We start from the raw sequence: 57,671 nt of genomic DNA on the forward strand, positions 1-57,671 counted from the left end.
AACTCCGTCCTGAGCGAGTTTCGGAGCTCGACGGAGATCCGCGCGACGTGGAATGCGCAACGGTGGACGTGACGGACGGTGCAACGATGCGCCCAGAGCGGCCTGCGCATGCGGTCGCGGCAACCGTCTGGTATCCTTGGCGCGCCTCATGCGCCGGAATGGCCAGCGATCCAGGGAAATACGATGAGCTCGCCGGTCCCCGCTCCCGGTCCGGCCGCCACCTCGCCCTCGCCGCGCGCGGCCGCGGAGATCTTCGTCGTCGATGACGACCCCGCGCTCGTCGAGTCGCTGCTCGACCTGCTCTCCGACGAGGGCTACCGCGTTCAGGGCTTCACGCGGCCGCTGGAAGCGCTCGATCGCCTCGCCCACGGCGCGCGGCCGCGGGCGGTCCTGCTCGACTACGTGATGCCCGAGATGACCGGCGAGGAGTTCCTCACCGCGCTCGCCGCCGCGGGCGTCGAGGTGCCCGTCCTCCTGCTCTCCGGCGTGAACGAGCCCAACATCCGCGGCGCCGTGGCCGGCGTGCTGGCGAAGCCCTTCGACGTCGACCGCCTCCTCGTCGTGCTCGAGCGCCTGACCGGCGCCGTGCAGCGCTAGCGCACCGGCGCGGCCCCCCGATCCCGGCTCGCACAGGCGCGGCGGCACGCTCCTCGCGTCCCCTGGCCCCCAGGAGAAGCCGAGGATGTCGTCGCTGCTCGCAGAAGACAGCGCCACCGGGCCAGCCGTCCTCGCGCGAGGCGGATCGGGCAGCCCCGCCATCGCGAACGCGCCGGCGAGCGCGATCAAGCTGCCGGCCGAGCTGCACCACCGCTTCCGCTTCATCGCGATCGACGCGGGCCTGCTCGGAGAGGCGGCCGACGGCGCCGCGGCGCTGCTCGACGCGCTGCTCGCGATGGGGGTGCGCGTGGCGCTCTTCACCGACGAGGCCATGCCCCACCTCGCGCGGCGGCTCGCTCGCGGCGTGCGCGCCGAGAACCGCAGGCGGCTCTTCCTCGGCGCGCTCGAGGGCGCGGAGCTCCACGGCTTCGATCGCCGCGGCGCCGCGGTCGCGCTCGCCGCCCGCGCGGAGCCGGACGGGCGCTCCGCCGTCGCCGCGCTGCTCGCCCAGGTGATCGCGCCGCTCCGGATCGAGCCGCCCGATCGGCTCGCGATCTCGCCGGAATCACGCGAATCACGCGAATCACGCGAACCACACGACGGCGCGGCGGTCTCCGCGGCGCGCGGCCTCCGCGGCGCGCCGGAGCTCGCGGGCGCCGTCCACGCGACGGCCGGCGCGCAGCGGCTCCTCGAGATCCTCGCGCTCCAGCGGGATCTCGAGGGCGAGCTCGGCTCGCTCGCGGCGCCCCGAGACGCCGCGTGGCTCATCGAGGAGCCAGGGTTCGACATCGCGCGCGAGCACGAGATCGAGTCGCTGCTCGCGATCGCCAACGGCTACCTCGGTTCGCGCGCGTCGCTGCCGGAGGGGTCGAGCGTGTCGCGGCCGGCGACGTTCATCGCGGGCGCGTTCGAGCCCTCGGCCGACGTGAGCCGCGTGCCGGAGCTCGTCATCTCCCCCGACTGGGGCCGGCTGAGCGTCGCCATCGAGGGCGAGTCGTTCTCCGCGGAGAAGAGCGGCGTGCTGCACCACCGCCGCGCCCTCGACATGCGGCGCGGCGTGCTGCTGCGCGAGTGCCTGCGGCGCGACGAGGGAGGCCACCTCACGCACCTGCACACGCTCCACGCGGCGTCGCTCGCGAACCGCCACGTCCTCATGGAGGCGCTCAGCATCGCCCCCCTGAACTTCACCGGGACGATCCGGGTCGACGCGATCCTGAGCGGCGACGTGAGAAGCGCGAGCGGCGCGGCGCACTGGGCCGGCTTCGCGGCGGACGCGGGCGCGAAGAGCCTGCTGCTCGTCGGGCACACGCACGGCGGGCTCGTGACCGCGATGACCTCGCACCTGCGCGAGCTCCCGGAGCAGGCCGCGGAGAGCTCGCCCCCGCTCGAGGCCCTCGAGGGCGCGCGCTGCGAGCGCACCACCGGCGCGCGATCCGTCGCCGAGCGGTGCGACGTCGGCGTCCGCGTCGCCCAGCAGCGCCGCCTCTTCCGGACGACGACGCTGCACACGTCGCGCGACACGCCCACGCCGCGCGAGGCGGGCCAGGCGCTCCAGGACGAGCTGTCGCGCCGCGCCATGGCCGACGTGCTCGGCGAGCACACGCAGGCGTGGGCGGAGCGATGGCGCCACGCCGACGTCGAGATCGACGGCGCCCCCAGGATCGAGCGGGCGCTGCGGTTCGCCCTCTACCACCTCATCGGCGCCGCGAACCCGGACGACCCGCGCTGCTCGATCGGCGCGCGCGGGCTCAGCGGCGAGGCGTACCGCGGCCACGTCTTCTGGGATACCGAGACCTTCCTCGTCCCGTTCTACACGCACTGCTACCCCGAGGCCGCCCGCGCGCTGCTCCTCTACAGGCACCGCACCCTCGCCGGCGCGCGCCGCAAGGCGAAGGCGCTCGGCTACGAGGGCGCGCTCTACGCGTGGGAGTCGGCGGACACGGGCGACGAGACGACGCCGCCGCTCGTCGTCACGCCGTTCGGCGAGGTGGTCCGGGTGCTCTCCGGCGAGCAGGAGCACCACATCAGCGCCGACATCGCGTACGCGGTGCACGCGTACGTCCGCGCGACCGGCGATCTCGACTTCCAGCGCGGCGAGGGGGCCGAGATCCTGATCGAGACGGCGCGCTTCTGGGCGAGCCGCGCCGAGCTCGGGCCGGATGGCCACGCCCACATCCGGCGGGTGATCGGGCCGGACGAGTACCACGAGACCGTGGACGACAACGCGTTCACGAACTGGATGGCGCGGCACAACCTCCGCATCGCCGCCGCGCTCGTCCGGCGCAACGTCGCGCGCGCGGACGTGATCGCGCGGCTCGACCTCCGGCCCGACGAACCCGACCGCTGGTGCGACGTCGCAGACCGCCTGCTCCTCGGGATCGACCCGCAGACCGGCCTGATCGAGCAGTTCGCGGGCTACTTCGGCCTCGCGCCGTTCTCCATCGCCGACTACGCCGTGCGCAGCGCGCCGGTGGACGTCCTGCTCGGGCGCGAGCGGACGCAAACCTGCCAGGTCGTGAAGCAAGCGGACGTCGTGCAGCTCATCGCGCTGCTCTGGAGCGCGGTGCCCGCGAGCGCCCGGCGCGACAACTTCCTCTACTACGAGCCGCGCACCGCCCACGGCAGCTCGCTGAGCCCCAGCGCCCACGCGCTCGTCGCCGCCCGGCTCGATCTCCACGCCCACGCCGAGCGCTACTTCGAGCAGACCGCCGACATCGACCTCGGCAACACGATGGGCAACGCCGCGGGGGGCGTGCACATCGCCGCCATGGGCGGCCTCTGGCAAGCCGTCGCGTTCGGCGTGGCCGGCGTCACGCGCGTGCCGCGGAGCGCGCTCTCGGAGGCGCTCCCCCACGCGCCGCCGTGCCCCGACGAGGACGAGGCGATCGGGATCGAGCCGCACCTCCTGCCGGGCTGGCGGCACCTCAAGATCCCGATCGCCTGGCGGGGCCGCGCCCTCGAGATCCACGTGGAGGACGGGGCGGTCGAGGTCGCGCTGGAGGGGGGCGCGCCGCTGCCGATCTGCCTGCTCGACGCGGGCGCGCCCGCCTGCGCCGTGCTGGCGGAGCCGGGCCGCCGCTATGCGACGCGGCGGCTGGGCGGCCGCGTCACGCCATGGGAGGAGATCACGCCATGCTGAGCGCCGCACGCGACGGGTCCCCGGTCGAGCTCGGGGCGCCGCCCCAGGCCGAGCTGCCCCACGAGGCGCTCGAGGAGGCCGACGAGCGCCCGCCGCAGAGCGGCCTGCAGCGCAGGAGCGTGGTCGTCGCGCTCCACGGCCGCCACGCGCACCTCGGCGCCATCGCGCTCGGGCGGCTCATCGCCCACGGGCTCGAGGCCCCGCTGCGCGGGCTGTGCCTCTCCACGGAGCCGATCGACGCGAGCGAGGTGCCGGCCCACTTCGGGATCGCCCCGGAGGCGCTGCAGGGCATGGTGCTGGACGTCGAGGCGAGCGACGATCCGCCCGGCGCGCTCGCGTCCGCCATGGCGAGCTACGGGACCGCGCTCGTGATCGTGGCCTCGCACGCCGACGATCCCACCGACGAGCGCTTCGGCGTCGGCCAGCTCGCGGCGCGCGCGCTGGAGTCCGCCGCGCTCGGCGTCCTCGTCATCCGCGAGGAGCCCTCCCCGCCGCGGCTCCAGCGCATCCTGCTGCCGCTCGACGGGAACCCCAGCACGGCCAGCGTGATCGCGCCCGTCGGCGAGGTCGCCCGCAAGCTCGGCGCCGAGCTCGACATCGTGCTGGTCGGCTGCGCCTCGCCGCGGGAGGCCGCGGACGACGGGCCGCCCGTGTCGACGCCCGTGCCCTTCGAGCCGGGCGCGATGGTGGCGCCCCTCTACGTCGACCAGCCCCAGCACGAGTGGCCCGCGTTCACCGAGGAGTTCCTGGCCCGGTTCCTGAGCGCGATCGGGCACTGCCCCCACGGCGTCTCCACGCGGTTCTTCCTCGGCAAGGGCGAGCCGGCGGCGGAGATCGCGCGCCTCGCCTGGCAGCTGGCGAGCGACCTCGTAGTGCTGGTCTGGCACGGGCAGCTCGCCGATCACCATGGCGCCGTCATCCGCGACGTGCTCGCCCGGGCGCCGTGCCCTGTGCTGGTCCTGCGGCGCTAGCGCGGGCCCACGTGACGCGTGGCGGGCCCCGGCGGCGGCCAGGCGCTCCCGCGGCCCTCGATCGGCGCGCGGGCGCCTCGCCGGGCGGGCTCCACGCCAACGACCGGCGAAAGGCGCTATGGTGCGCCGCCATGGTCTCCCGGAAGCTGCCCCCCAGCGAGTGTCGAAAGATCGTAGAGCCGCAGAGCTTCCGCTTCTCCACGACGGAGGAGGTCGCGCCGCTGTCGGCGGGCATCGGCTCGCAGGAGCGCGCCCTCGCCGCGCTCGCCTTCGGCCTCGACATCCGCCAGCCCCGCTTCCACGTCGTCGTCGTCGGCGCGCCCGGCACGGGGCGCACGTTCTGCGCGCGCGCCGTCGCGAAGCGCATCGCGGCGAGCCGCCCCACGCCCGACGACATCCTCCTCCTGCCGAACCCGCACCGCCCGAGCGAGCCGACGGTCCTGTCGCTGCCGCCGGGCGAGGGGCGCCCCTTCGTCGAGGCGATGGAGGAGCTCCACGAGAAGCTCGTCGACGCCCTGCGCGGCGCGACCGAGGGAGAGCGCTTCAAGCAGGCGCGCGGCAAGATCCAGCGCCGGGTGAACGCGGAGGAGCGGCGGCTCGAGGAGCAGCTCAAGTCCGCGGCGCGCGAGCTCGGCCTCGACCTCGTGCGCGGCGAGGACGAGGTGCAGATCACCTCGATCGAGGACGCCGCCAACGCGCCGGACGGCGAGGCCCTGCTCGCCATCGCCGGATCCATCGAGGAGTTCGAGATGCGGCTCGCCACCGTGCAGGACGAGGCCGACGTCGAGCTGCGCGGCGTCGTGAAGCAGCTGCTCAGCGACGGGGTGAAGGCCTGCTTCCAGCCCGTGCGCGCGCGCTTCGAGGGGCGCAACGACATCAGCGCCTTCCTCGCGGACGTCGAGACGGTCGTGTCGAAGGAGTTCCGCCTGCTCGTCGACGAGGCGCGCGGCGAGGAGGGCGGCGCCACCCTCCCGCGCGGCGTCGTCGTCCCGACGCTCCTCACGGAGCACACGCCCGACTCCGGCGCCCCGGTCGTCGACGTCCCCTACCCCACGCTGACCGCCCTGTTCGGCCGCACCCACGCGCCGCCCGACTCCGGCTTCCCGCCGGAGCCCGGCTTCGCCGTCGCGGGCGCCCTCCACGAGGCGGCCGGCGGCTTCCTCATCCTGCCCGCGGGCGCGCTCCTCAAGAACGAGGCGCTCTACGAGCAGCTCAAGGCCTGCCTCCTCGCGGGCAAGTTCATCGTGCCCGAGCACAACCCGTCGTACTTCCGCGGCACCGCGGAGGAGCTGCTCTTCCCGCCGATCCCCATCGACGTGAAGGTCGTCCTCGTCACGAACCCGCAGCTCTACCAGGACCTGCACGACGCCGATCCGGAGTTCTCGCAGCTCTTCAAGGTGCAGGCGCGCTTCGAGACGACGATCTCGCTGGATCAGGCGCTCCTCACGTACCCCGCGTTCCTCGCCGGCTTCGCGCACGATCGCGGCCTCCCGCCGATCACGGCCGACGGCGTGACCGCGCTCCTCTTCCACGGCGGCCGCCTCGCGGAGAGCCAGACCAAGGTGAGCGCCCAGGTCGGGCTCATCGCCGAGGTCGCGACCGAGGCCGGCTACCGGGCCCAGCGCCGCGGCCGCAAGGTGGTCGACGGCCCCGAGGTCAACGAGGCGCTCGAGGCGGCGCGGCGCCGCGGGAGCCATTTCCGCGACCACGTGCACGAGCTGCTCTCGGACGGGACGATCCGCATCGACGTGACCGGCCGGCGCGTCGGGCAGGTCAACGCCATCTCGGTCCTGTCCGACGGCCCGCAGACGTTCGGCCGCCCCTGCCGGGTGACGGCGGTCGTCTACCCGGGCCGCGAGGGCCCGGTGAACATCGCGCGCGAGGTCGAGATGTCCGGCCCGCTCCACAGCAAGGGCGTGCTGGTCCTCACGGGCTTCCTCGCGGCACGGTTCGCCCAGCACCGCCCGCTCTCGTTCGGCGCCTCGCTCGTCTTCGAGCAGACCTACGAGCCCATCGAGGGCGACAGCGCCTCGTCGAGCGAGCTGTACGCGCTCCTGTCCGCGCTCTCCGGCGTCCCGATCCGGCAGGAGCTCGCCGTGACGGGCAGCATCGATCAGCAGGGGAGCATCCAGCCCGTGGGCGGCATCAACGAGAAGATCGAGGCCTTCTTCGATCTGTGCGCCGCCAAGGGCCTGACGGGCGAGCAGGGCGTGCTGATCCCGAGCGCGAACCGCGACGCGCTCATGCTGCGGGGCGACGTCGTGACGGCGATCGAGGCCGCCCGCTTCCACGTGTTCGAGGTGAGCTCCGTCGAGGAGGGCATCGAGATCATCACCGGCGTCCCCGCGGGCGTCGCCGACGCGGACGGAAGGTACCCGGAGGGGACCGTGTTCCACGCGGCGGACCAGCGGCTCGAGCGCTTCCACCAGGTGATCGCCGACACGCCGAAGGGCGGGACGAGCGCGGATCCTCGAAGAATGCTCAGGGAGCGCTGAAGAGGGCCGATGGCAGCGAAGCGCACGGCCGAACCCGCGCCGACCCACGCCGGAGCCCGCCGATGACGCGGCGGCTCCTCCTGCTCGCGGCGGCCGGCGCCGCGGCGCCGCTGCTGGCGTGGGGCGCGCTCGCGCGGTGGCGTGATGGATCGCCCTCGCTCGGCGCCGCCTGCGCGGCCGCCGCCGCGATCGCGCTGCTGATCCTCCTCGGCGGCATCGCCCGGCGGCGCTTCGCCACGAGGCCCGGTCGATCCTGGCGCCAGGCGCCCGGGGCGCCTCGGCTCCCGCGGACGGGGCGGCCGGCCGCGCGCGCGGCGGAGCGCACCTTGACGCCGCCGACCGAGCTCGACGATCCGCGGATCATCTACGCCTTTGCAGCCCAGGCCGTCGGCCAGTCGCTCGCCTGGGAGGGGAGCTACAAGGCGGCGGCCGCCTCGCTGCGCGACGTGCCTCGCGACTGGATACCTCCGCAGGTTCGGGTGCTCGTCCTGAGCAACCTCGCCCAGTGGCAGCTCTGCGCCGGCGACATCGAGTCCGCCCGGCGGCTCCTCCCGGACCTGGACGAGGAGCGCGCGTCGGCGTCGGTGCGGCCGCTCGTGCGGGGAGCGCGCGCCGCGGTGCTCGTGCGCACCGGCGACGTCGAGGGCGCGCTCTCCCTGATCGGCCTTCGCGACGGCGAGCGGGAAGAGCCGACCGAGGTGCGCCAGCGCTACCGCATCACCCGCGCGCACGCGCTCACCGCGCTCGGCGAGCCCGCCGCGGCGCGCGCGGAGCTCCGCCGGGTGGTCGATGACGTCGGCGTCGACGAGCTCTGCCGCTGGATCCCCGCGGGCGGGCCCGCCCGAGCCGCGATGATCGAGCTCATCGACGAGGGCTGACGGATCCGCGCGTCTCCGATCTTCCGCGCCGCCCAGGCCTGGCTCCGCCGAGTCACGCGCAACTCGGATCGTCACGCCGCTTGTCAAGCGTCATTTCCCTGGTTTGTCGCGCGGGAAGCTCCCCTCTGCCGGCTCCGGGCGCTCGAGGCCCACAGCGCGCATCGTGTGCGCTTCCCCGGCGATTCCGGTTCGCGGTGGGTTAAGCAACGTTGCGAGCGCCTGGCGGCTGGTAGAAAGAGGATGCTGTACGCAAAGTGCATCGGGCCAGGTAGCCTTTTCGCGTCGACCGGGGGAGAACGCATGCCAACCTGTATGGGTGGCCAATGAGGGTGGAGGCGCCACGGGGGGTGATCGGCGGGTGTTCCACCGGTTCAACCAGCCTCACGCGCCCCGTCCTGGCGACTCCCCTCGCTCACAGGAGCCCGCCCCGGAGGCTCCCGTGAACCGCCCAGCGGATACGCCGTCCCATCGCATCCTCATCGTGGACGACAGCCCCACGTACCTGAACCAGGTCGCGGCGGCGATGCGCGACGAAGGCTACTTGCCGGTGCTCGCCCACTCGGGGGAGGAGGCGCTCGCGCGGCTCACGGTGGCGCGCGTCGACGGCATTCTGCTCGACATGGTGATGCCGGGTCTGTCGGGCCCGGCCACGTGCCTCCGCATCAAGGCGAACGCCTCGTGGCGCCCGATCCCGCTGCTGATGCTCACCGGCCGCGACGACCACAAGGCGATCCTCGACGCCCTCTCGGCCGGCGCCGACGATTTCGTGACGAAGACGGGCGAGCTCACGGTGCTGAAGGCGCGCCTGCGCGCCCAGCTGCGCAGGAAGCATTACGAGGACGAGAACCGCAGGATGCGCGAGCTCCTCCTGCGCCGGGAGATGGAGGCGGCGGAGGCGCGCGCCGACCGGCGCCTCAAGCAGAGCGAGGAGCGGTTCCGCCTCATCGTGGAGGGCGTCCAGGACTACGCCATCTTCATGCTCGACCCCGCGGGCCGCATCGCCAGCTGGAACCCGGGCGCCGAGCGCATCAACGGCTACCGGGCCGACGAGATCATCGGCTGCCACTGCTCGGTCCTCTTCCCGCCGGAGGACGTCGAGCTCGGCAGGCCCGTCGCGGAGCTCGAGTCCACCGTGGAGACCGGCCGCTCGATCCAGGAGGGTTACCGCGTCCGCAAGGACGGCACCCGCTACTGGGCGAACGAGGTGATCAGCGTGCTCTTCGACGAGTCCGGGCAGCTGCGCGGCTTCGCGAAGGTCACCCGCGACGTGACGGAGCGCCGCCGCGTCCACGAGGCGCAGCGCATCCTCGTCTCCGCCGGGCAGATCCTCGGCGAGTCGCTCGATTTCGAGGAGACGCTGCGGCGCGTGGTCCGCGTCGCGCTCCCCGACTTCGCGTCGATCTGCGTGCTCCTGCTGCAGGACGAGTCCGGCGCGATCGATCGGCAGGTGACCGCCCACGCGGATCCCTCGATGGCGATGGCGACCGAGCTCCTCGGCAGGATCACGGCCGACTCTGCCGGGCGAGGGATCGGCAGGGTCCTGCGCACGGCGCAGCCGGAGCTCATCCCCAAGGTGACCGACTCGTTCGTCCGCGCGATCTCGTTCGATCAGGCGCACTACGAGGCGCTGCGCTCGCTCTCGCTCGCCTCGCACCTCACGGTCCCGCTGACGGCGCGCGGCCGCACGCTGGGCACGCTCTCGTTCGCCTCGACGCACCGGCGCTACGACGCCGTCGATCTCGACCTCGCGCAGGATCTCGCGCGGCGCGCGGCGCTGGCCGTCGACAACGCCCGGCTCTACCGGGAGGCGCAGCTCGCGGTGCGCGCGCGCGACGATTTCCTCACGATCGCCTCACACGAGCTCCGCACGCCGCTCACGCCCATGCAGCTGCAGGTCGACGGCCTCCTGCGGGCCGGCAAGCGCGGCGGGCTCACCGCCGAGCGCGCCACGCCGCGGCTCGAGATGATCAAGCGGCAGGTCGAGCGGCTCGCCCGGCTCATCACGAACCTGCTCGACATCTCGCGCATCTCCGCGGGCCGCCTGCAGATCGAGCTCGAGGACGTCGATCTCGCGGCCACGGTGAACGAGGCGCTGGAGCGGTTCCGCGAGGAGCTCTGCTCTGCCGGCTGCCCCGTCAACCTGTCGGCCCCCGCCTCGATCGTCGGCCGGTGGGATCGCCTCCGGCTCGATCAGATCGTCACGAACCTCCTGTCGAACGCCGTCAAGTACGGCGCCGGCAAGCCCATCGACGTCACGCTGGAGGACCTCGCGGACCGCGCCCGCCTGACGGTGCGGGATCGCGGCATCGGCATCGCCCCGGAGCAGCAGGCCCGCATCTTCGAGCGCTTCGAGCGCGCCGTCTCCAGCGAGAACTACAGCGGCTTCGGCATGGGGCTGTGGATCGTGCGGCAGATCGCCGACGCGCTCGGGGCGACGATCCAGGTCGACAGCCGGCCGGGCGAGGGGGCGACCTTCACCGTCGACCTGCCGAAGGAGCCTGCCTGACGCCCTCCACGCCGCGCCGCGCGCCGCGCGCCGCGCGACTAGAGCGCCCGCCGCACCCGGCGGCGCTGCTCGATCATGTGCTGGGTGATCTGCTGCCTGCCCTCGGCGCGCTCCACCAGCGTCCACACGTTGTCGCCGCGCTCCCTGCCCGCGCAGTCGAGGAGCGCGTCGGCCGCCTGCTCGGCGGGGATGAGCCCGTCGTGTCGCCCCGGGAGCTCCACCACGGCCGCGCGCGTGCAGAGCCCGCCCATCGTGGCGAGCATCCGGCGCACGATCTCGCGGAAGACCGCCTCGTCGAACGCGTCGCGCTCGCCGGCGCCGAACAGGACGAGCTTGTCGAACGCCATGCGCGGCTTGCACGGGATCATGACGACCTCGCCGAGCTCGCCGGTGATCAGGCCCTGCCGCCTCAGCTCGGAGATCCGGCCGCCGAGCCGCCAGTCGCAGAGGCCGGCCACGCCGTGGGCCGGCCGCGCGTCGCTGAACGGGGCGCACGCGAGCACCTCCGAGTCGAGCTCGTCGAGGCTCTGCAGGTCGGGGGAGATGAACCGTAATTCCACGTGGATCAGACGCTGATGGCGCCCTTGCGGAAGTCGCTCTTCGCGATCTTCACGTTGACGCAAGCGGGCCTGCCGCACCGGAACGCCTCGTCCAGCGCGGGCCCGAGCTCCTCGACGCGCTCCACGAAGGCCCCGAAGCCGCCGAGCGCCTCGACCACGCGGTCGTACCGGGTGAAGTCGAGCGACGTCGCCGGCGCGCGGCCCTCGCCGTAGAGCTCCACCTGCCCCCGGCGGATCTGCGTCCAGGCCGCGTCGTTCCCGATCACGCTCACGACGGGGATGCCCTGGCGCACCATCGCCTCGAACTCGAGCGCGTGGAATCCGAACGATCCGTCGCCGTACACGAGGACCACGTTGGCCTCTGGCCGCGCGAGCTTGGCCGCCATCGCGTAGCCGGGACCGACCCCGAGGGTCCCGAGCGGGCCGGGGTCCATCCAGAGCTGCGGCCACTCGAGCTTCAGCACGTTCGCGGCCGTGGCCACGAAGTCCCCTCCGTCGCCGATGACGATGTCGTCCTTGCCGAGGCGCTTGCCGATCTCCGCGCAGACGCGCAGCGGGTTCGGCGGGTCGCCGTCGCTCGCGATCTCCGCCAGCATCTTCGCGCGCGATCGCTCCTCGGCCTCGCGCACGGCCGAGAGCCACGCCGCGGCCGTCTTGTCGGGCACCTCCGCGAGCAGCTGCTCCAGGACGACGCCGCTGTCCCCGTCGATCCCGACGTCGACGCGGCGGTTCTTGCCGAGCTCGCTCCCGTCGAGATCGATCTGGACGACCTTGGCCGCCGGGCTGACGGCGCGGCCGTACTCGAGGCGGAAGTCGAAGGGGGTCCCGAGCACCACGCAGAGGTCGGTCTGCGAGAGCGCGAAGCGGCGCGAGCGGCTCATGAGCCCCGGGTGCGCGTGGGGCAGGGCGCCGCGGGCCATGCCGTTCAGGTAGAAGGGCGCCTTCACCGCGTCGGCGAAGCGGCGCAGCGCGTCGCGCCGCGGCGACCACCGGAGCTGGCTCCCGACGATGAACATGGGCCGCTCGGCGTCCCTCAGCAGGGCCGCGGCCCGCGCGACGGCGGCCGGGTCGCCCCCGGGGCGAGGCGGGGCCGCGGGCGCGGTGGCCGGCGCGTCGTCGCCGGCGTAGTTCATCAGCAGGTCGAGCGGCATCTCGAGGAAGACCGGGCCTGGCACGTTCGCCTGGGCGATGCGGAAGGCCGAGTCCACGTACTCCTGGATGCGATCGGTCGAGGGGACGGAGACGCTCCACTTCGAGATGGGGCGCATCAGCTCGACGTGGTTCATGTCCTGAAGCGAGCCCATGTCGGCGAGGGCGCGCGGACCGGCGCCCCCGAGGACGACCATCGGGACGCCCGCGCGCTGGGCGTTGGCGACGGCCGTCACCACGTCCGTCACGCCCGGCCCCGCTGTGACGGCGCACACCCCCGGCCTCCCGGTCACCCGCGCGTACCCGTCGGCGGCATGTCCGGCGGTCTGCTCGTGTCGCACGTCGACCACCCGGATCCCGTCATCCAGGCACCCGTCGTAGATCGCCTGGATGTGCCCGCCACACAGGGTGAAGAGGTGCGTCACCCCGTGTCTCGCGAGGGCCTTCGAGACCAGCCTGCCGCCGTGCACCTGCGCCATGAGGCCGGCATATACCATGTGCGACCCAGCGTCCTGCCGGCGAGCGGTCGGTGCGCGCCGCCGCCCGTGCGCGAGCGCGCCGCCCCGGCCACGTCGCCCGCCCGGGCCGCTCGGCGCCCCGGGCCGGCGCTCCGGGGACGAGCCCCCGGGCCACGCGTCGACGGCCGCATGACCGTCGCGCTGCGGCGCCGCGTCGAGGTATCCACTCGTCAAAACATCACCGGAGCTGGGGGGTCGTGTCCGCCTGAAACCCCCATTGTCCGGGTGGTAGGCAAGTGTTCTTCCTAACCTACCGACCTCGTCTGAGCTCTCTCGGGATCAGAGCACCACCCGCTTGCTGGCGCGCGCGCCGCCTCCCTGGCGGGTGATGCACGCTATCGCCCGATCAGGTCGGCTATCCGACCGCCGAGTAAGGATAACCCCCCTTCGCAGGGCGTTGCTGTAAAAATACAGCCCTGCCACAGCGCCGACTCCGACCTTGGACGCGAGGTCGTCGCCCCACCGCGACGGCCGACGCCTTTGCGATCACAACCCCGACGCTGTTCTCTTCTATCCGGGCCACGAGATGATATAGTTGGAACCTTATTGCAGGTGCCAGCTCGACACCGCCACCTCTCTCGACCTCTCCCCGGTGCTCCTGCCCTGCAGCCGCCGGCCTCGGAGAGGGTCCGGTTCTCTGCCGGCTGGGCCGTCGCGCCGCCGGCGGTCGCCTCCGTCGTCGGCGCGCCCCGTAACCTGGCGGAAACATTTCGGGGGGCGCTGGGTGGCTGGCGCCCCCGAGCTTCTGTGAGGACCGTAACCGGTTCAGCGCCGTCGCGGCGCTCGGCGGGCGCTGGGTGGTTGGCAACACAGGGCGTGTCGAGCTCACCGAGCCCTCGCGGGGCGCGCGCGGCGCGTCCTGCCGTGATGCCTGACGCGCGACGAGGGAGGGCCGCGGCGGCCGGGCAGCGGGTCCGGCCGATGGCGGCGCTGGCGCGGCTCGCCTGCCGCGTGGCGATGACACAACATCTCCATGACGTGTGCTCGCCAACTCCTTTGCGGCGTGCCGACCTCGACGGGCTGGAGGCGTGGATCCGCTGCGGCGATCTGGGCAGCGTCAGGGGTGAACACGAGCCATCTTGTGCGACGCTCTCGTGGACGCTGCCTTCACAACCTACGTCCCGAGCGGCGTCTACCACGTGTGCGCCGACTTCACCCGTCCGGGCGTTCCCGACACCCGATCGCCATGTTGCTTTCACTGGTATGCGCCGAGACCTTCTCCGTCCATGGTGCATCATTTCATCAACGCGCGATCGCTCAGCGCATCACGCGCTCGTGTTGCAGCGCGAGGAGGGCCGAATTCTCGGCGATTTTGCGCGCGCTCCCGCGGGGGCTCTCGTGCGCTGGCGCCTCCCCCTCTCGCAGCGTTCATTTCAAATATCCTGCGCTCACAGAACGTTACCCAATACACCAAAATCACGCGTGACTGCTTACATGAGCTGGCGAGCTTGTTGTTTTCTATTTCGGGAAGGCTCTGTATCGGTTATGCGGGATAAGAGGACGCGCAATCGCGCTTCGCTGGAGTAGCATCTTCCTATGTCGGAGCCCCCTAGTAGCAGTCAGTTGATCCGGATACCCATGGTGCTGGCGCTCGACTGCAGCCCCCATTTTCTCGCTCGTTGCCGGAGGGTTGCAGCGCGGGCTCGTTTCCTCGTCCGCTCCTGCGATGCGGGCTCGGCGTGGGGGGTGGCCGTCCGCCTGCGCCCGCTGGCCATCGTCTTGCCGAGCCACTTGCACGATCGTGCGCCGAAGACCTTCGAGCTGCTCGCGGAGGACGCGGGGGCACGCCTCGTCGTCGTGGAGTCCGAGCAGCTGCCTGCGGGCGAGCTGGAGGGGCACATCACGCACGCGATCGGTGAAGCGAGCCGCGCGCGCGGCGCCTAGGCTGGAGCGGGGGTGCAGGTTCGTGCGCTGCGGGCTCGGCCGCCAGGCAGGCGGCCCGCGGCCGGGCGCGCCGGCCGCGGGCCTCAGTCGACGCGGACGCCCGCGGTGAAGTGGAAGCCCCATGTATGGTCGAGCGGCGGGCCGAGCTCCTCGTCGAAGGGCAGCAGCAGGCCCGTTCGGACGAACGCGAGGTCGCGCTCGATCGCGAGGAAAGGCTCGACGGCCAGGACGTAGAGATTGCGGGCGACGGCGTGCCGGATGCTCACGTTGTCGAACGTGGGCAGCGCCATCCCTTGCACGCGCACACCGCCGCCAATGCCGTGGCCGATCTGGAGCTCGGCGGCGTGCTGGATCGCGACCTCGTACTCCTTGTTGCGGCCGAGCGGGATGTAGAGCACCGGCTCGAGCTGGAAGCGCCCGATCATCCATGAGCCGACGTGGACCTCGGCGCCGAGGCGCGCGTGGATGGGGAGGATGCTCGGGAAGTACTCGTGGAGATCCCAGTACGCCCGGCTGGCGCCGACGGGCTCGTAGCTGGCGTGGAGGTGGGTCTTGCCCGAGAGCGTCGCGAGCCCGACGTCGCCGCCCACCGTGAGCCAGAACGTCCGGCCGACGCGGGCGACGTGATGGGCACCGAGCGTCACGTTGCCGAGCACGGCGTCGGTGCGCTCGGCCATCGCGAGCCCGAACGGGAGTCGGACATCGAGGAACGTGTGCTGGACGAACGGCATGCGGGCAAAGAGGGCGACCGCGAGCCCGGAGACCTCGCCGTCGCCGCCGGTGAACGAGGAGGTCTCCAGGCCAATCGCGCCACGCTGGCTCAGCGGGACAGCCCGCTCGTTTATGGTTCTGCCGCCCGACCCGCGCGCGGGCGGCGGCCCCAGCTCGGTGTCCGAGAGGGACAGCGCCCAGGGCGCCGGCGTGCTGCCCTTGCGGCCCGCCTCCACCGGCTTCCGGTCAGGCAGCGCCGAGTCCGAGGGCGGCCCGGCGGCTCCCGGCGCGGTTTGCGCCTCTGCCGGCGCGAGCGGCGAGGCGTCTGGCTCAGGTGCGCCCGCTTCGGGCGCGCCGAGCGCCGGGGGCTGCGGCGGCCCGCCGGGCAACGGCGTCGCGGGCGGCTGCGGAGTGCCTGAGGCCGGCGGCTGCGGCGTGCCGGGTGCCGATGTCGCGGGCGACAGCGGTGAGCCCGGCGCAGGCGTCGCGGGCGGCTGCGGTGTGCCTGAAGCCGGCGGCTGCGGGGTGCCCGGCGCCGGCGTTGCGGGCGGCTGCCGTGCACCCGGTGCCGGAGGCGCTCCCGCCGACGCGGAGGGCGCAGGGCTAGCTGTCGGGCGAGGCGTCGCGGGCTGCGCAGCGGAGGGCGCGGCCGCGAGGGTCGCCGCCAGCCAGGAAAGCGAGGACAAGACCAGGATTCGACGTGGCATCGTGTCTCCTTGGAGCGCGCATCCTATCGTCTCGGCGGGCGCGCGCGGTCTGCTCCGGCGAGCGCTGAACGCGCCTCGGCCAACGCGAGCGCCGACCCGCGGCGAAACGGGCACGGGGCGGCCCGGAGGCAGAGGCGAGCGCCGCGCGGCGCCCCGCCGCGGAGCAGCGGCGCGGGGCCGGGCCCTCCCGCGCGCCGCTACAGCAGCGCGGCGAGGGCGGCCGCGAGCCGCTCGTAGTGCGGCCTGTCGTTGTAGATCTGGGCCGAGATCCGGAGGTGCCGCCGGGGCGACGCGGGCCAGGCGAACACCGGCACCTCGATCCCCCACCGCTCGAGCAGCGCGTCCTGGAGCGGATCGAGGCGCAGCCGGGACGACGGCGCGTCGGGGAGCGGCACCGTCGCGAGCGCGCCGATCATCGCGTCGGGGCTCGGCGGCGTGCAGCCGAGCGCCTCGCACAGCAGGTCGCGCGCGGCGAGCGCCGTCGCCCGGTTGTGCGCCTGGAGCGCCGGCCAGCCGCCGGGCACGAGCGCGGCCATGGCGCGGAGCGCGTCCGCGACGCAGAGCGCCGCGCTGGGGTCGGCCGTGCCGGTCCAGTCGAACTCGAGCAGGAAGCGCGACCTGTCGGTGCGCGGCGAGTTGGCGCCGTGGCTGATGGAGAGAGGGCGGACCGCGCCCTGCTTGTCCCGCCGCACGTGGAGGAACGCCGCGCCCTTCGGCGAACAGAGCCATTTGTGGCAGTTGCCGGTGTAATAGGCCGCCCCGAGGGCGCGGAGATCGAGCGGCACCATGCCGGGCGCGTGCGCGCCGTCGACCAGCACGTCGACGCCGCGCTCCGCGAGCGCTGCGATGAGCGAGGCGACCGGGAACACGAGCCCCGTCGGGCTCGTCACGTGGTCGACGAGCACGAGCCGCGTCCGCGGCCCCACGCGCGCGAGCACCGCCTCGACCACCTGCTCGGGCGCCTCGATGGGGAACGGCACCGGCGCGACCACGACGCGCGCACCGGCGCGGGCCGCGACCGCCTCGGCCGCGTTGTTGCAGGCGTTGTACCCGTGATCCGTGATGCAGAGCTCGTCGTCGGGTCGCAGCGAGAGCGACCGCAGCACCGTGTTGACCCCGACGGTCGCGTTGGGGACGAACACCAGATCGTCGAGGTCAGCGCCGACGAACGAGGCGAGCGCGCCTCGGGCCCCGTCGAGCAGCGGCTCCAGCTCGCGAAGGAAGAACCGGACGGGCTCGCGCTCGAGCTGCTCGCGGTAGCGCTGCTGCGCCTCGAGCACCGCGCGCGGGCAGGCGCCGTACGAGCCGTGGTTCAGGAAGGTGACGGCCGGGTCGAGCGACCAGAGCTCGCGCACGGCGGCGGCGCGCGACTCCGGGAAGGCGTTCGGGTTCATGGCGAGGAGCGGGCCCCGGGGAGGCGACGTGCCGGAGGGCCCGGAACAATGTCGCGCGGGCTCCGACCCCTGTCGAGGGCCACGCGCGGAGCAGCTCCCAGTCCATGATGGATTGTATCGTCAATGTTGAATCATGGATCAACCATGACCAGGTGCCGCCGGTCGTGCAGAGCCGGTCAACCCGTCCATGATGGACATCGCGTCCGGTCGTCCCATGACGGACATCGCATCTGCGCTCTCGTGATGGACACCGCACCTGCCCTCCCACGATGGACACCACATCTTCAATCCCATGATGGACACCGCACCTGCCCTCTCATGGTGGACGCCGCGCCTGCCCGCCATGACGGCCCGTCATCGACGGGCAGGCGTCAGCGGCGACCAGCAGGCATCAGCAACGGGCAGGCATCCGCAGCGGGCAGGCATCCGCAGCGGGCAGGCGTCAGCGGCGACAGGCAGGCATCCGCAACGGGCAGGCGCCAGAACGGGCGGGCGCCGGCGGCGCACCTCGGCGGCGGCGCCGGATCAGCGGCCCGACCAGACCGGGGAGGCGCTGTTCATCTCGAGCGCCTCCATGCGCCGCGCCGCGGGTGAGGGCGGAGCCGCCGCGGCCGCGCGCGCGGTCTTCCGCGCGCTCGCCAGCGTCGAGGCCGCCTGGACGGCGCGCTCCTTCTCCTTGTCCGACCGGGCGCGCGCCGCCTGCTGCCGGAGCCGGTCCTCCGCCGCGGCGAGCTTCGCCTCGGCCGCGCCGAAATTGCCCGCGCTCACCTCCTGGGCCGCGTCGAGCTGCATCATGCCCGCCTCCATCACCGCGGCGATCGTCTGGGTCTTCTCGTTCTGGTGCGCGGCGACGAGGGCCGGATCGCTCGTCACATCGTAGCGGGCGACCACCTCCTGCACGCGCGGGAGATTGCCGCTCTCGGCGTCGCGGAAGTGGAGCCGCACGCTCGCCAGCGGGTGGGAGCCGGCCGCCGGCGCGGTGACCCGCGCCCGCACGAGCATCTCGCGGTGCTGCCCGCCGAACATCGTGCCGAGCAGCACCCGGAGCGCGTCCCCGGAGCGCTCGGTGCGCTCGTTGGGGACGTCGAGCAGCTCCACGCCGGGCGCGGGGACGATCTCGACGAACGCGCCCGTCGCCGCCGTCGTCTGGAGCAGGGCGAGCTCGCGCTCGAGGACGGAGGACATCTCGCGGGCCTCGGTGAGGTGGTACAGCCGGCCGCTGGAGCCGATGGCGAGCGCGTTGAGCGTGCGCTCGTCGTAGTCGGCCCCCACCCCGATCGACGTGATCTGCACCCCGTGCGCGGCGCCGCGCTGGGCGAGCGCCCCGAGGATGTCGGGAGAGGAAGGCCCGATGTTCGCCTGGCCGTCCGAGATGAGCACCACGCGCCGGACGGCGTGCGTCGACGGCGCCGCGAGCGCGTGCTGCTCCGCGAGCTGGAGCCCAGCGAAGAGGTTGGTGCTGCCGTCGGGGCCGAGCGCGGCGATGGCGCGCGCCACCGCGGGCCGCGTCGACCGGCCCAGCACCGTCGGCGAGACGCGCGCCTGCGCTGTGTCGGCGAACGACGCGACCGAGACGAGGTCGCCGTCGGGGAGCCTGTCGACGAACGCCTGCGCCGCCGCGCGGGCGTTCTCCATCTTGGGGCCTTGCATCGAGCCGGAGGCGTCCACGAGCAGCACGACCGCCGCCGGCGCGCGCGGCTGTCCGCGGGCCGCGCGCGCCGCCGGGACATCGATCCACACGCCGAGCTGCGTCTCGCGCGTCCCCGGCAGCGCGAAGGCGCTCGCGCCCGCGGCGCCGATCCAGACGCCCTGGCTCCCCGCGGGCGCCGGCTCCGGCCGGGACGACGGCGCCTCGGCCGCCGCCGCAGAGGGCTCGGCCGGCTCCGTCGGGGCCGCGGCCACGGCGACCCGCTTCGCCGCCTCCTCCCCCTTCGCGCCCTCCTCCCGCGCCGCCGCGCCCGGCGCGGCCGCCACCGCCGCGGCGGTCGTGCCCGGAGGCGCCGCCGCGCTGGCCGTGCAGCCCAGAGCCGCCCATCCCATCAGCAATCCAGCGAGCATCGTCCGCATCGAGAAGCTCCTTCCGCCGCAAGCCATGGCGCGGCCCAGGGAGGGTCCTGCGTCCCTCCGCCGCGATCTCCCGGTCCCCGCAGCGCGCGGCTTCTACGGACCGGGCCAAAAAAAGATCTCCGGGAGAGCCGGCATCGGCATCACCGCCGCGGCCCTCGCACCGGCGAAAGGCCGCCCTCCCGCGTCCGGAGCCCCCTCCGAGCACACGTCCATGGGTCGTCCCTGCCTGACTCCAGGGCACATCTCGAGATCTCGCGAGATCTGCGACTCCCGACGTCCCTCTATCGATGGTTCAGCTCTTGCTCATTCACGACCGTCGACGGGCGATCGCCGGAGCGCGGCGCCCACACACGATCCGCCGCACGGAGCGGCGATGCCGGAGGAGGTCGATCCGATGCAACTCGCGCGAAGCCAATCTCCAGCTCTCCTCGCCGCGTTCGCGGCGGTCTTCCTCGCTGTCGGGAGCCTCCTTGCTTTGCCGGGCTACACGCTCACCGGCACGGGCGTCCGCGTGAGGACCATCGGCGTGCTCAACATCGATGTCTATCGGATCAGCCATTACATGGAGCAGCTCCCTGCCACCCGGTCCAAGGACGCCGTCATCGAGATGGACACGGGCAAGAAGTTCGTCTGGACGATGCTTCGCGACGTCGACCGCGCGAGCATCGTCAAGGCCCTGCGAGAGGCCTATGCGTTGAACCGATACACGGACACGCCGAAGATCGAGAGGTTCGTGGCCGCGTTCGAGGGAGACCTCAAGTCGGGAGCGGAGGTCACCATCGCGTACGACCCGCGCGCGAAGGCGACAACCGTCACGGTCGCCGGCGGCGGGACGGCGACCGTGGCAGGCGTCGATTTCATGAAGGCCACCTGGCGGATCTGGCTCGGCAAGATCGATCAGCCCACGTTGAGCGACGCGCTCATCGCCAGGCTCCGCTGAGGCAGGCGAGCCGCTGTCAGTCCGACGGCTTGTCGCGCACCACGAGCACCGACCGGTTCGTGTGGTTCACGACCTTCGCCGCCGTCGTGCCGAGCACCTTGTCGATGCCCGAGTAGCCGTGCGACCCGATGACGATGAGATCCGCGTTCTCCTCGTCGGCCGTCCGGCAGATGACCTCCCAGGCGACGCCGACGTGGATCACGACCTTCGCGAGGAGCTCGGGCGGCACGTCGCGCGCGAGCTGCAAGAGCTCCTCGCGGTCGCTCCGCTCCAGGATCTCGGGGACGCGGGTGGGCGACTCGTTCAACGCTTCCGCGGGCAGGCTGTGGTGCAGCCCGATCCCGCGCACGAGCACGAGCTTGCCGCCGAGCTTCTGCGCGAGATCGACGCCCTCCGCGAGGACGAGCGACGCCTTGGGGGAGCTGTCCAGTGCAACGAGGATGGTCCGGGGGTGCTTGAGACTCATCGCGTCCGCCTTTCGTGCGGTGACGTACCGCACCTTCTTTAGCCGACCTGGCGCCGGACGCGCAGCGCATCTCTCGGCGGCAGCGCCCCGCTCCTTCGCGCCGGCCCGGCCGCCCGCCCCGAGCGCCGCGGACGGTGCGTCCAGCGTGGATCAGGCGCGGATCATCACGCCATGGCCTCGGTCGTCCGTGAGGATCTCGAACGCCGCGCGCCGCGCCGTGGTCAGGGTCTCGATCCCGACCTCGCGGCCCAGGCTCTTCCGCCGCAGCGTGACGGTGCAGGCCCCGATCTTGGTGTTCAGACAATGCTTCACGCCGCCAGGAGGGTTCCTGTAAGCCAGGCCCACGAAATCGCCGGCGGACCCGGAGATCTGCCCCTCGACGCTCAGCCGATCGGTCTCCGTCCGGAAGCGCCAGGTGAAGTAGTCGAACGAGGCATCGGCGCGGACCGACTGGACGAGCGAGCCGAGCGCAATCTCCTCGCCGCCGTGCCGGAGGACCAGCGGCGTCATGTTCGGCGTCCAGAACGGTCCGACCTTCAGTCGGGCCGTGGCGACCTCGAGGAAGCTGTCCGGGTGGCTGTCGAACCCGGCGACCTGCCCCCAGGCGTACAGGTCCGTGTGCTTCGTCCCCCAGTTGTGGTTCTGGCTGCCCACCCAGCCCGAGACGTCCACTTCGCGCCCGGCGACGCGGAGGAGGCCGCTGTAGACGGCCATCGGCGCGCCGACCAGCGCCTTCGCCTTCGGCAGCGGGGCGCCGTAGAGGGCCGCCGGGAGCAGCAGAAGGGGCTCCCCGCCGCCCTCGTAGGCGAGGTCCCAGGTGATGGCGTCCTCCCCCTCGCCCGCCGCGCCGGTGAGCCTGCCGAGGCTCAGGCGGGCGTCGTCGATGGCGACCGACAGGCTGTCGCGGGCGAAGGAGCAACGCCCGGCGAACGGGACCTCGCGCTTGGCGACCACGTGGCGCCCCGACTCGCCGTCGAAGTACACCGCCCAGAGCTCACCCTCCGCGGCCTCGGGCCGGCCGGCCGGGCTGAACAGCGTGTACCGGATCCAGAAGGCGAGCGGCCGCGTCGGGTGGTTCGCGCGCTGGAAGAAGCTCTCGTAGAAGCCGCCACGCTGCCCCGGCCGGTAACGCGCGTGGTTCGCCCGCTCCCGGATCGTCCTCGCCTTCGCGACCGCCATCGAGCCCCCTCTCCGCCAGCCTAGTGCCCCCGCTTCGACCCGCCGCTGAGAAGATCGCCGATCACCCGCTCCAGATCGTCGAGCGAGATCGGCTTCGCGATCTTCGGGTTGTCCACGCGCTCCACGAACTCGCGCGCGCTCGGCGTGAAGGCGCCGCCCGACATGAAGGCCATCTTCGGCAAGAGCTGCGGGAACCGCTCGCCGATCTCGTCGTACAGGGCCATCCCGCTCATCTGCGGCATCAGGAGATCGCAGACGATCGCGTCGATCCGGCCGCCGCGGTCCCGCAGGAGGTCGAGCGCCTCGTGGCCGCTCTTCGCCACGAGCACCTCGTGCCGCTCCTCGAACGCGCGCGCGAAGGCGTTGAGCAGCATCGGCTCGTCGTCCACGAACAGGATCGTCCCGCGCGACGACGCGCGCGGCGGCTCCGGCGGCGGCCGCGGCGCGGGCAGATCCGTGGGGTTGAGGCCGGTCAGGCGGATCGTGAAGACGGTCCCGACGCCGGGCGTGCTCGACACCGTCATCGTGCCGTGCTGCTCCTCGACGATGTTGCGCGACACCCAGAGCCCGATGCCCGGGCGCGCGCTCTCTTCCTTCGTCGTGAAGAACGGGTCGAAGATCCGCTCGACGACCTCCGGGGTCATCCCGCGCGCGTTGTCCTCCACCTCGACGTGGTGGACGCCGGCGTCGAAGCGCGTCGTCACGCGCACCATGTTCTCGTCGCGGGGGCGGTTCGGCATCGCCTGCGCCGCGTTGATGAACAGGTTCACGAACACCTGCGAGAGCTTGCCCGGATAGCCGACGAACGGCGGCATCTCGCCGTAGCTGCGCTCGATGCGGCAGAGCTGGCTGAGCTGCGGGCCCGTCATGCGCAGCGCGAGCTCGATCACGTCGACGAGCTCGACCCGCTCGGGCTTGCGCTCGCTGCTGCTCGAGAAGAGGTTGAGGTCCGTCACGATGTCCCGCATCCGCTCGACGCCGGCGAGCGCCTCGTGGCACGAGCGATCGATGAGGTCGATGGCGCGCAGCAGGTCCTCGTAGGAGCCCGAGGCGACCGGGCGCGCCGCCGAGACGAGCTTGTGCGCCCCGCTCCGGATCTGCTCCAGGTTCGCCATCACCCACGCCATGGGGTTGTTGAGCTCGTGCGCGACGCTCGCCGCGACCTGGCCGATCGAGGAGAGCTTCTCGCTGTGGAGGATCTGCGCGCGGCGCGCGACCTCCTCGGTGACGTCGCGCATGAGCGCGAGCGAGGCGTCCTCGCCGTAGAGCCGCGTGATCCGGACCGTCATCACCTTGGTCAGGCCGGCGCGCGTCCCGCAGCGGATGGTGGCCTCCCTCGGCGCCTCGGCCCGCGAGGCCGACAGCACGAGCGTGCGCAGCGCCGGCACGTCCGCCGCGACCGCGAGCGCGGTGATCGGCCGGCCGATCCACGCCTGCCGCGAGTGCCCGAAGAGCGCCTCGAAGCGCACGTTGAGCCGCGTCAGCATGCCCTCCTGGTCGATCGTCGCGAGGACGTCGGACGAGAGCTCGACGATCTCCCGGTAGCGCTCCTCGGAGGCGAACAGCGATCGCTGGGCGTACGCCTCGGCGAAGCGGTGCTCGAACTGGAGCAGCAGCGCGTCGACGGCGCGGAGCACGTCGATCGAGGACGAGCCGTCGGCCTCGGCGTCGTCGTGCGTCGTGTCGAGCACGCCCGCGACCGCGGTGCGGAACTCGGACGCGGCGATCAGCGGAGCGCTGATGGAGTACCCGGTCGCGTAGCGCTGCTCGACCAGGTGCGTGATGAACTCGTCGAGCAGCGTCTCGCTGCCGTCCTCGAGGATCCTTGTGAACGCGGCGAGCCAGGAGCGCACGTTCTCCGTGACCTCGCCCACGGGCCGATCGGTGTACCGGCCCCGCTCCGGCGGCAGCGCCAGCACGTTCTCGATCCAGTCGTCGATGAGCTCGTCCTTGTGCCGCTTGCAGAGGTCGAGGAGCCGCCGGCGCGCGAGCGCCATCGACGTCTCCGCGTTGGTCGGCGGCCCGTGGACCTGCGAGCGCCGCTCGCCGTCCCCTCCGCCGCGCGCGCCCCGCGACTCCGGGACCTGCGAGCGCCGCTCGCCGTCCCCCCCGCCGCGCGCGCCCCGCGACTCCGGGACCTGCGAGCGCCGCTCGCCGTCCCCTCCGTTGTGCGCGCTCTTCGCTTCCGGAAGCTCACGCTTGGCTTCCTCGTCCGCTGCCATCGCTGTTACCTGCCGCGGAGGACCTCGCAGCCCATGAACGCCCGGAGCGGCTCCGGCACGACCACCGTGCCGTCCGCCTGCTGGTACTGCTCGAGGATCGCGATGACCGTCCGCCCCACCGCGAGCGCCGACCCGTTCATCGTGTGGACGAGCCGCGGCTTCGCCTTCGGCTCCGGCCGGTAGCGGATCTGGGCGCGGCGCGCCTGGAAGTCGCCGAAATTCGAGCAGCTCGAGATCTCGCGGTACAGCCCCTGGCCGGGCAGCCACACCTCGAGATCGTACGTCTTCTGCGAGCCGAAGCCGAGATCGCCGGTGCAGAGCGCCGACACCCGGTAGTGCAGGCCGAGCCGCTTCAGGACCTCCTCCGCGTGCGCGGTGAGCAGCTCGTGCTGGCGGGCGGAGTCCTCCGGCGCCGAGAACCGCACGAGCTCGACCTTGTCGAACTGGTGCTGCCGGATGAGCCCGCGGACGTCACGCCCGTGGCTGCCCGCCTCGCTGCGGAAGCACGGCGTGTAGGCCGCGTAGGCGATCGGGAGCGTCGCGCCGTCCAGGATCTCGTCGGCGTGGAGGTTCGTGACCGGGACCTCGGCCGTCGGGATGAGGTACAGGTCGTACGCCCTCTCCGGGTCGCTCTTCTGCGTCTTGAACAGGTCCTCGGCGAACTTGGGCAGGTTGCCCGTGCCGAACAGCGCCGAGTCCTTGACGAGGAAGGGTGGCAGCACCTCGAGGTAGCCCTGCTCGCGCGTGTGCAGGTCGAGCATGAACGAGATGAGCGCCCGCTCTAGGCGGGCGGCGGCGCCCATCAGCACGGTGAAGCGCGCCCCCGAGAGCTTCGCCGCGCGCTCGAAGTCGAGGAGGCCGAGGGCCGTGCCGATGTCCCAGTGCGACTTCGGCGCGAACGAGAAGCTCGGCTTCTCGCCCCACGCCCGGACGACCACGTTGCCCTCCTCCCCCGCGCCCACGGGCACCGACGGGTCCGGCAGGTTCGGCACGACGGAGAGCAGCTCGGTCATCCGCTTCTCGAGCTCGGAGACGACCTGCTCCGCCTCCTTGATCCGCGTCGACAGGGCCTTCAGCTCGTCGCGCTTCTGCGCGAACTCGGGCGATTTCTTGTCGAGGCGCGCCATCGCGTCGTTCGCCGCGTTGCGCTCCGCCTGCCACCGCTCGAGCTCCTGGATGTTGGACCGCCTCGCGCTGACCGTGGAGGCGAAGTCGCCTCCGAGGCTGGCGGCGGCGGCGGGCGAGCGAAGGGCGAGCGCCGCGCGCACCTCATCGAGGTGCTCCGCGACGTAGCGAGGATCGAGCATACCCCAGGGTTTAGCCGAAGCCCGCACGCGCGTCAGCAGCCGCGACGCGCCGCTCCGCTCCGCTCCGACGATGGGCCCGCTCCCCGCCGGGCTTGGCGGGGAGCGGCGCGCAGGGAGGCGCTAGGCGCTGGCGCCGAGGCTGCGCAGCACGAACTGGAGGATGCCGCCGTGCTGGTAGTAGTCCACCTCGTTCGGCGTATCGATGCGCGCGGTGACGGTGAAGGTCTTCTTCGCCCCGCCTTCCCCGGTCGCGACGACGTCGAGCTTCTTGCCCGGCGTGAGGTTGTCCGAGATGCCGTCGATCTCGAACACCTCGCGCCCGGTGAGGCCGAGGGTGGACGCGTCCTCGCCCGGCGCGAACTCGAGCGGGAGCACGCCCATGCCGACCAGGTTCGACCGGTGGATGCGCTCGAAGCTCTTCGCGATGACCGCGCGCACGCCGAGCAGCTTGGTCCCCTTGGCCGCCCAGTCGCGCGACGACCCGGTGCCGTACTCGGCGCCGGCGATCACGAGCAGCGGCACGCCCTCGGCCTTGTACTGCATGGCCGCGTCGTAGATCGTGGTCTTCTCGCCGTCGGGCAGGTGCACCGTGATCCCGCCTTCCTCGCCGGGGCGAAGGGCGTTCTTGAGGCGGATGTTCGCGAACGTGCCGCGCATCATCACCTCGTGGTTGCCGCGGCGGGCGCCGTACGAGTTGAAGTCGGCGGGCGCGACGCCGTGCTCGACCAGGTACTTCGCGGCGGGGCTGTTCTTGGCGATGTTGCCGGCCGGGGAGATGTGGTCGGTCGTCACCGAGTCGCCGAGCAGCGCGAGCACGCGCGCGGCCCGGATGTCGGTGAGCGGCGCCGGCTCCTTCGACAGCCCCTCGAAGAACGGCGGCCTGCGCACGTAGGTCGAGCCCTCGTCCCACACGAACGTCTGGCCGCCCGGGACAGCGAGCTTCTGCCACTCCTCGTCGCCGGCGAAGACGTTCTCGTACTGCACCTGGAACTGCTCGGGCCGCACGGCCGTCCGGATCGCCTCGTTGACCTCGGCCGAGCTCGGCCAGATGTCCTTGAGGTACACCGGCTCGCCGTTGCGATCCGTGCCGACCGGCTCCTTGAAGAGGTCGGCGTCGACGTCGCCGCGCAGCGCGTACGCGACGACGAGCGGCGGAGAGGCGAGGAAGTTCATCCGCACGTGCTGGTTGATGCGGCCCTCGAAGTTGCGGTTGCCCGAGAGGACGCTCGCCACGACGAGATCGTTGTTGCGGATCGTGTCGCCGATCACGTCCGGCAGCGGCCCGGAGTTGCCGATGCAGGTCGTGCAACCGTAGCCGACCATGTGGAAGCCGAGCGCCTCGAGGTACGGCAGGAGCCCCGCCTGGCGCAGGTAGTCGGTGACGACCTTCGACCCGGGGGCGAGCGACGTCTTCACCCACGGCTTCACCGTGAGCCCGCGCTCGACGGCCTTCTTCGCGAGCAGGCCCGCGCCGAGCATGACCGCCGGGTTCGACGTGTTGGTGCAGGACGTGATCGCGGCGATCACGACCGAGCCGTGGCGCAGCGTGTAGCGCGTGTCGCCCTCGGTGATCTCCGCCGGGCGCATGACCTTCTCGAGCGCGGGCACGCGCGCGGCGGCGTTGCCGGCCCCCTCCTCGAGGAACGCCTTGACCGCGGGCGCGTCGGCCGCGGCGAACTCCTTCTCGAGCATGCCCTGGAGCGAGGCGCGGAAGGTGCGCTTCGCGTCGCGCAGCGGGACGCGGTCCTGCGGCCGCTTCGGGCCGGCGATCGACGGCACCACGTCGCCGAGGTCGAGCGAGAGGGTGTCGCTGAAGACGGGTTCCGGGGTGCTGTCCGTGCGGAACAGCCCCTGCTCCTTGTAGTAGGCCTCGACGAGCGCGACGAGCTGCGCGGGCCGGCCGGTGAAGCGCAGGTACGCGATCGTCTCGTCGTCGACGGGGAAGAAGCCGATCGTGGCGCCGTACTCGGGCGCCATGTTGGCGATCGTGGCGCGGTCCGGGAGCGAGAGCGCGCTCAGGCCGGGGCCGTAGAACTCCACGAATTTCCCGACCACCTTCTTCTGCCGCAGCAGCTGCGTCACCGTGAGGACGAGATCGGTCGCGGTCGCGCCCTCGGGCAGGCTGCCGTGGAGCTTGAAGCCCACGACCTCGGGGATGAGCATCGAGAGCGGCTGGCCGAGCATCGCCGCCTCGGCCTCGATGCCGCCGACGCCCCAGCCGACGACCCCGAGCCCGTTGATCATCGTGGTGTGCGAGTCGGTGCCGACGAGCGTATCCGGGTAGACCAGCGTGCCCTGCCGCATGACGGCGCCGGCGAGGTACTCCAGGTTGATCTGGTGGCAGATGCCCTGGTCGGGCGGCACCACGCGGAAGTTCGTGAACGCCTGCGCTCCCCAGCGGAGGAACGCGTAGCGCTCCTCGTTGCGCTCGAACTCGAGCGCCGCGTTCACCTTCACGGCCGTCGAGGACGCAAATTTGTCGACCTGGACCGAGTGGTCGATCACGAGGTCGACGGGCTGGAGCGGGTTGATCTTGAGCGAGTCGCCGCCGAGCTTCGCGAGCGCCTCGCGCATGGCGGCGAGATCGACCACCGCGGGAACGCCGGTGAAGTCCTGGAGCAGCACGCGCGCGGGGTGGAACGCGATCTCCTGCGAGGGGCGGGCCTTCGGGTCCCAGTTGAGGACGGCCTCCACGTGGTCCTTGCGCACGACGCGCCCGTCCTCGTGGCGGAGGAGGTTCTCCAGGAGAATGCGCAGCGAGAAGGGGAGCTTGTCGATCGACGCGCCGCCTCGCGCCAGCGAGGTGAGCTTGTAATAGGTGTATGTTTCGGCTTGAACCGTCAGCGTGCTCTTGGTGCCAAAGCTGTCGACCATGCGGCCTCCTCCAACGTCCGGAGCGCCCTTGTAGGCGCCCCGAAGCCGCTAATCTAGTGTTATGTGCGCGCGCTTCACCCTCGCCGTTCCGGACTTTGCGACCCTCATCGCGCTGCTCGAGTCCTCCTCTGGCGCGGGCCGAGCAGGCAGCGGCCCGGCTCGGTCGATTGCCGCTGATCCGGAGATAGCGGCAAGGTTTCGGCCTCGTTTCAACATCGCACCTGCGACCGTCCACCCGGTGCTGCGCGCGCGGGACGGCCGGCGCGCGCTGGTGGCGGCGACCTGGGGTTTCGTGGGGCGTTTCGCCAGGGGCGGCGCCGGGCCTTCGCTCCTGGCCAACGCGCGCGCCGAGAGCGCGCGGGCGAAGCCGACGTTCCGCGAGGCGTTCGCGGCGCGCCGCTGCGTGGTGCCGGCGGACGGCTTCTACGAGTGGACCGGGCCCAAGGGCGCGCGGCGGCCCACCTGGTTCCACCCCGCGGAGGGCGGGCTGCTCCGCCTGGCGGGGCTGTGCCAGCCGGCGAAGGACCCCGACACGGGGGAGCCCGACCGCCGGTTCACGATCCTGACCACCGAGGCGAACGCCGACGTCGCGCCGATCCACGACCGCATGCCCGTCCTGCTGGGCCCCGGGGACGTGGACCTCTGGCTCGGCCTCGGCGACGGCGCGGACGCGGACCGGGCCGAGGCGCTGCTCCGGCCGGCGCCTCGGGGCGCCCTCGCGGCGCGCGCCGTCTCGCCGCGGGTCAACTCGGTCGCCCACGACGACCCCGCCCTGCTGCAGGAGCTCGCGGCGGAGGCCGCTGCTCCGAAGGCCGCTGCCTCGAAGTCCGGCGGCACGCTTCCGCTGTTCGATCTCGATGGCGGCGCGAGGCCCGCCGTCCCCTCCGGCCGGACCTCGCGCCGCTGATCTGCGGCAACGTACGTTGATGTGCGCGGGCTGCCTTGCGACGGTCAGCGCGCGGAGGCGCTGCTCGCGCGACCGCCCTTGCGGCCTGTGCGGCTGGTCTTCGCCGGTCGGCTCGCCTTGCGCGCGGGCGCGTCTCGCCCGGTCTTCGCGGGCGCCGTGGCCGCTGTCTTCTTCCGTCCGGTCGCGGCGGTGCGGCGCCCCTTCTGCGCGCCCCGCGCCGGCTCGGCGCGCTGCGTCGACGCGCGCTTCGCGGGTGGACGCTTGGCCGCCGCCTTGCGCGCCGACGGCTTCGCCGTGCGCGCGCGGCGGCCGGCGGTGGCGGCGGGCATGCTCTTCGCGACGTTCCGAGCGAGGAGCGCCTCCACGTCGCTCTCGCGCACCTGGCCGAAGCGCGCCTCCAGGCGGCTGCCGAGCTCCTCGAGGCGCGCGGCGCCCATGGCGCTCTCGACCTGGGGGAAGAGCTCCTTCTCCTCCTCCTCGACGTGGTGCTGCACGAGCTCCTTCAGCACGCCGAGCCTGGCGTGAAAGGTTTCGTCACCCGGCTCGGTGCTGAGCAATTTCTGCAACATGACGTCGACGAGCGCGTGCTCCTCGTACGAGGTCAGGATCAGGGGGGAGGCGCCGAGCGCCTCCCGGCTCGCGGGGTAGAAGAGCTCCTCCTCGATGGCCGTGTGGCTCACGAGGGTCGCCACGAGCTCGTCGCGGAGCGCGCCGATCTCGTCGCTGTCGGCCTGCGACATGCGCTCGAAGAGCTCTTCGACTTCCTGGTGATGCTCCTTCAATAGGTCGGTCGCCTTCATGCGGGGACTCCTCTCACGGAAAGATGAAGCGCCGTCGAGGCGCTTGGCCTGTGCGGCCTGCGGGTTTGCGCGAAGCATGCCAGGCGAGATGGGCGCGCGAAGCGAGCGCACGACGCGCACGCGCGGGCGCGGGCGTACGTCGATCGGCCAACCCGCGCGGGGCGTCGCGGCGCGCGCGACGCGGGGCGTGCTGCCCCGCAGCGAGGCGGCATGGCACCGCTGGAGCGTGATCGCGCGCGGCCTGCGCGATGTCGCGGACGCCTTCGCGCGCGCAGGGCGCCGGCGCGCCGCCGGGCGCCGTCAGCGGGCTTTCCGCGGCTCGCAGGCGCGGGCGCAGGTCGATCGCGCGGGCCTCAGTTCGCGCCCCATACGTTGAGCACGGCCGCCGTTTCCGCGTCGATCGTGGCCGGCTCCCGTTGCGCCGCAGGCGCGCGCACGGACAGGTCGAACGTCACGGTACGCCGGAAGAGCGACACGGTGGCGAGGGGCATCACCTCGCGACGGTTGAAGGCGCAGGTCGGGTCCACGTCGAGGTCGCAGAGAAAGGGGGGAACACCGAGCCGACCCGAAAGCACGAGGTTGCCCCAGCGGGTGGAGTAACGATCGCCGAGGGCAGCGATCTGGGGGCCGCGCTCGACGCCCTCGAGGCCGGAGGCGACCGCCGCCAGATCCTTCCCGAGCGGTTTGCGGGCGAACGAGAGGCCGAGGGCGGCGATCGCCGTGCGCGCGACGTCGATGATCTCGGTCGGGGCAGCGACGCGCTGGCCGGCGAACAGATCACCGGGAAAGTGGACATAAAGCGGGAGCGTCAGGACGGGCTCCTGGAGCTCCATGCCCTCGCCGTAGAGCACGGCGTCGGAGCGCCCGCTGGCCAGATCGCCGGTCACGATGAAGAGGGTCTCGTCCCACAGCCCGGCGGCCTTGAGGGTCCCGATGAGGTTGCCGAGGGCGCGGTCCTGGCCGGCGAGGGCGATGGAGAAGAGGTCGCGGATCCGGTCGCGATCCTCGGGGCTGAGCACATCGCGGCGCCGGTTCCTCAGCCTGGCCAGCACCTGGGCGGCGCGGCGCGGCTCGACGGGGCCGGCGTACTCGGCGGGCTTGAGGGCGTTCAGCTCCTTCGGGCTCACCTCCCAGGGCGGATGTCCGCCGCGCGCGTGGACGAACGCGAGGAGGCGGTTGGACGTGTCCTGGCGGACGGTCTCGCTGATCCAGGTGGCGGCGGCGTCGATCGGGGTGGTGGCCGGCTCGCCGCTCGTCGGGGGGTGCTCGAGGACCCGGGACCAGCCGGGTCCGAAGCCGAACGCCCGGAACGTGGTGGGCACGCCGGTGAAGAACCCGGTGCGGATGCTGCTGTCGCTCGCGATGGCGCCGATGGTGGTGACGTGGGCGGGGAGGCGGGCCCCAGTGTCGGCGACGGTATGGGCCGGCGGCGGAAGACCGGTGAGCAGCGACGCGGCCACGGCGGACACGACCGTGCTCGGCCCGCGGTGGTGATCGAACGTCGTCGCTGACGTCGCGAGCTCCGAGAGCGTGGCGAGGTGCGGCTCCGGACGACCGCTCCAGGGGGGCAGATCGGGCCGCTCGACCCCGTTCAGGGCGACGATCACGACGGCGCGCGCTCGGGGCACGGACGGCGGCGGCTCCGGCGATCCGGCGAGGACGGGGTCGCCGAAGAGGATGCGTCCGCCGCGGGCCGCCGCGGCGGCGCGGAGCTCGAGGGAGATGAGGGACCCGGCGAAGGGCGCGAGCGGCAGCTCGACGTCGGTCCAGGCCGCCTTGTCGCCGCCCTCGACGTGGACGCGATGGATCACGAGGGGCTCCTGGCCGTCGCGGAGGACGCGGATCTCGGCGTCGCCTCCTCCCGAGCCCAGCGCGCCGATGGAGGTGTGGAGGCGGGTCACCCTGGAAGGGCGAAAAGCGCAGCGGACCGCGCCCGGCGCGCGCAGCGCGATGGACCGGTGGGGGACGCCCGACAGCGCGGCGGCGGGCGCGACGACGTCGCGCAGGGTCGGGGGGCCGTACGTGGCCGGGTCCTCGTCCGGGATGCCCACGCGCACCCAGTCGACGTCGGCGAACGACTCCCCCTCGCGGAGCCGGCCGGAGAACTGGAGCGTGAGGGTGTGCAGGCCGGGGTCGGCGGGGAGCGTGGTGGTCGGGGTCGAGGCGATGCGGATCTGGTCGCGCTGGAGGCGGAGCGTTCCGAGCAGCTGGTCGTCCAGGGAGACGGTGGCGTACTTGGAGGTGAGCCCGACGGCCCGGGCGGAGACGAAGATCGGGCTCGCGGAGGGCAGGACGAACGTGAGCTTGATCTGCCGCTCCGAGATCCGCGCCCAGGTGGATCCATTGTGCTCGACCGCCTGGATGCCGGTGGGCACGGTGCCTTGCCACGCGAAGCGGCCGATGAGCGCGCCCGCGCCGGTATCGAACAGGAGCCCTCGGTGCTCGAGATCGCAGCTCGGCAGCTCGTCGATGAGGTGCACGACGTCGCGCGCCGGCGGCGGAGGCGTCGCCTGCGGGCTCGCGGACGCCGCGGCCGGGGCGTCGGAAGGCAGATCGCGGGTCGAGGTCTCGCACCCGCTGCAACCGGAGAGGAGCGCGGCCGCGGCGGAGGCGAGCGTGAGCGCGGAAGAGGGATGGCGGGTTCGGATCACGCGGGCGCGCACGGGGCGTCCTCTACCACGAGCGGGGCACCCTGCCTGCGGCTGGGCACCCCGGGGCGAGCGCGGGCTCCTCGATTGCCTGGGGGAGCGCTCGTGGCGCGCTCAGCGGCGCCACGGCGGCGCGACGCGGAGCCGGGTGAGGCGGCCGGCCTTGACGACCGCGAAGCGCACGCGCTCCTCGTCCCGGAGCTTCGCCCGGATCTCGTAGACGCCGTCCTTGGGCGCGAGCGGCAGCTTGACGCTGCCGGTGCCGACCTTCCGCCCGTCCACGAAGAGCGTGTCGCCCGCGCCGGCGATCACCTCCAGCATGCCCTGCCCCTCGGGCACCTTGTGCTCGGCGGCCAGCGGCAGATCCTCGGGCAGCACGGGGTTCGACGTCGTCTCGCCGATCGGCCCGGCGGCAGCCGGGGCCGGCGTGGCGGCGACCGCCGCCGCGACCACGCTCGACGAGCCGGCGGCGGCAGGCACAGCGCCGGGCGGGGCAGCGGTCGCGGGCTCCGCGGCGGGCGGGCTCGGCTGGTCGGAGGTCAGCGAGGCGCCGTGCAGCTCGTGATCGCGCGACAGCCGCGCGGCGACCGCGAAGACGAACGCCGCCACCGCGAAGAGGACCCACATCGTCATGCGGTTGTCGCGGGCGGGCGGCTGCGGCGTCGGCACGTAGGCCGACGGCCGGCGCACGCGGCGCGGCGTGGGCGACTCGTCGACGGCGGGCGCCGGGGCGGGGGCCGCGAGCCGCGCGGCGGGCGGCGCCGAGGGGACCTTGAGCGCCGCGGGCGCCGGCGCCTCGACGACGGGCGGCGGCGGGAGCGAGCCCAGCGTCAGCAGCCGCTCGGGCTTCGGGTACTCCAGCGCGGGCAGCGTGGCCTCCGGCCTGCGGGGCGCGGGCGCCACGCCGGGCACGGCCGGCGTCACGCCCGCCAGCAGAGCGGCGTCCACCTGGGGGCTCCGCGCCGCGCGCACGCTGACCCCATCGCCTTGAAGCTCGGCGAGATCGCTCGGAACCCGTGCGTTGACGAGCGCGCCGGAGAGCGCCGTCACCTCCTCCTCGCCCGCGCTCGCGAACGCCGTGTCCTCGTCCTCGCCGTCCACGGACAGCACCGGGATGGACATGGCCGAGCCCGGCCCCGACACCGCCGAGCTCGGCGCCGCCGAGCCGCGCGCCGGCATGCTCGATCGCGGCGCCACCGAGCCGGGCACCACCGTGAGCTGATCGTCGGTGAGCTCGACCGAGGCGCGCGACGACGCGGCGGCGGCGTCGCCGGCGAGCTCGGGCGGCAGCGCCGCGACCGGGGCGGCCCGCTCCGGGACACGCCGCACGCCGCGGAGCGTCTCCTCCTCGTAGGCCACGGCGGGGGCGAGCAGGTCCTCTCCCTCCCGGCTGATCACCCGGCGCACGCCGCCGCGCGCCGCGACGTCGTTCAGCACGTCCTCGACGAGGCCCGCGGCGAACTCCCCCGAGGTGATGACCGATCGCGGCGACGTCCCCCGGGCGAGCGCTCTCAGGAGCGAGCGCGCCGGCTCGGGCGTCGCGTCGGCGGTCGCGCCCATCCCTTCCAGGTCGAGGACGACGCGCTCGACCTGCATCAACGGCGGCCCGTGGAACAGCCGCTGGGCGGCCCGGGCCGCCGCGATCGCGGGCAGGAGCTGCTCCGCGAGCGTCCCTTCGAACCCGGGGCGCGGCGGCGCCGCGAGCTCGCTCTCCGGCGCAGGCGCCACCACGAAGCGACCGGAGCCGACGCCGAGGAGCGCCGCGAGCACGGAGGGGCCGCGGTGGAACGTCCCGTCCTGCGCCGTCCGGGTCGCGCCGGCGGGGCGGCCGTCCTTGAGCAGCACCTCGTACAGGAACGCGGCGTCCCGGACCGACACGAGCGCGTCGGGCCGGCGCGCGCACGAGAGCGACAGCAGCGTCCGCGTCGTCATGCCGTCGAGCCGCCCGCGGACCTCGCCGCCCGTCGCGATGCGCTCCGCGACGCGCCGCCTGCCCCGCAGGACCTCGTGCACCCGCTGCACGAAGGCCGCGGCGCTCTCCTCCTTGCGGAGGTAGCCGTCGGCCTGGGCGCCGAGCTCGCGGAGCCGCTGGAGCAGGTCCTCCTTCCAGGAGAGCAGGATGACCGGCACGTCGCGCAGCGCGACGTCGCGCTTGAGCGCGCGGCAGAGGGCGAAGCCGTCGAGCCGCGGCATCAGCACGTCGCTCACGACCAGGTCCGGCGTCGTCTGGTACGCGAGGTCGAGCGCCCGCGCGCCGTCGTGCGCCTCGTGCACGTTCGCGCCCGCGGCCCGGAGCACGCCGGCGAGGAACCACGTCACCGCCGGATCGTCGTCCGCCACCACGATGTCGATCGCGTCGAGCGCCGCGTCGCCCGGCGCCGCGCTCGACGCGCTGATCGTGCGCGCCGGCGACTTCGCGCGGATCTCGCTGTGCAGCCGCGAGCGCTCGCCCTCGGGCGCGCTCGGCGCGATCATCCACGGGGCGAGCGGCAGCGCGCCCTCCGGCCCGTTCGGCGAGAACCGCACGCCGCCCTGCGAGCGGATCGTCACGAGATCGCGGATGCGCGCCACCGCGCCCCAGAGCGCCGCGAGGACCTCGGCGCCGTCGCCGAGATCGACGTGCTCCCCGCGGCTCCTCGGCTCGGCGGCGTCGCAGAGGCCGCGGCGGAGCTCCTCGGCAAGGCGCGCCCCGAGCTCGTCGAGGTTGACGGCCCCGAACGGCCCGCGCACGGCGCGCGCGGTCTCGGCGCGCACGCAGGCCACCGCTGCCTCCGCGGCGGCGCGCCGGAGCGCGTCCGGCGAGACGGGCTTCGGCAGCGCGCGCGCGGCGCCGAGCGCCACGTAGGGGGCCGCGTCCTCCGGCCGCGCGAAGCGGCCGACGGCGACGACGGGGACCAGGTCGGTCAGCGGATCGGCGGCCAGCGCCTCCGCCAGCCCGCGCGCCCCCGGCATGTCCGCGTCGAGCAGGACCAGATCCGGAGCGAAGGCCCGCGCGAGATCGATCGCCGTCTCCACGTCGTCGGTCCGCTCGACCTCGAACGACGGCCCGACATCGGCGCTCGCCGCGTCGAGCGCCTCGGCGAGCGGCGCGGCGCCCACCACGAGGACCGTGATCGGCGCGTCGATCGACGCGGCCGGCGCGGCCTCCAGCGCCTCGGCGGGGGGCGCCTGCTCCACGCCGCGCGTCGAGGAAGCGCGCGCTTCCTCTTCCTCGTCGAGCGAGAGCGGCTCGGCGGCGAGCGCGCGGCCGTTGCTCAGGCCCGCGATCCACGTCGTGGCCTGGCCCTTGGCCGCACCCGTGCCATCCGGCCGCGCGCTGGCGCTGCGTGCGTTCGGCTGATCCGCGGCGGCGCGCGCGCGGGGCGGCGCCGACGCCTGCTCGAGCGGCGCGGCGCTCGCGCGGGGCGGCGCCGGCTCACCCATGGCCGACTGCCCCCAGGCCAGGGCGGGCAGCTCCTCGAGCAGCTTCCGCAGGGCCGCCGCGTCCTCGCCGCTGAGCCGCGCGCCGTTCCCGGCGGCGAGCTGCGACTCCCCTTCGGCGAGCCGCTCGGCGACGCGCACGAAGCGCAGGAGGCGCGCCCCCGCGCCGAGCGAGTGCAGGCGCCGCTTCAGCTCCTCGACGAGCCGCGGCGCATCGCCCTCTGCCTCGATCCGCCGGACCATCTCGCGGAGCTCCGCCACGCGGCGACCCAGGTTCGCCACGAACTCGGCGCGCGCTCCGCCCAGCCGCTCTTGCCGAGCCTCGCTCGCTGGATTGCTGCGCGGCCCCGCGTGCTCCACTGCCGTCGATCCTACGCCCATTGGCGGTCCCGTATCACAGGAGGATCGGACACCCGAACTTCTCGGCGATCGCGCCCGCGCGCCCGTGGCTTCGGGCCGCGCGCCGGCGCCCCCGGGTCACCTCACGGCGGCCCCAGCTCGGCGGCGATCTGCTCCCGGACCCATGCGCCGGCGGCGCGCGTGCCGAGCGTCCCGCCCACATCGACCGTGCACATCCCCTGATCGAGCGCCAGGGAGACCCAGCGCTCGATGCGGCGCTCTTCCTCGGGCCACCCGAGGTGAGCGAGCAGCAGCCCCGCGGTGAGCATCGCCGCGAACGGGTTCGCGATGTCCTTGCCGGCGAGCGGCGGCGCCGACCCGTGCACCGGCTCGAACAGCGCGACCCGCGCCGGATCGGACGCGTGCACGTTCGCGCTCGCCGCCATGCCGAGCCCCCCCTGCAGCGCCGCGCCGAGATCGGTCACGATGTCGCCGAACAGGTTGTTCGTCACGATCACCTGGAATTGCGCGGGATCCTGGATGACGTACAGGCAGAGGGCGTCCACGTAGACGTGGTTCGACTGGATCTCCGGATACTGGGCGCGCACCTCGTGGAAGACACGCAGCCAGAGCTCGTGCGCGTGCCGCATCGCGTTCGACTTGTCCGCCATCGTGACCCGCGTCCGGCCGTTCGCGCGCGCGTAGTCGAACGCCGCGCGGATGATCCGCTCGACGCCCTTCCTCGTATTTACGTCCTCATTGATCGCGACCTCGTCGGGGGTGCCGCGTTTGAACTGCCCGCCCATCCCGACGTAGATCCCCTCGGTGTTCTCGCGGAACACAACGAAGTCGATGTCCTTCGCCGTGCGGCCTTTGAGCGGCACCAGCCGGTCCGACAGCGCGCGGACGGGCCTCACATTGGCGTAGAGGTCGTAGCCGAAGCGCATGCCGAAGAGGATGTCGCGCGCGTGCTCCAGGTTGGGTACGCGGGGATCACCCAGGGCGCCGAGCAGCACCGCCGAGCATTCGCGCTGGATGGCGATCTGGATCTGGTTCGGGAAGGTCGTCCCGTCGCGCAGGTACCGGTCGGCGCCGAGATCGAGCTCCCAGAGGTCGATCGGCAGCCCTGCTCGCTCCTGATAGAGCTCGAGCAGGAGCTTCGCCTCGGCGATGACGGACGGGCCGATGCCGTCACCACCGATGATCGCGATTTTCTTGTTCTTTCTGGCTGCCACGAGGTCGCGCTCCCGGTCAACCGAGCGCGCGTTCGACCGGCACGTACTCCAGCCGGTGGGCCGCTGCGACGGGGCCGTAGGTCACGTGGCCGCCGTGGGTGTTGATCCCGAGGGCGACGGACCTGTCGGCCTTGGCCGCGGCGACGATGCCCTGGTTGGCGATCGCCACCGCGTAGCCGATCGTCGTGTTCGTGAGCGCCCAGGTGCTCGTGTGCGAGACCGCGCCCGGCATGTTGGCGACGCAGTAGTGAACGACCCCGTGCACCTCGTAGGTCGGGTTGTCGTGCGTCGTCGGGCGGCATGTCGCGATGCACCCTCCCTGATCCACGGCGACGTCGACGACGACCGTCCCCTTCTCCATGCGTCGGATGTGCTCCTCGGTCACGAGCTGGGGCGCCTTGGCGCCGGGCACGAGCACCGCGCCGACCACGAGATCGGCGCGCTCGCACATCGTCTCGATGTTCTCCGCGTTGGAGTAGAGCGTCTCGATCGCGCCGCCGAACACGTCTTCGAGGTAGCTCATCGTCTCGGCGCGGACATCGAGCACGGTGACCTGCGCCCCCATCCCGACCGCGATGGTCGCCGCGTTCCGGCCGACCACGCCGCCGCCCAGGATCGCCACGCGGCCGCGCCGCGTCCCCGGCACGCCGCCGAGGAGCACGCCTTTGCCGCCCCGCTCCTTCTCCAGGCACGACGCGCCGACCTGAACGGCCATCCTGCCGGCCACCTCGCTCATCGGCCGCAGCAGCGGCAGCGAGCCGTCCTCGAGCTGGATGGTCTCGTACGCGACGCCGGTCACGCCTCGCCTGGCGAGCTCCCGGGTGAGATCCGGCTCGGCGGCCAGGTGCAAGTAGGTATAGAGGAGGAGACCTGGGCGAAAGTGGCCGTACTCGGCGGGGAGCGGCTCCTTCACCTTCACGACCAACTCGGCGCTCCACGCTTCCGCTGCCGACCTCGCGATGAGCGCGCCCGCGCGTGCATAGGCTTCGTCGGAGAGCCCGCTGCCTTCGCCGGCGCCGCTCTCCACGAGGACCTTGTGCCCGTGCCCGACCAGGGCCCGGACTCCCGCGGGCGTCATGCCGACGCGGTACTCACGTGTCTTGATCTCCTTGGGGACTCCGATAAGCACGATCGCGCTCCTCTCCTCGCCGGACTGCTGAAGCGAGGCGTGTGCGACGATAGCAGAAACCTGCCCTCGCAACGCCGCGAGCCATCGAGTCAAACGCCGGTTTCCGAGGCGAGAAACCCGGAAGATCCGTTCTGAAGCTACGTTTTCGTCGGCCGGTCACACGCCCGCGGCGGCCTCGAGCGCGGCGCGGACAAGCAGCGTGATCTGTCCCGGCGAGGCGAGATCCAGCGGCCCCATCATGGCCTCTGCGTCGAGCAGCAGGAGCTCCAGGGTCTCGCAGTGCGCCGCCAGCGCGTCCTCACCGCCGTCGCCGAGCCGGACGACCGCGGCCGCGCCGTGCAGGGCGAGCGGCCAGGCCGGCGCGAAGCTCTCCTCGATGGGGAGGCCGACCAGCGCGAGTTCGACGCCGTCGCCGAGCCGGATCACGCCGAGCGGCCTCGGGATCGCCGCCTGCGGCGGAGGCTCGGCGGGGACGATGGCGTCACCGATGCGGCGGACCGCATGAGACAGCGTCGCCATGCGGCGCGTGCTCGCGGCGATGACGAGGTGGGGCGGCGGCGCGAAGCCCGGCCGGGCCAGGCGGGTCACAAGCGACCGGAGGACCGGCAGGTGCTCCGACGGCGCGAACGGCGTCGTGAGGTCGGCGAGCGAGATGCGGCGGACCTTCCCGGAGGCCGTGAGCTCCATCAGGACCTCGAGGATCAGGAGATCCGGCCCGCTGATCTCGTCGAGCAGCTCGTCGAGGTTGTGCGGCATCTGGAGCAGCGCGGCCAGCTTCTCGGCCACGGCCGCGCGCTCCGCCGGCTCCCCGAGGGGCGCCGGCGGCGACGTCGTCGGGGTGCGCAGCGCCTCGAGCCTGAACGCGGCCGGCTCCGCGGCGCGGAGCGTGGGCGGCGGCGGCATCGACCCGCCGCGGTTGCCCTTCACGTCGCTGGCCGGCATCGGCGAGGCGGTGAAGTCGGGCAACGAGGACAGGGCGCTCGCCAGGGGCGCGGCGCTCCCTCGGTCCGACGAGGCGCTGTCGCCGAAGGTCGCGTCGACGCTGAACGTCTCGTGGTCCGGGAGCGGGGACAGGTCGAGATCGTCGCTCGCGGGCTCGGTCACCAGGAAGGCCTCACCGGCCGGCGCGAGCTCGGATCGCCGGCGCTGGACCTCGTCGACCTGGCGGAGCGCTTCCATCAGGAGACGCGAGGTCGGCGCCATGATGCGGCGCACGCTCGCCGGTTCGCCTGGGGAGAACGCGAAGTGTCCGTCCCGCTCGCCGAGCAGCCGGTAAAGCGCCTTCTCCCCCTCGAGGCGGCGGTAGACGGCATCGATCACCTCCCCTGCCAGGAGCCGCAGCTCCCCTGCCCCGGTCGGCGTCGTGATGCCGAGGGTGCCGCTCCGGCGGTTCATCGCGAGCAGCTGGAGCAGGTCGACGAGCGGGACCTGCTGGAGGTCTCCGCGGATCTCCTGCGGCACCGTCGGCTTGGAGCCGCGGGGCGACGCCTCGGTGATCCGCGAGACGATGTGATCGACGTCGCCCCGCAGGACCTCGTCGAAGCCCAGATCGCCCTCGGCGCCGTCGACGAGGAAGAGGATCGGGGTATCGGCGAGGTCGGGGACGGCGGCGAACGCGTCCGCCAGCGCGTTGTCCTCGTCGAGCGTCCTGGCGGCGAGCACGACGTCGGGCCGGCGCTTGAACGCCTGCTCCACGGCTTCGAACGCGCCGTTCGCGTTGGTCACGGTGAGACCACGCGCCCTGAGCGCCGACGCGAGCGCGCCGAGCGCGTCCACGTCCGAATCAACCAGCAGCACCCTGCGAGACACTGGATCGGCGCCCTCCGAGTCAGCCGAAGACCCGCAGCCCGGCCGCGCGGCCGAGCCGCTCGGCGAGGAAGTCCGCGAGCAGCGGATCGGCGGCGTGGATACCCTTCACGAACCCCCCCTGATTACGCCCTACCAGGGCATACGCGCCGTGCTCCGCGAGGACACAGAGCGCCTCGATGTCGTCGCACCCTGGCGAGGAGCGGAGGTCGACGGTGTGCACCACCACGTCGTCGCGCGGCGAGGCCAGCTGCGCCTTGACCTGCGCTCCCAGGCTCAGCCCGTCGTGGTGAGCGACCAGCAGGAACACGGCGCCCCCGCGGAGCGCGTTCCTGACGACCGACGTCGCGAGCACGATCGTATCGGACACCGACAGATCGAGCGCGCGGGGCGCCGAGATCGCGGAAGCTCCGCCGGGCGCGGGGGACTCCCGGACGAGGAGGCTGACGATCTCGCCGATGCTCCGCCGGTCCTGAGGGACGCGGTGGACGATCGAGGACTTGGTGGCGTCGGCGCGCCGCCGGGCGATGCGGAGCAGCTGAGCGAGGCTCTGGCCGTCCTGGGGGAAGGTGGCGACCCCGACGAGCAGGCCCTTCGGCAGGTACCCGGCCCGCTTCTCGCTCTCGGCGACGTGGGAGAGCATCCGTCGATGGCAGGCGTGGGCCTCGAGCGCGGCCGTCTCGGGCATGAGCAGGTGGAACTCGTTCTCGTCGACGCGGGCCAGGATGTCGGTGTCGCGCACGGCGCGGAGCAGGTGCTCGACGACCTGACCGGGGTTGTGCGTGTTCGTTGGGGGCGCCGGCGTGGTCCTCCAGAAGGCGAGGTCGCCTGGGCGCTCCGGTGCGGCCGCTGCATCCGGCTCGATCACGATGGTCGCGATCGTGAACCGGCGACCGTACCGCCTGGCCTTGTCGATCTCCCGGCCGGCGACGTCGACGTAGTAGGCGAACGAGTAGGCGCTCGACGCCGGATCCTTCATCGCGGCGCCGCCTGTCGAGCGTTCGCGCTCGCCGAGGAGGGCAAGCGCCGTCGTCGCCTGCGTGGCGAGCAGCTTGACGAGGCCGTCGAGGAGCGGGGCGCGCCGCGGGGTCGAGGCCGCGCTGTCGGGGCGCCTGACCGAAGGGAACGCGGAGCTGCGGCCGGGCTCCTTCTGGAGAAGGAGATGCCCCGCGGCGAGCTTGCGGAGCGCCAGCGGGACGACGATGAGCTGCTCGCGCCGGGCGAAATCGAGGATGTCGGTCTCGGTCCCGTAGGCGGGCGCACGGTCGAGCGGCCCCATCGCCGCAGCGCGGACCAGCTCGCTGGAGCGCTCTCCGGCGGCCAGGTAGACGGCGGCCGCCGCCGCGCCCGTCGCCTCGACGAACACCTCGGCGAGCTGCTGAGCCGCCGCGTTGCGGTCGCGCGCATCGGCGAGCTCGGCCACGCGGGCGATCCACCCGGCAGCGCGCGCGCTGCGCGCGGCTTCCTGCTCGAGCTGCATCCGGAGAGCCCGCTCGGCGAAGCGGAGGCGCACCGACCCCACCGCGTTCAGCACCTCGTCCCCGCCGAGCGGCAGCAGGAAGAGCCCGGCGCCGCCGAGCGCGACCGCATGGGCGCCTGCCTCGAGCTCAGCCCTCGTCGCCAGCGCGAAGACGGTGGCCTCGGACGCGAGGGCTTTCAGGTGGTGGACCATGGCGAGGCCGGCCCCCTCCCCGAGCCCGACATCGATGAAGGCGACGTCGGGCGCGGCGGTCTCGGCAAGGACGATCCCCTCGGCGAGATCCCCGGCGATCATCAGCTCATCGGACGTGATGACCCGCGAGAACAGCGTGCGGGTCGCCTCGTCGGCGATGACGGCGAGCACCTTGAGCGAGAACTCGTGGGCCGGCGCCCTACCAGGACTCCAGACCCCCTCGAGCGAGGCGGTCACGCGATCACCACCTCGCCCGAGAACGCCCGGCGCGCCGGGCCTTGCATGAGCAGCTCCAGGGATCCGGGGGCGACGGTGATGCGCAGCGAGCCGCCCGGCAGCGCCACGCGGAGAGGTGCTCCATACGGGGCGCGGCCCTGCGCGCACGCCGCGGCCGCCACGGCGCAGGCGCCCGTGCCGCACGCCAGCGTGCGGCCCACCCCGCGCTCCCAGACGGTCACGTCGATGCGCGCGGCCTCGCCCTGGTCCGCCGGACGAACGCGGCAGAACTCGACGTTGACGCCCTCGGCCGGCGTTGTCGCGACGATCGGCCCGAGCTCGTCGATCGCGTCCTCCGTGTAGGGATCGAACGTCACCGCGTGCGGGTTGCCGACGTCGACGCAGGCGAACCGGTGCTCTGCGCCGAGCGCTGTGACGACGAGCGTCTCGCCCACGCGGGCCCGGCCCATGCCGACGAGCACGTCGAAGCGATCGCCCGCCCGTGTGACCTCGCACCGCTTGTCGCCGGCGTCGGTCGCGATGGTGAGCACCTTCTGGGGGGTCCCGCGGGAGACGAGGTAGGCCGCGACGCAGCGGATCCCGTTGCCGCACATCTCGGGGCGGCTCCCGTCGGCGTTCCAGACCTGCATGCGCGGCTGGTCGCGCTCGATCACGAGCACGCCGTCGGCGCCGATGCCGAACCGCCTGTCGCAGAGGCGCCGCGCCGCCTCGGCGGTCATCGGGACCGCCTCGACCAGGATGAAGTCGTTGCCAAGACCTTCCCACTTCTCGAACCGGACGACGTTTTCCTTCATCGCTTCGCCCCGGCGAGCCGCTTTCGCGCCTCGGCTTCCTTGAGCCCACGGACGGCGACGACCTTGCTCCTGCCGCTCGCGCCGAGGGCGATCTGGACATCGCTCTGGCGCACGTCGAGCGCGCGCGAGAGCAGCTTGACGAGCTCCGCGTTGGCGGCGCCCTCCACGGGCGGCGCGGTCAACGACACGTCGAGCGCGCCCTCGCGCACCCCGACGATGGCCGAGCGCGACGACTTCGGGCGCACCTGGACCGAGATGCGGACGCCTTCGGCGCGCTCGGTGATCGCGAGGCGACTCCACTCGCCGACGGCGCCGCTCTCCTCGGGTTTGCTCATCTGGCCGGCGGCATCGTAGCGTATCTGGAGCTCACGCGTGGTTCCCGCGAGGCGCGGTGATGTCGCTCTTCGGACGGCGACAGCCATCGCGAATTTGCCGGTCGGCGGCCTGACCCGCTACTCTTTTCGCCCCGGCCGTGGGTCGGCTCGCGCAGTACGATCCGGCAGGTCGACTTGCATCAGCGGCTCTCGTTGTTCGCTGCTGATGTTCATTTCCGCGGTGGAGGCGTTGGACATGACTGATGAAGGAGAAGGGTCCGTGAACGCAACGCCCAGCCTCGCGAGGAGGTTGTGCGCGCTCGCGCTGCTCGCGACGTCGGGCGGCCTGCTCGGGTCTGCATGCGCCGACAACGAGAGCAGCCTGTTCATCCGCATGCGGATGGCAGAGACGGGGGACTGCACGGTGAGCTGCGGTCCCAGTGAACCGTTCTGGACCGAGGACGCGGTGGACTCGGCCTATGTGGGCAGCCACAGCGCGATGCTCTTGGTGGGCAACCAGATCGTGGAGCGCGGCGACCCAGACGTCCTCCGGACGGAGACGTCCCGCGTCCAGCTCTACGAGGCCGAGGTCCGTGTCACTGACATCGAGGGCAACGACGTGACGCCGGGCTACGTCGTTCCGATCACCGGCACGGTCGACCCGGGCTCGTCCGGCGACCCCGGCTACAACTGCTCCGAGGTCCTCCTGCTCGACGGCGCCACGATGGACACCTTGCGCGGGCAGGCCGCGCAGCAACGGCGCGATATCCAGGTGTGGGCGACGGTGGTGTTGCGCGGCAGGACGCTGGGCGGCCAGGAGGTCGAGACAACGGAGTGGACCTACCCCATCAGGGTCTGCTTCGCCTGCAGCCGGTGCGTCGACACGTCTCCGCCGGACTGCTGCTACAGCTCCGCGAACGAGGAGTGCGAGGACGCCAAGGAGCTCGAGGGCGCCTGCCCTGGCGCCCGGGGCCCTCAGGACTGTCGTGACCTCGGTCAGCCCTGCGCCGATCACATCGCGAGCTTCGGCCTGTAGAGCGCTCCCCGCAGACCCCGGCCCGAACCTCCGTCACCGCCCCGGTCTGGCGCGGCGCACCGGGGCTGCTTCGGGCGACGGCCCTTTTGCAGCCTCGAAGAGGTAGACGAACGGAAGGGCGAGCAGCGCGAGATCGAGCTGCGCCGCGAGGACGACCGCGGTCTCCTTCGAGCCGCCGAGCCCGAACCGCCCCTGGGCGAGCAGCCCTGTGCTCATCCCGTAGCGCGAGTGGAAGTTGTAGCTGCGTCCACCCCAGAAGATGGCGGCGGCGATCCCTGGCTCCACGCCGCGGGCGTCGTCGCTCCACCGGCCGTAGGCGCCGGTGGAGAGGACCAGAGGGAACGAGTCGTGGATGGGCACGAGCACGGAGGCGCCCGCGCCGGTCTGGATCTCGTCGAACGCGTGGGTGAGCACCTCGGCGTAGGGACCGACGCCGAAGTCGCTGTTGGCCGCGCGGCCGAACAGGACATCCCCGCGCAGACCGAGGTGGAAGACCGTGGAGTCCCACAGCTGCCAATCGAGGCCGACGCCGGCAAGGCCAACGGTGACACCGACGCTCGCCTGGGGCTCCGCGCGGGCCGTGCCGTGGAGAAGAACGGCTCCGAGGAGCGTGGCAACCAAGGCAGCTGGGCGGCCCGCGGTGGCCATGATGGAGCGATGCTACAGGGCGCTGGCGGGGAGCGCGCCTGAATTCTGCTGCACGGAGCCTCGCCCTGCGTGAGGCTCTCCGGCGTTCGTCTTCGGTGTGTCGCGTCCGTCGCGGGTGAGTCCCTCCGTTCGCACCGCGCAGCCCGCCCTGCGCGCCTGCTAGCGTTCATGGTAGCGTCCGGGGGCAATGGCGCGACGCACAGTGCAGCTACGGGTAGGAGGTCAGACCTACCGCGTGGTGACGTCCGCGAGCGACGAGGAGCTCCAGCGGCTCGCCGCGGTCGTCGATCAGAAGCTCGCTACCGTTGTGCCCGCCGGCCGCGCCGTGACCCCCCAGGCCATGTTGCTCGCCGCCATCGCGCTCGCGCACGACCTCGAGCAGGAGCGGACCCGGGCGTCGGTCATCGCGGGGCGCGCGCGGGACGCATTTGGCCGTATCCTGCAGCGGGTCGACGCTGTCCTCGGCGCCGGTCCCGAGTCGCCCTCGTCCAGCGGAGCGAACGACAGCACGCGCTGAGCTGGAGTGCCCGTACCTGGCGGGGTCCCGCTGAGCGGCCCTGCCGCTGACTGGAGATGGCATGCCTGCACCCATGGATGAAGCTTTCCAGGCCGTCGACCCCACGCCTGGAGGCGTGAACGCCCTGCGCCATCTTCAGGACGAGCTCTCCGAGATGGAGCGCGCCGGCCTGCTGCGCACACCCCCTGCTGCCCCGGCTTCCGACCGGCTGCTGGTCCTGTGCTCCAACGACTACCTCGGCTACGCCGGGCTCGCCCTGCCTTCCGAGCTCGGGACCGCGAGCGGTGCGGGGGCGTCCCGGCTGGTGAGCGGGACCCACGAGGCCCACCTGATGGCCGAGAGGGAGCTCGCCGCATGGCTGAGCGTTGAAGCGACGCTGCTGTTCTCCTCGGGGTATGCGGCGAACGTCGGCACCGTCGCCGCGCTGGCCAGGCCGGGAGACGTTGTCGTGTCGGACGCGCTGAACCACGCGTCGCTCATCGATGGATGCCGTCTTTCGGGGGCGGCGGTCGAGGTGGTGGGCCATGTCGACGTGGAGGCGGTGGAGAGCGCCCTCGGGCGGGCCAGGGGCGCGCGCCGCCGGTGGGTGGTGACCGAATCGCTCTTCAGCATGGATGGCGACACCCCGGACCTCCGCCGCCTCCGTGAGCTCTGCGATCGTCACGATGCCGCGTTGATCGTGGACGAGGCGCACGCCCTCGGTGTCTTCGGACCGCGCGGAGCTGGCCTCTGCGCTGAGGCCGGGGTTCGCCCCGACGTGCTCATCGGTACGCTCGGCAAGTCGCTCGGGCTCCACGGCGCCTTCGTCGCGGGCTCCTCGACGTTGCGAACCTACCTGTGGAACCGCGCCAGGAGCTTCGTTTACTCGACCGGCATCAGCCCCGTGGTGGCGTTCGCTGCGGTGGAGCGGGTCCACCGCGCAGCCGCGGACGACGCGGCTCGGGCTCGCCTGGCGATGATCACCCGGCGGCTTCGCTCCGGTCTGCAGGCGCTGGGAGCCGAGCTGCTCGCTGACTCCTCGGGCCCGATCCTCCCCTGGCTTCTGAAGTCGCCGGGGGCCGCGGTGGAGATGTCCCGGCGCCTCGCGAGCGAGGGCGTCCTCGTCCAGGCGATCCGGCCGCCGACGGTGCCGGCGGGCACGTCGCGGCTCCGCATCGTGGCGAACGCCTCGCTCTCCGAGTCGGACGTGGAGCGTGCCCTCGCAGGGTTCCGGGAGGCGATGCGATGAGGGGACATCCTGTTTCACGTGAAACAGGACGGATCCGGGTCGCCGTGGTCGGAACAGGGACCGGGGTGGGCAAGACGCACGTGTCGGTCGCGCTTGTCGCAGCGCTGGCAGCTCGCGGCGACAAGGTCTGCGGCCTGAAGCCTATCGAATCGGGCATCGACGGCACGTCGACGACCGACGCCGAGCAGCTGGCGCTCGCCAGCTCGGTCCAGCCCGAGCCAGCACCCTACCGCTTCGCTGAACCGATCTCCCCTCATCTGGCAGCGCGCCGTTGCGGACGCGCCATCTCGCTGGACGTCGCCACCGCGTGGGTCGACAGGCAGTCCGCTCCCCTTGCGATTGTGGAGAGCGCCGGCGCGCTCCTCTCCCCGCTCGGACCGGGACTGACGAACGCAGACCTCGTGCGCGCACTCTCCCCCGATGCCGTCGTGCTGGTCGGCCTCGACCGGCTGGGCATCCTTCACGAGATCGCTTGCTGCACGCTTGCCCTCCGCGCGCTCGCCCCTGGTCTTCCGCCAGCCGTGATCGTGCTGAACCCGCCGGCAGTGCCCGACGCATCCACCGGCACGAACGCGGAGGAGCTCGTCGCACTCGGTGTTGCTTCCGGAGCTGTCGTGATGCCGCGCGCCGCTCCAACCTCGCCGGCATCGCTCGCCGCGGCGCAGGTCGCCCTGGCGCGTCTCGCCCTTTCGTAGCGAGACGTCGTCACATTCAAGGGGTGGGCAGCCCCGAGGTCGTGAGACACGAGGCCGAGCTACCGGACCCGAGTACCGATCCTGACCTCGCTCGGCGGGTTCGCAGGACTTCCGAAGGACCGGATCGCCCCGTCAGGTAGCGTTGACGACGCGACCCCGCTCCAGCACCAGACGGGCGGCCGCCCGCTCGCGGAAGACCTCCGGCTCGTGGGACACCACGACCACCGCGGCGCCTCGCGCCACCTCCGCGTCCACGACCGCGAGTAGCCGCGCTACCCCTGCCCGGTCGAGACCCGTGGTCGGCTCATCCAGCAGCACCAGCGAAGGCTGGTGCACCAGGGCTCTCGCGAGCGCGATTCGTTGTCGCTGGCCGCGCGAACAGGTGCGAAGCGGCCTCAGCGCAAAGCTCCCGAGCTCGAAGCGCTCCTCCGCATGACGCCACGCCTCGTGCGCGTCCAGCCCGTGGAAGCCGGCCGCCAGCTCGACGTTCTGCCGACCGGAGAGGTCGGGGTACGCCAGCGACTCGTGGGACAGCCAGCCGATGGTGCCGCGCGCCCTCCCGACATCGTCGCCGAGCGGCGCGTAGTCCACCGCGCCCGACGTGGGACGGATCACGGTCCCGAGGATCCCGAGCAGCGTCGACTTGCCCGACCCGTTCGCCCCCTCGATGAGCGTCAATCGCGCTGCCTCGATCGTCGCGTTCACCCCACGCAACGCCGCCGTCGCTCCGTAGGTCTTCACGACGCCACGGGCCACCACGCGCTCGATCGTCCTCACAGCGCTCACCTCGCTCCTGCGCTCGCGTTCCCGTCAGCTCTTGTCGCCGCCTCGAGCGCGACCTTCGCCCTGAACGACCGTGGTGATGTCCTCCGGGAACGCCGGCGGATCAACGACAGTCGCCTCGGAATCGTCGGAGAGCTCCGCTTCAAGCGGGCTCAGTGAAGGAATCGTAGGTCGATCTTCCGACTCATCGTCACCAGACTGCCCGTCATTCGTCTCCGCGACCGGCTCGCTCGGTCTGCGCACAGCGTCACCGTCGGACGACCGTGACCGCACGCCCTGAGGGACCTGCAGGCCTTTGTTGCCGTCCGCTGTCTGCGGTTCCTTCCTCGCGGCTACCTCCGTGCCGAGAGCGTCCGCCAGGTCGACCCTGCCAGAGTCACTCCTCTCCCCGCCCTCTCCGAGCCGAGCGAACATCATCGCGCCGTCGTCGGAATGTTCTTCGACGACCTTCTGAACGGCAACGCGCTCCGGCCGGCGCTTCTGGGACACCGGCACCTGGTTCTTGAACCGCCGCAGCCCTTCAAGGAACTCCCGCGCGCTCTGGAATCGTTCATCCCGCGCCTTCTCCAGGGCGCGATCGACGAGGCGCGAGAGGCCGGGCGGGATCGTCGGATCGAGCTCCGTCATCGGCCGGTGCCACAGCGTGAGGATCTGGACGAGCAATGCATTGTAGTCGCGGGCCACGAACGGGCGCTGACCTGTCAGCGCCTCGTACAGGATCACACCCGCAGCCCACAGATCGAGCCGGCGGTCAAGCTCCACGTCCCCCCGTGCCTGCTCGGGCGCCATGTAATACGGCGTGCCCATCACCATGCCGGTGCGGGTCCGATCCCTCATCACCCCATCCATGCCTGAGGCCTGGGAGATGCCGAAATCGAGGAGCTTGGCCACCGGCAACATGCCGGCGCGCTCCGAGAGGAAGATGTTCTCCGGCTTCAGATCACGGTGGACAATCCCGCGATCATGCGCCGTCACCAGCGCCGAGAGCACCTGAAGCATGATGTCGACGAGCTCGTTCGGCGGAACGACACCACAGCGCTCGATCCGCTGCGCCAGCGTCTCCCCGTGGAGACGTTCCATCACGAGGTAGGGACTGCCGTCAGGGAGCCACCCCATATCGTACACTTCACAGATGTTGGGATGACCGATCCGCCCGGCGACCCGCGCCTCGTGCTCCAGCCTCGAGATGGCCTCGCGCTTCTGGGTCTCCCGCGGATGCATCACCTTGACAGCGACCAGCCGCCCGATCTGGAGGTGCTCCGCCTCGTACACAGCGCCCATGCCGCCCTCCCCGATGATGGCGGTGACCGCGTACTTGTCGCCGATCACATGGCCGAGCAGCGAGCGCCCGGAAGAGGTCGGGCTCACGCCGCGGCTCCCGGGCCACGCCGGCGTCCGCGAGCCCGCCACGGCAGACGACGGAGCGCGTGACGCGAAAGCCCGCTGCTCCGCACCCGGCGCCAGCGCGCCGCGAACCGATGAGCTCGGCGCCACGCCCGCCGGCCACCTCAGCAACGGCGGCGCCACCCTCGACGAAGGATGCGCTGGCGGCCGATGGATCGGCTGCGACGGAACCACGCCAGCGCGAGCGCCCGCACGGGAGGGCGGCGGATCGGTCGGAGCGACGACCAGCCCGGTCGCCGGACACACGATCACCGCGAGATCGTGGTGGCTACCGCAGTGGATGCACCGCACCGAACTCAAGTCCGTACAATTTGAAATACTCCATCCAGGTGCTGCTCGGAACTGCACAGCGCATCGTGGCAGAGCACACAGGCAAGGCTCGGTTCCACATCACCCCGCACGCCCCCTGGGGGATCCTTGGGGATAACCCCGCCGGCAACCCTGGGGGCAAAACGGGGGAGATCGGCCATCCGCCAGCTCTCCCCTGTCCACCTACCCCTGAGGACGGTCCATTTACCCCAGGGCGTTCGCTTCTAACTCGTTGGATTCGTTATGCATTCTGAGTTATCCCCGCCCTCCACAGCGCCTACGACGAAGACGATGTCTTTATCTATCTATTTCATGGAAAGAAGAGGCGTTGCGCAAGGTCACGCGAGCGCTCATTTCCAGCGCACCCCCGGGCGATAACCCTGCTAAAGGGAGCGGCTCCGGAGTCGGCTATGGACCTTGTGATCCCCAAGAAAGATCTGCTTCGCCTCGTCGCGCGCTGCCAAGGCGTGGCGGACAAAAAGAGCGCGATGCCCGCGCTCGCCAACGTCCTGCTCGCCGCCGAGGGCAACGCGGTCCGCGTCGCCGCGACCGACCTGTACCTCGGCGTCACCGGCCAGACCCACGCGGACATCAAGACCGGCGGCACCGTCGCCGTCCCGGCCAGGGACCTCCTGGAGCGCGTGAAGGCCATGCCCGATGGTCCGATCCAGATCACCACCACCGAGGGCGCCCACACGTCGCTCAAGGCCGTGGGATCGCCTCGGCGCTACACGCTCCCCGGGCTCCCCGGCTCGGAGTTCCCTCAGCTGCCCGCCCCGGCGGTGGACGCGCCCTCGCTGGAGCTCCCCGTCGAGCAGCTCGCGCTCCTGATCACCCGGACCCACTTCTCGATCTCCACCGACGAGACCCGCGCCCACGTGAACAGCGCCCTGTTCGAGTGGGCCGGCGATCGCGTCAGGATGGTGACCACCGACGGCCATCGCCTCTCCAAGATGGAGGCGACCGTGTCGGGCAGCTCCGCGACGGCCACCATGCTCATCCCGCTCAAGGCGATCACCGAGCTCCGCCGCCTCGCCGAGGAGGCGCGCGCCGAGAAGGAGACCCCGATGGTCGCCATCACCCAGAGCGGCCCGAACGCGTTCTTCAACATCGCCGGGATGCAGTTCTCGGTGAAGCTCGTCGACGCGCAGTTCCCGCCCTACCAGCAGGTCATCCCGTCGGTCACCGAGCGCTCGGTCCGCGCCCCCCGCGTCGCGTTCGCCGAGGCCCTCCGCGCCATCGCGCTCGCCGCCAACGACCGCACCGGCGGCGTCAAGCTGTCGATCGCGCCGGGGACGCTCCGGATCACCAGCGAGAGCCCCGACACCGGCGCCGGCTTCGACGAGGTGGCCGTCGACTACAGCGGACCCGAGGTCACCATCGGCTTCAACGCGAAGTACTTCCTCGACGTGCTCGCCTCGATCGACGACGAGGAGGTCATCCTCGGCATCTCCGGCGAGCTCGACCCCGCCGTGATCCGGCCCGGCAGCGAGTCGAACCAGCAGAGCTACGTCGCCGTCATCATGCCGATGCGGATTTGAGCGCGCCCTCCGACGAGCCCGAGGGGCCCTCCCCGAGCCTCCTCCTCGAGCGGCTCCACATCCGCGAGTTCCGGAACCTCGGCCGCGTCGACGTCGAGCCCGCGCCGCGCATCAACGTGATCGCAGGCAACAACGGGCAGGGCAAGACGAGCCTGCTCGAGGCGATCTACTTCGCCGCGACCTCGAGGAGCTTCCGCACCCACCGGCTCGCCGAGCTGGTCCGCCACGGCGCCCCGATCGCGAGCGCGCGGGCGCGCTTCGTCGAGCGCCGGGACGCGCTGCAGCCGCTCGCGCGCGAGCAGACGGCCGCCGTGGAGAACAAGCGGTGCGTCGTGCGCATCGACGGCAACCGGCCCCCGAGCCTGGCGAGCTTCGCGACGCGATCGCCCGTCGTCGCCTTCCACGCGGAGGAGCTCGCGCTGTCCACCGGGCCCGCGAGCGCGCGGCGCACGTTGCTCGATCGCCTGGCGCTCTTCATGGACCCGCAGAGCGCCGACCACCGGGCCCGCTACGCGCAGGCGCTCCGCGCGCGCCACGAGCTGCTCCACCGCGGCGGGGGCGCGCAGGCCCAGGCGAGCGCCGAGCTCGACGCATTCGAGGCGCTCTGCTCCCTCCATGGCGCGGCGCTGACCCGCGCCCGCGAGGCCGCCGTCCAGGCGCTGGCGCCGGAGCTCACGCACGCCTTCGCCCGCATCGCCGCGCCCGACCTGACGCTGGCCGCGCGGTACGCGCCGGGCGGCAGCGGCGACGCCGAGCAGGCCCGCGAGGCGCTGCGCGAGCAGCGCCGCCGCGACGCGCACCGGCCGAGCGCGGGCTACGGCCCCCACCGAGACGACCTGCTGCTCGAGCTCGACGGCCACCCCGCCCGCGTTGTCGCCTCCCAGGGCCAGCACAGGGCCCTCACGCTCGCGCTCAAAGCAGCAGAGACCGCTGCCATTGCTTCCGTCCGGGGCGTAGAACCGATCCTCCTGCTCGACGACGTGTCGAGCGAGCTCGATCCCGACCGGACCGCGGCGCTGTTCCTGTTCCTCGGCATGGCGCGCGGACAGGTATTCCTGACGACCACGCGGCGCGATCTCATCGTCACGCCGGGCGTACCTTCCTCGGAGCGGCGCGATTTCCACGTCGAAGGCGGCGCGGTCGGCTGACGTTCGTCGCGGGCGCGGTCGCGGGCGCGCCGCCGCCGGGCTGCCGGACGCGCGCGGCGCGCGTGACGAACGTCAGCCGGCCGCGCCGCGACCGCCGTCAAACGCGTTGATCCCGGCCCCGGAGCGCGCGAGTTGGGATGCTCCGGACGCGCCCGCGACGGGCACCGAAAATACGGTGTTACGAGCCTTCCGGACCCGGCGAAACGCTTGCCCGAGCCCCTGATTTCGGCTACATTTCCGCAGTCTTTACGGGGCATCGACGGGCGGCCCGCACATGAACGCTCGTGGCCCCGGAATCGATCCGGCGACGCGGCCGCGGCGCCCGGGTCTCACCAGACGAGCTGCCATCGAGCCGGCCCCTCCACTGCAAGAACTCCGGCAATCCGAGCGGCCTCCGCCGCTCTGCGCCCCCGGTGAGAGGCGGCGGGCGCGCCACCAGGACCGAGATGACGGAACCCACCCTGAGCCAGCCGACCGACCTCACCAAGGCGTCGTATGACGCCCACAGCATCACGGCGCTCGAAGGCCTTGAAGCGGTGCGAAAGCGACCCGGCATGTACATCGGCGATGTGCACGACGGATCGGGGCTCCACCACCTTGTCTGGGAAGCCATCGACAACGCTGTCGACGAGCACCTCGCCGGCGCCTGCACGGAGATCAGGGTCACCGTCCACTTCGACGGCTCGGTGTCGATCGAGGACAACGGCCGCGGGATCCCGGTCGGGATGCACGCCAAGGGCATGAGCGCGGCAGAGGTCGTCATGACCGTCCTCCACGCCGGCGGCAAGTTCGACAACTCCAGCTACAAGGTCTCTGCGGGCTTGCACGGCGTCGGCGTGAGCGCCGTGAACGCCGTCTCCGAGTGGCTGAAGCTCGAGATCAAGCGCGAAGGAAAGCTCTGGTTTCAGGAGTACGCCCGGGGCGTGCCGAAGGCGCCGCTCAAGGGGATCGGCGTGACGGACAAGACGGGGACGAAGCTCACCTTCAAGCCCGATCCGCTCGTCTTCAGCACGGTCGAGTTCAGCTTCGACATCCTCGCGAGCCGCCTGCGCGAGCTCGCGTTCCTGAACGCCGGGCTCATCATCCACCTCCACGACCAGCGCCCCGACGGGAGAGCGGAGATCTACGAGTACAAGGGGGGCATCTCCGAGTTCGTGTCGCTGCTCAACAAGACCAAGGAGCCGATTCACGACGACGTGATCAGCTTCGTGTCGCAGCATGAGGTCGGCGCCACGGGCGACGGCGCGAACGGCCGCTCCGCGGCTCCGCCGGTCGGCGTGGAGGTCGCGCTGCAGTGGAATGGCTCCTATACGGAAGCCATCTTCTGTTACACGAACAACGTCCACAACAGGGATGGCGGCACCCACCTCACCGGGCTCCGCGCCGCGCTCACGAAGACGATCAACAACTACGGGAGCGCGCACAACCTCTTCAAGGAGCTGAAGCAGGGCCTGCAGGGCGAGGACGCGCGCGAGGGCCTGACGTGCGTGCTCAGCATCAAGCACCCGGACCCGTCGTTCGACTCGCAGACGAAATCCAAGCTCGTGTCGAGCGAGGTGAAGGGCATCGTCGAGGCCGCCGTGAGCGACAAGCTCGGGCAGTACTTCGAAGAGAACCCCCAGAGCGCGAAGAAGATCATCGAGAAGGCGGTCGTCGCGGCGAAGGCGCGCGAGGCGGCCCGCAAGGCGCGCGAGGTGATCCGCAAGGGCTCGCTCGACGTGACCTCGCTCTCGGGCAAGCTCGCCGACTGCCAGTCCAAGGACCCGGAGAAGAGCGAGATCTACATCGTCGAGGGCGAGAGCGCCGGCGGCAGCGCCAAGATGGGGCGCGACCGGCACTTCCAGGCGATCCTCCCGCTGAAGGGGAAGATCCTGAACGTCGAGCGCGCGCGGCTCGACCGCATGCTGAGCTCCGCCGAGGTCGGCACGCTGATCACCGCCCTCGGCTGCGGGATCAACGACGCCGGCGGCTTCGAGATCGACAAGCTCCGCTACCAGAAGATCATCCTGATGACGGACGCCGACGTCGACGGCTCCCACATCCGCACGCTGCTGCTGACCTTCTTCTTCCGGCAGATGCCGGAGATCATGGAGAAGGGGTACCTGTTCATCGCGCAGCCGCCGCTCTACCGCGTGCGCAAGGGCAAGCGGGACCTGTACCTGAAGGACCAGGGCGCCCTGGACGAGTTCCTCGTGGGCAACGCCGTGGACGGGCTCGAGATCGTCGCCAGCGGCGCCCAGACGGGCATCGCGGGCCAGCCGCTCTACCGGCTGGCGCAGCGGCTGAAGCGGTTCCGCGCCGTGCTCTCCAACATCGACAAGCGCTGCGACGCGCGGATCGTGGCGGCGCTGCTGCGGTCCAGCGGGCTCGGGCGCGACGATCTGCGCGAGACCAAGAAGGTCGCCGCGGCCGCCGACGAGCTCCGCGCCTACCTGAAGCAGCGCTATCCGGACCTGTTCCCGCTCACGCTGTCGACGCCCCGGGACACGGAGCACGGGACGAGCCGGATCGAGGTCGTGCCGCGCCCGGGCGCGAGCGCGCGAAAGAGCGTCATCGACTGGGATCTGGTGAACTCGCCGGAGTACCAGGAAGCCTGGTCGATCGAGCAGGACCTCCGGTCCATCGGCGCGCCTCCGTACCGGGCGCGCACCTCGAGCGGCGAGGAGACCATCGAGAACGGAGAGTCGCTCGTCGAGTACATCGAGGAGCGCGGCAAGAAGGGCATCTCGATCAGCCGTTACAAGGGCCTCGGCGAGATGAACGCCGACGAGCTCTGGGAGACGACGATGAACCCGGACGCTCGGACTCTCCTCCAGGTCCGCATCGACGATGCGGTGAAGACGGACGAGCTCTTCACGATCCTGATGGGGGATCAGGTCGAGCCGCGGCGCAACTTCATCGAGCAGAACGCGCTCAACGTGAAGAACCTCGATATCTGAGCCTGCGTCTCCCGCGTTGCCGGCGCGCGGCTCCTGCGCGCCGGGCGCGGCTCCTGCGCCCGGGGGCGCGGCGCCCCGGCTCCGCGCCCGGGCGTGCGGGGCGTCGAGCCCCCCGCGCGAGGCGCACGGTCGGGGGTTGACACGGCGCTGCCGCTGCATCGCTCACCTGCCCTGTTCGCTCGGTATCCCTTCAGCGCCTCTTCGGCGTCCCTTCAAACGCCCTTCAGCGCCCTTCCGCATTTTTGGCAAGCCGCTTGCTTGGCTGTCCCCTTGCTAGGCGGGGCACCCGCCTTAGCTTCGAGGGGCCATGAAAATCGAGCGAATGACGACGAAGGCCCAAGAGGCCATACGAGACGCTGTCGATTTCGGCAGCCGTCGGGGAAACCCCGAGCTCTATCCCGAGCACCTTGTGCGGGCGATCGTCAGCCAGGACGGCGGCGTCGGCGCGCCTCTGGTGCAGAAGGCAGGCGCCGATCCGGCAGGCGTGCTGCGCCTCCTCGACGCGAAGATCGACACCTACCCTCGCGTCAGCGGCGGCGCCGAGCCGAACCTGTCGAGGCGCGCCCTCACGGTCCTGCAGAAGGCCGAAGACGAGGCGAAGGCGCTCAAGGACGAGTACATCTCGACAGAGCACGTCCTGCTCGCCGGCATCAAGGCCGACAAGGAGATCCAATCGATCTTCGAACGAGCGGGGCTCTCGTACGACAAGCTCCTCTCGTCGCTCGCGGCCGTGCGCGGCAATCAGCGCGTGACGGACCGGGACCCCGAGGGGAAGTTCCAGGCGCTCGAGAAGTACACGCGGGATCTCACGAAGCTCGCTCGACAGGGCAAGATCGATCCGGTGATCGGCCGAGACGAGGAGATCCGGCGCGTCATCCAGGTGCTCTCGCGGCGCACCAAGAACAATCCGGTGCTCATCGGCGAGCCCGGCGTCGGCAAGACGGCGATCGTCGAGGGCATCGCGCAGCGCATCGTCGCGGGCGACGTGCCGGAGTCGCTCAAGGACAAGACCATCGCGGCGCTCGATCTCGCCGCCATGGTCGCAGGCTCGAAGTTCCGCGGGGAGTTCGAGGACCGGCTCAAGGCCGTGCTCAAGGAGATCGAGGGCTCGAACGGCCGCATCATCCTGTTCATCGACGAGCTCCACACGCTGGTGGGCGCCGGCGCGGCCGAGGGCGCCATGGACGCGGCCAACATGCTGAAGCCGGCGCTCGCGCGCGGCGAGCTCCGGTGCATCGGCGCGACCACCCTCGACGAGTACCGCAAGCGGATCGAGAAGGACGCGGCGCTGGAGCGGCGGTTCCAGCAGGTGCTCGTCACGCAGCCCAGCGTCGAGGACACGATCGCCATCCTGCGAGGCCTCAAGGAGAAGTACGAGGTCCACCACGGGATCCGCATCCAGGACGCGGCGCTCGTCGGGGCCGCCGTCCTGTCGAACCGGTACATCACCGAGCGCTTCTTGCCCGACAAGGCGATCGATCTGGTCGACGAGGCGGCGTCGAAGATCCGTATGGAGATCGACAGCCTGCCCACGCCGATCGATCAGGTCGAGCGCGAT

General features: G+C 72.2%; 39 protein-coding genes (1 of these 39 running past the window's edge). 17 read left to right on the forward strand and 22 right to left on the reverse strand.

Translation table 11 applies throughout. From position 1 onward, the window contains the following. Positions 1-183: 183 nt before the first annotated feature. The 6 genes from WMF45_RS44805 to WMF45_RS44830 all read left to right on the forward strand — a co-directional run bounded on the left by WMF45_RS44805 (position 184) and on the right by WMF45_RS44830 (position 10,586). Complete coding sequence (locus WMF45_RS44805) at positions 184-597, forward strand: response regulator (protein WP_437712886.1); 414 nt, start codon at positions 184-186, stop codon at positions 595-597. Positions 598-682: 85 nt separating this feature from the next. Then, the gene (locus WMF45_RS44810; protein ID WP_437712888.1) at positions 683-3,736 is read left to right on the forward strand and encodes a glycoside hydrolase family 65 protein; all 3,054 of its coding nucleotides are present in this window, start codon (positions 683-685) and stop codon (positions 3,734-3,736) included. Beyond that, entirely contained in the window at positions 3,730-4,707 is a 978-nt protein-coding gene (locus WMF45_RS44815; RefSeq protein WP_437712890.1) for a universal stress protein, read from the forward strand. The genes WMF45_RS44810 and WMF45_RS44815 overlap by 7 nt, the downstream gene beginning before the upstream one ends. A 131-nt stretch (positions 4,708-4,838) precedes the next feature. Continuing rightward, complete coding sequence (locus WMF45_RS44820) at positions 4,839-7,202, forward strand: AAA family ATPase (protein ID WP_437712892.1); 2,364 nt, start codon at positions 4,839-4,841, stop codon at positions 7,200-7,202. Between the two features lie 62 nt (positions 7,203-7,264). Beyond that, entirely contained in the window at positions 7,265-8,080 is an 816-nt protein-coding gene (locus WMF45_RS44825) for a hypothetical protein (protein ID WP_437712894.1), read from the forward strand. Positions 8,081-8,519: 439 nt separating this feature from the next. Continuing rightward, on the forward strand, positions 8,520-10,586 hold the full coding sequence (locus tag WMF45_RS44830) for an ATP-binding protein (RefSeq protein ID WP_437712896.1): 2,067 nt from the start codon (positions 8,520-8,522) through the stop codon (positions 10,584-10,586). A 38-nt stretch (positions 10,587-10,624) separates the two neighbouring features. On the opposite strand, the gene WMF45_RS44835 is transcribed toward WMF45_RS44830, so the two are convergent. Both WMF45_RS44835 and WMF45_RS44840 read right to left on the reverse strand, forming a co-directional pair. Then, on the reverse strand, positions 10,625-11,146 hold the full coding sequence (locus WMF45_RS44835; protein WP_437295943.1) for a M17 family peptidase N-terminal domain-containing protein: 522 nt from the start codon (positions 11,144-11,146) through the stop codon (positions 10,625-10,627). 5 nt (positions 11,147-11,151) lie between these two features. Next, positions 11,152-12,774: a thiamine pyrophosphate-binding protein gene (locus tag WMF45_RS44840; protein ID WP_437712898.1), complete on the reverse strand. Its 1,623-nt coding sequence runs from the start codon at positions 12,772-12,774 to the stop codon at positions 11,152-11,154. 1,602 nt (positions 12,775-14,376) lie between these two features. On the opposite strand from WMF45_RS44840, the gene WMF45_RS44845 reads away from it, so the two are divergent. Further along, complete coding sequence (locus tag WMF45_RS44845; protein WP_437295945.1) at positions 14,377-14,697, forward strand: hypothetical protein; 321 nt, start codon at positions 14,377-14,379, stop codon at positions 14,695-14,697. Between the two features lie 83 nt (positions 14,698-14,780). Here WMF45_RS44845 and WMF45_RS44850 read toward each other — a convergent pair whose 3' ends face one another. From WMF45_RS44850 to WMF45_RS44860, 3 genes are all read right to left on the reverse strand, one after another. Further along, the gene (locus tag WMF45_RS44850; RefSeq protein WP_437712900.1) at positions 14,781-15,644 is read right to left on the reverse strand and encodes a hypothetical protein; all 864 of its coding nucleotides are present in this window, start codon (positions 15,642-15,644) and stop codon (positions 14,781-14,783) included. A gap of 668 nt (positions 15,645-16,312) precedes the next feature. Next, positions 16,313-17,509 carry an aminotransferase class V-fold PLP-dependent enzyme gene (locus WMF45_RS44855; RefSeq protein ID WP_437712902.1) on the reverse strand — a complete coding sequence of 399 codons (1,197 nt, stop codon included), beginning with the start codon at positions 17,507-17,509 and terminating at the stop codon, positions 16,313-16,315. A 525-nt stretch (positions 17,510-18,034) separates the two neighbouring features. Next, positions 18,035-19,576, reverse strand: coding sequence for a vWA domain-containing protein (locus tag WMF45_RS44860; protein WP_437712904.1), 1,542 nt, complete (start codon positions 19,574-19,576; stop codon positions 18,035-18,037). 394 nt (positions 19,577-19,970) lie between these two features. On the opposite strand from WMF45_RS44860, the gene WMF45_RS44865 reads away from it, so the two are divergent. Next, the gene (locus tag WMF45_RS44865) at positions 19,971-20,516 is read left to right on the forward strand and encodes a chalcone isomerase family protein (RefSeq protein WP_437712906.1); all 546 of its coding nucleotides are present in this window, start codon (positions 19,971-19,973) and stop codon (positions 20,514-20,516) included. A gap of 16 nt (positions 20,517-20,532) precedes the next feature. Here the strand turns inward: WMF45_RS44865 and WMF45_RS44870 are convergent, their stop codons facing one another. The 5 genes from WMF45_RS44870 to acnA form a co-directional block, all read right to left on the reverse strand. Next, complete coding sequence (locus WMF45_RS44870) at positions 20,533-20,982, reverse strand: universal stress protein (RefSeq protein WP_437712908.1); 450 nt, start codon at positions 20,980-20,982, stop codon at positions 20,533-20,535. A gap of 150 nt (positions 20,983-21,132) precedes the next feature. Beyond that, on the reverse strand, positions 21,133-22,161 hold the full coding sequence (locus WMF45_RS44875) for a hypothetical protein (RefSeq protein WP_437712910.1): 1,029 nt from the start codon (positions 22,159-22,161) through the stop codon (positions 21,133-21,135). 20 nt (positions 22,162-22,181) lie between these two features. Then, entirely contained in the window at positions 22,182-24,383 is a 2,202-nt protein-coding gene (locus WMF45_RS44880; RefSeq protein ID WP_437712912.1) for an ATP-binding protein, read from the reverse strand. A gap of 5 nt (positions 24,384-24,388) precedes the next feature. Continuing rightward, complete coding sequence (gene serS / locus WMF45_RS44885; protein WP_437712913.1) at positions 24,389-25,690, reverse strand: serine--tRNA ligase; 1,302 nt, start codon at positions 25,688-25,690, stop codon at positions 24,389-24,391. Between the two features lie 120 nt (positions 25,691-25,810). Continuing rightward, entirely contained in the window at positions 25,811-28,564 is a 2,754-nt protein-coding gene (gene acnA / locus WMF45_RS44890) for an aconitate hydratase AcnA (protein ID WP_437712915.1), read from the reverse strand. Positions 28,565-28,625: 61 nt separating this feature from the next. On the opposite strand from acnA, the gene WMF45_RS44895 reads away from it, so the two are divergent. Further along, positions 28,626-29,471, forward strand: coding sequence for an SOS response-associated peptidase (locus WMF45_RS44895; protein ID WP_437712917.1), 846 nt, complete (start codon positions 28,626-28,628; stop codon positions 29,469-29,471). Between the two features lie 44 nt (positions 29,472-29,515). Here WMF45_RS44895 and WMF45_RS44900 read toward each other — a convergent pair whose 3' ends face one another. The 9 genes from WMF45_RS44900 to WMF45_RS44940 all read right to left on the reverse strand — a co-directional run bounded on the left by WMF45_RS44900 (position 29,516) and on the right by WMF45_RS44940 (position 43,886). Then, complete coding sequence (locus WMF45_RS44900; protein ID WP_437712919.1) at positions 29,516-30,271, reverse strand: hemerythrin domain-containing protein; 756 nt, start codon at positions 30,269-30,271, stop codon at positions 29,516-29,518. 353 nt (positions 30,272-30,624) lie between these two features. Next, positions 30,625-32,934 carry a sulfatase-like hydrolase/transferase gene (locus WMF45_RS44905; protein WP_437712921.1) on the reverse strand — a complete coding sequence of 770 codons (2,310 nt, stop codon included), beginning with the start codon at positions 32,932-32,934 and terminating at the stop codon, positions 30,625-30,627. Between the two features lie 99 nt (positions 32,935-33,033). After that, positions 33,034-36,720 carry a response regulator gene (locus WMF45_RS44910; RefSeq protein ID WP_437712922.1) on the reverse strand — a complete coding sequence of 1,229 codons (3,687 nt, stop codon included), beginning with the start codon at positions 36,718-36,720 and terminating at the stop codon, positions 33,034-33,036. Positions 36,721-36,821: 101 nt separating this feature from the next. Then, positions 36,822-37,913, reverse strand: coding sequence for an isocitrate/isopropylmalate dehydrogenase family protein (locus tag WMF45_RS44915; protein WP_437712924.1), 1,092 nt, complete (start codon positions 37,911-37,913; stop codon positions 36,822-36,824). Between the two features lie 16 nt (positions 37,914-37,929). Continuing rightward, positions 37,930-39,042 carry an alanine dehydrogenase gene (gene ald, locus WMF45_RS44920; RefSeq protein ID WP_437712926.1) on the reverse strand — a complete coding sequence of 371 codons (1,113 nt, stop codon included), beginning with the start codon at positions 39,040-39,042 and terminating at the stop codon, positions 37,930-37,932. A gap of 156 nt (positions 39,043-39,198) precedes the next feature. Next, positions 39,199-40,839 (reverse strand): DUF4388 domain-containing protein, encoded by a 1,641-nt coding sequence (locus WMF45_RS44925; RefSeq protein ID WP_437712928.1) that lies wholly within the window; start codon positions 40,837-40,839, stop codon positions 39,199-39,201. Positions 40,840-40,870: 31 nt separating this feature from the next. Beyond that, entirely contained in the window at positions 40,871-42,757 is a 1,887-nt protein-coding gene (locus tag WMF45_RS44930; RefSeq protein ID WP_437712930.1) for a diguanylate cyclase domain-containing protein, read from the reverse strand. Further along, complete coding sequence (dapF, locus tag WMF45_RS44935; protein WP_437712932.1) at positions 42,754-43,551, reverse strand: diaminopimelate epimerase; 798 nt, start codon at positions 43,549-43,551, stop codon at positions 42,754-42,756. The genes WMF45_RS44930 and dapF overlap by 4 nt, the downstream gene beginning before the upstream one ends. Beyond that, positions 43,548-43,886, reverse strand: a complete 339-nt coding sequence (locus WMF45_RS44940; protein ID WP_437546856.1) for a DUF167 domain-containing protein — start codon at positions 43,884-43,886, stop codon at positions 43,548-43,550. Before WMF45_RS44940 ends, dapF begins: the two co-directional genes overlap by 4 nt. Before the next feature lie 259 nt (positions 43,887-44,145). Between WMF45_RS44940 and WMF45_RS44945 the strand changes: the two genes are divergently transcribed. Further along, positions 44,146-44,901: a hypothetical protein gene (locus WMF45_RS44945; protein ID WP_437712934.1), complete on the forward strand. Its 756-nt coding sequence runs from the start codon at positions 44,146-44,148 to the stop codon at positions 44,899-44,901. Between the two features lie 33 nt (positions 44,902-44,934). On the opposite strand, the gene WMF45_RS44950 is transcribed toward WMF45_RS44945, so the two are convergent. Next, positions 44,935-45,549, reverse strand: a complete 615-nt coding sequence (locus WMF45_RS44950; protein WP_437712936.1) for a hypothetical protein — start codon at positions 45,547-45,549, stop codon at positions 44,935-44,937. A 187-nt stretch (positions 45,550-45,736) separates the two neighbouring features. Here WMF45_RS44950 and zapA point away from each other — a divergent pair, with 187 nt between their 5' ends. From zapA to bioD, 3 genes are all read left to right on the forward strand, one after another. After that, the gene (zapA, locus tag WMF45_RS44955) at positions 45,737-46,066 is read left to right on the forward strand and encodes a cell division protein ZapA (RefSeq protein WP_012240768.1); all 330 of its coding nucleotides are present in this window, start codon (positions 45,737-45,739) and stop codon (positions 46,064-46,066) included. A gap of 73 nt (positions 46,067-46,139) precedes the next feature. After that, on the forward strand, positions 46,140-47,294 hold the full coding sequence (locus WMF45_RS44960; protein WP_437712938.1) for an aminotransferase class I/II-fold pyridoxal phosphate-dependent enzyme: 1,155 nt from the start codon (positions 46,140-46,142) through the stop codon (positions 47,292-47,294). Beyond that, positions 47,291-47,989: a dethiobiotin synthase gene (gene bioD, locus WMF45_RS44965; protein ID WP_437712940.1), complete on the forward strand. Its 699-nt coding sequence runs from the start codon at positions 47,291-47,293 to the stop codon at positions 47,987-47,989. Before WMF45_RS44960 ends, bioD begins: the two co-directional genes overlap by 4 nt. A 132-nt stretch (positions 47,990-48,121) precedes the next feature. Here the strand turns inward: bioD and WMF45_RS44970 are convergent, their stop codons facing one another. Both WMF45_RS44970 and WMF45_RS44975 read right to left on the reverse strand, forming a co-directional pair. Beyond that, positions 48,122-48,775, reverse strand: a complete 654-nt coding sequence (locus tag WMF45_RS44970; RefSeq protein ID WP_437712942.1) for an ATP-binding cassette domain-containing protein — start codon at positions 48,773-48,775, stop codon at positions 48,122-48,124. 24 nt (positions 48,776-48,799) lie between these two features. Further along, positions 48,800-50,524, reverse strand: coding sequence for a protein kinase domain-containing protein (locus WMF45_RS44975; RefSeq protein WP_437712944.1), 1,725 nt, complete (start codon positions 50,522-50,524; stop codon positions 48,800-48,802). Between the two features lie 371 nt (positions 50,525-50,895). On the opposite strand from WMF45_RS44975, the gene dnaN reads away from it, so the two are divergent. The 4 genes from dnaN to clpB all read left to right on the forward strand — a co-directional run. Beyond that, complete coding sequence (dnaN, locus tag WMF45_RS44980) at positions 50,896-52,026, forward strand: DNA polymerase III subunit beta (protein WP_012240773.1); 1,131 nt, start codon at positions 50,896-50,898, stop codon at positions 52,024-52,026. Next, positions 52,023-53,174 carry a DNA replication/repair protein RecF gene (gene recF, locus WMF45_RS44985; RefSeq protein WP_437712946.1) on the forward strand — a complete coding sequence of 384 codons (1,152 nt, stop codon included), beginning with the start codon at positions 52,023-52,025 and terminating at the stop codon, positions 53,172-53,174. Before dnaN ends, recF begins: the two co-directional genes overlap by 4 nt. A gap of 446 nt (positions 53,175-53,620) precedes the next feature. Next, complete coding sequence (gyrB, locus tag WMF45_RS44990; RefSeq protein WP_437712947.1) at positions 53,621-56,113, forward strand: DNA topoisomerase (ATP-hydrolyzing) subunit B; 2,493 nt, start codon at positions 53,621-53,623, stop codon at positions 56,111-56,113. Between the two features lie 307 nt (positions 56,114-56,420). After that, positions 56,421-57,671 carry the 5' end (the start) of an ATP-dependent chaperone ClpB gene (gene clpB / locus WMF45_RS44995; RefSeq protein ID WP_437712949.1) on the forward strand. Its footprint extends 1,359 nt past the window's final position, so the window shows 1,251 of its 2,610 coding nt (coding positions 1-1,251); the start codon lies at positions 56,421-56,423; its stop codon lies beyond the right edge, outside the window.

Origin of the sequence: Sorangium sp. So ce448, assembly GCF_051520915.1 — a bacterium.
GTDB classification, from domain to species: domain Bacteria; phylum Myxococcota_A; class Polyangia; order Polyangiales; family Polyangiaceae; genus Sorangium; species Sorangium cellulosum_B.

Excerpts from the sequence above, each read along its gene's own strand:
- WMF45_RS44805 (WP_437712886.1), top strand. The coding sequence starts at position 184 with ATGAGCTCGCCGGTCCCCGCTCCCGGTCCGGCCGCCACCTCGCCCTCG.
- WMF45_RS44810 (WP_437712888.1), top strand. The coding sequence starts at position 683 with ATGTCGTCGCTGCTCGCAGAAGACAGCGCCACCGGGCCAGCCGTCCTC.
- WMF45_RS44815 (WP_437712890.1), top strand. The coding sequence starts at position 3,730 with ATGCTGAGCGCCGCACGCGACGGGTCCCCGGTCGAGCTCGGGGCGCCG.
- WMF45_RS44820 (WP_437712892.1), top strand. The coding sequence starts at position 4,839 with ATGGTCTCCCGGAAGCTGCCCCCCAGCGAGTGTCGAAAGATCGTAGAG.
- WMF45_RS44825 (WP_437712894.1), top strand. The coding sequence starts at position 7,265 with ATGACGCGGCGGCTCCTCCTGCTCGCGGCGGCCGGCGCCGCGGCGCCG.
- WMF45_RS44840 (WP_437712898.1), bottom strand. The coding sequence starts at position 12,774 with ATGGCGCAGGTGCACGGCGGCAGGCTGGTCTCGAAGGCCCTCGCGAGA.
- WMF45_RS44855 (WP_437712902.1), bottom strand. The coding sequence starts at position 17,509 with ATGAACCCGAACGCCTTCCCGGAGTCGCGCGCCGCCGCCGTGCGCGAG.
- WMF45_RS44860 (WP_437712904.1), bottom strand. The coding sequence starts at position 19,576 with ATGCGGACGATGCTCGCTGGATTGCTGATGGGATGGGCGGCTCTGGGC.
- WMF45_RS44865 (WP_437712906.1), top strand. The coding sequence starts at position 19,971 with ATGCAACTCGCGCGAAGCCAATCTCCAGCTCTCCTCGCCGCGTTCGCG.
- WMF45_RS44870 (WP_437712908.1), bottom strand. The coding sequence starts at position 20,982 with ATGAGTCTCAAGCACCCCCGGACCATCCTCGTTGCACTGGACAGCTCC.
- WMF45_RS44875 (WP_437712910.1), bottom strand. The coding sequence starts at position 22,161 with ATGGCGGTCGCGAAGGCGAGGACGATCCGGGAGCGGGCGAACCACGCG.
- WMF45_RS44880 (WP_437712912.1), bottom strand. The coding sequence starts at position 24,383 with ATGGCAGCGGACGAGGAAGCCAAGCGTGAGCTTCCGGAAGCGAAGAGC.
- serS (WP_437712913.1), bottom strand. The coding sequence starts at position 25,690 with ATGCTCGATCCTCGCTACGTCGCGGAGCACCTCGATGAGGTGCGCGCG.
- acnA (WP_437712915.1), bottom strand. The coding sequence starts at position 28,564 with ATGGTCGACAGCTTTGGCACCAAGAGCACGCTGACGGTTCAAGCCGAA.
- WMF45_RS44895 (WP_437712917.1), top strand. The coding sequence starts at position 28,626 with ATGTGCGCGCGCTTCACCCTCGCCGTTCCGGACTTTGCGACCCTCATC.
- WMF45_RS44900 (WP_437712919.1), bottom strand. The coding sequence starts at position 30,271 with ATGAAGGCGACCGACCTATTGAAGGAGCATCACCAGGAAGTCGAAGAG.
- WMF45_RS44910 (WP_437712922.1), bottom strand. The coding sequence starts at position 36,720 with ATGGGCGTAGGATCGACGGCAGTGGAGCACGCGGGGCCGCGCAGCAAT.
- dapF (WP_437712932.1), bottom strand. The coding sequence starts at position 43,551 with ATGAAGGAAAACGTCGTCCGGTTCGAGAAGTGGGAAGGTCTTGGCAAC.
- WMF45_RS44940 (WP_437546856.1), bottom strand. The coding sequence starts at position 43,886 with ATGAGCAAACCCGAGGAGAGCGGCGCCGTCGGCGAGTGGAGTCGCCTC.
- WMF45_RS44950 (WP_437712936.1), bottom strand. The coding sequence starts at position 45,549 with ATGGCCACCGCGGGCCGCCCAGCTGCCTTGGTTGCCACGCTCCTCGGA.
- zapA (WP_012240768.1), top strand. The coding sequence starts at position 45,737 with ATGGCGCGACGCACAGTGCAGCTACGGGTAGGAGGTCAGACCTACCGC.
- WMF45_RS44960 (WP_437712938.1), top strand. The coding sequence starts at position 46,140 with ATGGATGAAGCTTTCCAGGCCGTCGACCCCACGCCTGGAGGCGTGAAC.
- bioD (WP_437712940.1), top strand. The coding sequence starts at position 47,291 with ATGAGGGGACATCCTGTTTCACGTGAAACAGGACGGATCCGGGTCGCC.
- dnaN (WP_012240773.1), top strand. The coding sequence starts at position 50,896 with ATGGACCTTGTGATCCCCAAGAAAGATCTGCTTCGCCTCGTCGCGCGC.
- gyrB (WP_437712947.1), top strand. The coding sequence starts at position 53,621 with ATGACGGAACCCACCCTGAGCCAGCCGACCGACCTCACCAAGGCGTCG.